This window comes from Isoalcanivorax pacificus W11-5 (assembly GCF_000299335.2).
Taxonomy (GTDB): Bacteria; Pseudomonadota; Gammaproteobacteria; order Pseudomonadales; family Alcanivoracaceae; genus Isoalcanivorax; species Isoalcanivorax pacificus.
This window is the reverse complement of record NZ_CP004387.1, coordinates 113,119-169,492: the sequence shown is the minus strand read 5'-3', so window position 1 is coordinate 169,492 and position 56,374 is coordinate 113,119. Positions and strand designations below refer to the sequence as shown.

56 protein-coding genes and 1 riboswitch (2 of these 57 running past the window's edge) are annotated in these 56,374 nt (G+C 62.8%); of the genes, 28 read left to right on the top strand and 28 right to left on the bottom strand.

The window, feature by feature from the left end; genetic code table 11:
- Nucleotides 1-259 carry the beginning of a Fic family protein gene (locus S7S_RS00805; protein WP_035205976.1) on the bottom strand. The gene continues 860 nt to the left of window position 1, outside the view, so 259 of the gene's 1,119 nt are visible here — the first part of the coding sequence; its start codon is at nt 257-259; its stop codon lies off the left edge, out of view.
- 185 nt (nt 260-444) lie between these two features.
- Here S7S_RS00805 and S7S_RS18665 point away from each other — a divergent pair, with 185 nt between their 5' ends.
- Both S7S_RS18665 and S7S_RS00795 read left to right on the top strand, forming a co-directional pair.
- A complete protein-coding gene (locus S7S_RS18665) occupies nt 445-1,320 on the top strand; it encodes an alpha/beta hydrolase fold domain-containing protein (protein WP_008740089.1) in 876 nt (291 codons plus the stop codon).
- 89 nt (nt 1,321-1,409) lie between these two features.
- Nucleotides 1,410-1,976, top strand: coding sequence for a DUF2780 domain-containing protein (locus S7S_RS00795; RefSeq protein WP_008740088.1), 567 nt, complete (start codon nt 1,410-1,412; stop codon nt 1,974-1,976).
- A gap of 114 nt (nt 1,977-2,090) precedes the next feature.
- Here the strand turns inward: S7S_RS00795 and S7S_RS00790 are convergent, their stop codons facing one another.
- The 4 genes from S7S_RS00790 to S7S_RS00775 all read right to left on the bottom strand — a co-directional run bounded on the left by S7S_RS00790 (nt 2,091) and on the right by S7S_RS00775 (nt 6,137).
- On the bottom strand, nt 2,091-2,531 hold the full coding sequence (locus S7S_RS00790; RefSeq protein WP_008740086.1) for a hotdog fold domain-containing protein: 441 nt from the start codon (nt 2,529-2,531) through the stop codon (nt 2,091-2,093).
- Nucleotides 2,532-2,556: 25 nt separating this feature from the next.
- Nucleotides 2,557-2,973 carry a MarR family winged helix-turn-helix transcriptional regulator gene (locus tag S7S_RS00785; RefSeq protein ID WP_008740085.1) on the bottom strand — a complete coding sequence of 139 codons (417 nt, stop codon included), beginning with the start codon at nt 2,971-2,973 and terminating at the stop codon, nt 2,557-2,559.
- 172 nt (nt 2,974-3,145) lie between these two features.
- Nucleotides 3,146-4,999, bottom strand: a complete 1,854-nt coding sequence (locus S7S_RS00780; RefSeq protein ID WP_008740083.1) for a LamG-like jellyroll fold domain-containing protein — start codon at nt 4,997-4,999, stop codon at nt 3,146-3,148.
- 130 nt (nt 5,000-5,129) lie between these two features.
- The gene (locus S7S_RS00775; protein ID WP_008740081.1) at nt 5,130-6,137 is read right to left on the bottom strand and encodes a DUF481 domain-containing protein; all 1,008 of its coding nucleotides are present in this window, start codon (nt 6,135-6,137) and stop codon (nt 5,130-5,132) included.
- A 320-nt stretch (nt 6,138-6,457) separates the two neighbouring features.
- Between S7S_RS00775 and S7S_RS00770 the strand changes: the two genes are divergently transcribed.
- A complete protein-coding gene (locus S7S_RS00770; protein ID WP_008740079.1) occupies nt 6,458-6,994 on the top strand; it encodes a hypothetical protein in 537 nt (178 codons plus the stop codon).
- Between the two features lie 108 nt (nt 6,995-7,102).
- Nucleotides 7,103-7,750 carry a thiopurine S-methyltransferase gene (locus S7S_RS00765; protein ID WP_008740077.1) on the top strand — a complete coding sequence of 216 codons (648 nt, stop codon included), beginning with the start codon at nt 7,103-7,105 and terminating at the stop codon, nt 7,748-7,750.
- 9 nt (nt 7,751-7,759) lie between these two features.
- Here S7S_RS00765 and rutR read toward each other — a convergent pair whose 3' ends face one another.
- Complete coding sequence (gene rutR, locus S7S_RS00760; protein ID WP_082027591.1) at nt 7,760-8,548, bottom strand: HTH-type transcriptional regulator RutR; 789 nt, start codon at nt 8,546-8,548, stop codon at nt 7,760-7,762.
- A 177-nt stretch (nt 8,549-8,725) separates the two neighbouring features.
- Here rutR and S7S_RS00755 point away from each other — a divergent pair, with 177 nt between their 5' ends.
- The 5 genes from S7S_RS00755 to S7S_RS00735 all read left to right on the top strand — a co-directional run bounded on the left by S7S_RS00755 (nt 8,726) and on the right by S7S_RS00735 (nt 14,643).
- Entirely contained in the window at nt 8,726-9,727 is a 1,002-nt protein-coding gene (locus S7S_RS00755) for an ArsR/SmtB family transcription factor (RefSeq protein WP_052269177.1), read from the top strand.
- A 28-nt stretch (nt 9,728-9,755) separates the two neighbouring features.
- On the top strand, nt 9,756-10,916 hold the full coding sequence (metK, locus tag S7S_RS00750) for a methionine adenosyltransferase (protein ID WP_008739195.1): 1,161 nt from the start codon (nt 9,756-9,758) through the stop codon (nt 10,914-10,916).
- Between the two features lie 11 nt (nt 10,917-10,927).
- Nucleotides 10,928-11,007: riboswitch (S-adenosyl-L-homocysteine riboswitch) on the top strand.
- A 20-nt stretch (nt 11,008-11,027) separates the two neighbouring features.
- Entirely contained in the window at nt 11,028-12,416 is a 1,389-nt protein-coding gene (ahcY, locus tag S7S_RS00745; protein ID WP_008739194.1) for an adenosylhomocysteinase, read from the top strand.
- Between the two features lie 48 nt (nt 12,417-12,464).
- A complete protein-coding gene (gene metF / locus S7S_RS00740) occupies nt 12,465-13,298 on the top strand; it encodes a methylenetetrahydrofolate reductase [NAD(P)H] (protein ID WP_008739192.1) in 834 nt (277 codons plus the stop codon).
- A gap of 43 nt (nt 13,299-13,341) precedes the next feature.
- Complete coding sequence (locus S7S_RS00735; RefSeq protein ID WP_008739190.1) at nt 13,342-14,643, top strand: MFS transporter; 1,302 nt, start codon at nt 13,342-13,344, stop codon at nt 14,641-14,643.
- A 6-nt stretch (nt 14,644-14,649) separates the two neighbouring features.
- Here the strand turns inward: S7S_RS00735 and trmB are convergent, their stop codons facing one another.
- A complete protein-coding gene (trmB, locus tag S7S_RS00730) occupies nt 14,650-15,369 on the bottom strand; it encodes a tRNA (guanosine(46)-N7)-methyltransferase TrmB (RefSeq protein WP_008739189.1) in 720 nt (239 codons plus the stop codon).
- Between the two features lie 74 nt (nt 15,370-15,443).
- Here trmB and S7S_RS00725 point away from each other — a divergent pair, with 74 nt between their 5' ends.
- From S7S_RS00725 to S7S_RS00715, 3 genes are all read left to right on the top strand, one after another.
- Nucleotides 15,444-16,112: a glutathione S-transferase family protein gene (locus S7S_RS00725; RefSeq protein ID WP_008739188.1), complete on the top strand. Its 669-nt coding sequence runs from the start codon at nt 15,444-15,446 to the stop codon at nt 16,110-16,112.
- A gap of 152 nt (nt 16,113-16,264) precedes the next feature.
- Nucleotides 16,265-17,170, top strand: coding sequence for an aspartyl/asparaginyl beta-hydroxylase domain-containing protein (locus S7S_RS00720; protein WP_008739187.1), 906 nt, complete (start codon nt 16,265-16,267; stop codon nt 17,168-17,170).
- Nucleotides 17,171-17,314: 144 nt separating this feature from the next.
- A complete protein-coding gene (locus tag S7S_RS00715) occupies nt 17,315-18,226 on the top strand; it encodes a recombination-associated protein RdgC (protein ID WP_008739186.1) in 912 nt (303 codons plus the stop codon).
- A gap of 4 nt (nt 18,227-18,230) precedes the next feature.
- Here the strand turns inward: S7S_RS00715 and blaOXA are convergent, their stop codons facing one another.
- Entirely contained in the window at nt 18,231-19,019 is a 789-nt protein-coding gene (gene blaOXA, locus S7S_RS00710) for a class D beta-lactamase (protein WP_035205588.1), read from the bottom strand.
- Nucleotides 19,020-19,235: 216 nt separating this feature from the next.
- On the opposite strand from blaOXA, the gene S7S_RS00705 reads away from it, so the two are divergent.
- A complete protein-coding gene (locus S7S_RS00705) occupies nt 19,236-20,123 on the top strand; it encodes a BRCT domain-containing protein (RefSeq protein WP_008739182.1) in 888 nt (295 codons plus the stop codon).
- A 261-nt stretch (nt 20,124-20,384) separates the two neighbouring features.
- On the top strand, nt 20,385-20,573 hold the full coding sequence (locus S7S_RS00700; RefSeq protein ID WP_008739181.1) for a DUF4269 domain-containing protein: 189 nt from the start codon (nt 20,385-20,387) through the stop codon (nt 20,571-20,573).
- Nucleotides 20,574-20,646: 73 nt separating this feature from the next.
- On the opposite strand, the gene S7S_RS00695 is transcribed toward S7S_RS00700, so the two are convergent.
- From S7S_RS00695 to ftsY, 7 genes are all read right to left on the bottom strand, one after another.
- Nucleotides 20,647-21,429, bottom strand: a complete 783-nt coding sequence (locus tag S7S_RS00695; RefSeq protein ID WP_008739180.1) for a thiazole synthase — start codon at nt 21,427-21,429, stop codon at nt 20,647-20,649.
- 25 nt (nt 21,430-21,454) lie between these two features.
- Entirely contained in the window at nt 21,455-21,652 is a 198-nt protein-coding gene (gene thiS, locus S7S_RS00690; protein ID WP_008739179.1) for a sulfur carrier protein ThiS, read from the bottom strand.
- A 65-nt stretch (nt 21,653-21,717) separates the two neighbouring features.
- Nucleotides 21,718-22,086: a DUF423 domain-containing protein gene (locus S7S_RS00685; protein ID WP_008739178.1), complete on the bottom strand. Its 369-nt coding sequence runs from the start codon at nt 22,084-22,086 to the stop codon at nt 21,718-21,720.
- 103 nt (nt 22,087-22,189) lie between these two features.
- Complete coding sequence (gene rpoH, locus S7S_RS00680) at nt 22,190-23,059, bottom strand: RNA polymerase sigma factor RpoH (protein ID WP_008739167.1); 870 nt, start codon at nt 23,057-23,059, stop codon at nt 22,190-22,192.
- Between the two features lie 118 nt (nt 23,060-23,177).
- Nucleotides 23,178-24,197 (bottom strand): permease-like cell division protein FtsX, encoded by a 1,020-nt coding sequence (gene ftsX / locus S7S_RS00675; RefSeq protein WP_008739166.1) that lies wholly within the window; start codon nt 24,195-24,197, stop codon nt 23,178-23,180.
- Nucleotides 24,187-24,879 carry a cell division ATP-binding protein FtsE gene (gene ftsE, locus S7S_RS00670; RefSeq protein WP_041025837.1) on the bottom strand — a complete coding sequence of 231 codons (693 nt, stop codon included), beginning with the start codon at nt 24,877-24,879 and terminating at the stop codon, nt 24,187-24,189. The genes ftsX and ftsE overlap by 11 nt, the downstream gene beginning before the upstream one ends.
- Before the next feature lie 20 nt (nt 24,880-24,899).
- Entirely contained in the window at nt 24,900-26,012 is a 1,113-nt protein-coding gene (gene ftsY / locus S7S_RS00665) for a signal recognition particle-docking protein FtsY (protein WP_008739165.1), read from the bottom strand.
- Nucleotides 26,013-26,149: 137 nt separating this feature from the next.
- On the opposite strand from ftsY, the gene S7S_RS00660 reads away from it, so the two are divergent.
- The 5 genes from S7S_RS00660 to S7S_RS00640 are packed head-to-tail and all read left to right on the top strand — an operon-like array spanning nt 26,150 to nt 31,366.
- Nucleotides 26,150-27,490 (top strand): M16 family metallopeptidase, encoded by a 1,341-nt coding sequence (locus S7S_RS00660; RefSeq protein WP_008739164.1) that lies wholly within the window; start codon nt 26,150-26,152, stop codon nt 27,488-27,490.
- Nucleotides 27,487-28,947 (top strand): M16 family metallopeptidase, encoded by a 1,461-nt coding sequence (locus S7S_RS00655; RefSeq protein ID WP_041025836.1) that lies wholly within the window; start codon nt 27,487-27,489, stop codon nt 28,945-28,947. The genes S7S_RS00660 and S7S_RS00655 overlap by 4 nt, the downstream gene beginning before the upstream one ends.
- A complete protein-coding gene (gene rsmD / locus S7S_RS00650) occupies nt 28,944-29,522 on the top strand; it encodes a 16S rRNA (guanine(966)-N(2))-methyltransferase RsmD (RefSeq protein WP_008739162.1) in 579 nt (192 codons plus the stop codon). Before S7S_RS00655 ends, rsmD begins: the two co-directional genes overlap by 4 nt.
- A 42-nt stretch (nt 29,523-29,564) precedes the next feature.
- On the top strand, nt 29,565-30,368 hold the full coding sequence (locus S7S_RS00645; protein WP_008739160.1) for a dienelactone hydrolase family protein: 804 nt from the start codon (nt 29,565-29,567) through the stop codon (nt 30,366-30,368).
- Nucleotides 30,369-30,373: 5 nt separating this feature from the next.
- Nucleotides 30,374-31,366, top strand: a complete 993-nt coding sequence (locus S7S_RS00640; protein WP_008739159.1) for a hydrolase — start codon at nt 30,374-30,376, stop codon at nt 31,364-31,366.
- Here S7S_RS00640 and S7S_RS18660 read toward each other — a convergent pair.
- The 9 genes from S7S_RS18660 to S7S_RS00595 form a co-directional block, all read right to left on the bottom strand.
- Nucleotides 31,356-32,324: an AraC family transcriptional regulator gene (locus S7S_RS18660; protein WP_008739158.1), complete on the bottom strand. Its 969-nt coding sequence runs from the start codon at nt 32,322-32,324 to the stop codon at nt 31,356-31,358. The genes S7S_RS00640 and S7S_RS18660 overlap by 11 nt on opposite strands.
- A 30-nt stretch (nt 32,325-32,354) precedes the next feature.
- The gene (locus S7S_RS00630; protein ID WP_008739157.1) at nt 32,355-33,662 is read right to left on the bottom strand and encodes a TRAP transporter large permease; all 1,308 of its coding nucleotides are present in this window, start codon (nt 33,660-33,662) and stop codon (nt 32,355-32,357) included.
- Complete coding sequence (locus tag S7S_RS00625) at nt 33,655-34,233, bottom strand: TRAP transporter small permease (protein ID WP_008739156.1); 579 nt, start codon at nt 34,231-34,233, stop codon at nt 33,655-33,657. The genes S7S_RS00630 and S7S_RS00625 overlap by 8 nt, the downstream gene beginning before the upstream one ends.
- Before the next feature lie 33 nt (nt 34,234-34,266).
- A complete protein-coding gene (locus S7S_RS00620) occupies nt 34,267-34,671 on the bottom strand; it encodes a hotdog family protein (protein ID WP_008739142.1) in 405 nt (134 codons plus the stop codon).
- Nucleotides 34,672-34,675: 4 nt separating this feature from the next.
- Nucleotides 34,676-35,131, bottom strand: a complete 456-nt coding sequence (locus S7S_RS00615) for an FAS1-like dehydratase domain-containing protein (protein ID WP_008739137.1) — start codon at nt 35,129-35,131, stop codon at nt 34,676-34,678.
- A gap of 62 nt (nt 35,132-35,193) precedes the next feature.
- Nucleotides 35,194-36,345 (bottom strand): C4-dicarboxylate TRAP transporter substrate-binding protein, encoded by a 1,152-nt coding sequence (locus S7S_RS00610; RefSeq protein ID WP_008739134.1) that lies wholly within the window; start codon nt 36,343-36,345, stop codon nt 35,194-35,196.
- A gap of 50 nt (nt 36,346-36,395) precedes the next feature.
- On the bottom strand, nt 36,396-37,625 hold the full coding sequence (locus S7S_RS00605; protein ID WP_008739133.1) for a CaiB/BaiF CoA transferase family protein: 1,230 nt from the start codon (nt 37,623-37,625) through the stop codon (nt 36,396-36,398).
- A 92-nt stretch (nt 37,626-37,717) separates the two neighbouring features.
- Nucleotides 37,718-38,638 (bottom strand): hydroxymethylglutaryl-CoA lyase, encoded by a 921-nt coding sequence (locus S7S_RS00600; RefSeq protein WP_008739132.1) that lies wholly within the window; start codon nt 38,636-38,638, stop codon nt 37,718-37,720.
- 2 nt (nt 38,639-38,640) lie between these two features.
- Nucleotides 38,641-39,927, bottom strand: coding sequence for a hydroxymethylglutaryl-CoA reductase, degradative (locus tag S7S_RS00595; protein WP_008739131.1), 1,287 nt, complete (start codon nt 39,925-39,927; stop codon nt 38,641-38,643).
- 163 nt (nt 39,928-40,090) lie between these two features.
- Between S7S_RS00595 and S7S_RS00590 the strand changes: the two genes are divergently transcribed.
- Nucleotides 40,091-41,461: an aminotransferase-like domain-containing protein gene (locus S7S_RS00590; protein WP_008739130.1), complete on the top strand. Its 1,371-nt coding sequence runs from the start codon at nt 40,091-40,093 to the stop codon at nt 41,459-41,461.
- Nucleotides 41,462-41,496: 35 nt separating this feature from the next.
- Here S7S_RS00590 and S7S_RS00585 read toward each other — a convergent pair whose 3' ends face one another.
- Nucleotides 41,497-42,495 (bottom strand): porin, encoded by a 999-nt coding sequence (locus tag S7S_RS00585; protein ID WP_008739129.1) that lies wholly within the window; start codon nt 42,493-42,495, stop codon nt 41,497-41,499.
- 182 nt (nt 42,496-42,677) lie between these two features.
- Nucleotides 42,678-43,577, bottom strand: a complete 900-nt coding sequence (locus S7S_RS00580) for a LysR family transcriptional regulator (protein WP_035205614.1) — start codon at nt 43,575-43,577, stop codon at nt 42,678-42,680.
- Between the two features lie 132 nt (nt 43,578-43,709).
- Here S7S_RS00580 and S7S_RS00575 point away from each other — a divergent pair, with 132 nt between their 5' ends.
- The 3 genes from S7S_RS00575 to S7S_RS00565 are packed head-to-tail and all read left to right on the top strand — an operon-like array spanning nt 43,710 to nt 46,269.
- Nucleotides 43,710-44,408, top strand: a complete 699-nt coding sequence (locus tag S7S_RS00575) for a CoA transferase subunit A (RefSeq protein WP_008739126.1) — start codon at nt 43,710-43,712, stop codon at nt 44,406-44,408.
- Between the two features lie 15 nt (nt 44,409-44,423).
- Nucleotides 44,424-45,083, top strand: a complete 660-nt coding sequence (locus tag S7S_RS00570) for a CoA transferase subunit B (protein ID WP_008739125.1) — start codon at nt 44,424-44,426, stop codon at nt 45,081-45,083.
- 16 nt (nt 45,084-45,099) lie between these two features.
- A complete protein-coding gene (locus S7S_RS00565; protein WP_008739124.1) occupies nt 45,100-46,269 on the top strand; it encodes an acetyl-CoA C-acetyltransferase in 1,170 nt (389 codons plus the stop codon).
- Nucleotides 46,270-46,360: 91 nt separating this feature from the next.
- On the opposite strand, the gene S7S_RS00560 is transcribed toward S7S_RS00565, so the two are convergent.
- Nucleotides 46,361-47,050 (bottom strand): TetR/AcrR family transcriptional regulator, encoded by a 690-nt coding sequence (locus tag S7S_RS00560; protein ID WP_008739123.1) that lies wholly within the window; start codon nt 47,048-47,050, stop codon nt 46,361-46,363.
- Between the two features lie 167 nt (nt 47,051-47,217).
- On the opposite strand from S7S_RS00560, the gene S7S_RS00555 reads away from it, so the two are divergent.
- From S7S_RS00555 to ggt, 5 genes are all read left to right on the top strand, one after another.
- The gene (locus S7S_RS00555) at nt 47,218-48,660 is read left to right on the top strand and encodes a coniferyl aldehyde dehydrogenase (protein ID WP_008739121.1); all 1,443 of its coding nucleotides are present in this window, start codon (nt 47,218-47,220) and stop codon (nt 48,658-48,660) included.
- 18 nt (nt 48,661-48,678) lie between these two features.
- The gene (locus S7S_RS00550) at nt 48,679-49,233 is read left to right on the top strand and encodes a hypothetical protein (protein ID WP_008739118.1); all 555 of its coding nucleotides are present in this window, start codon (nt 48,679-48,681) and stop codon (nt 49,231-49,233) included.
- Nucleotides 49,230-50,864 carry a GMC family oxidoreductase gene (locus S7S_RS00545; RefSeq protein ID WP_008739116.1) on the top strand — a complete coding sequence of 545 codons (1,635 nt, stop codon included), beginning with the start codon at nt 49,230-49,232 and terminating at the stop codon, nt 50,862-50,864. Before S7S_RS00550 ends, S7S_RS00545 begins: the two co-directional genes overlap by 4 nt.
- Nucleotides 50,865-50,962: 98 nt before the next feature.
- The gene (coaD, locus tag S7S_RS00540; protein ID WP_008739097.1) at nt 50,963-51,451 is read left to right on the top strand and encodes a pantetheine-phosphate adenylyltransferase; all 489 of its coding nucleotides are present in this window, start codon (nt 50,963-50,965) and stop codon (nt 51,449-51,451) included.
- Nucleotides 51,452-51,493: 42 nt separating this feature from the next.
- Nucleotides 51,494-53,176 (top strand): gamma-glutamyltransferase, encoded by a 1,683-nt coding sequence (gene ggt / locus S7S_RS00535; RefSeq protein ID WP_008739095.1) that lies wholly within the window; start codon nt 51,494-51,496, stop codon nt 53,174-53,176.
- Nucleotides 53,177-53,972: 796 nt separating this feature from the next.
- Here ggt and S7S_RS19960 read toward each other — a convergent pair.
- Nucleotides 53,973-56,374: the final stretch of an Ig domain-containing protein group 1 domain-containing protein gene (locus S7S_RS19960; RefSeq protein WP_008739092.1), read on the bottom strand. 3,013 nt of this gene lie beyond the right edge of the window; only the last 2,402 of its 5,415 coding nucleotides appear in the window; the start codon falls outside the window, past its right edge; the stop codon is at nt 53,973-53,975.

Genomic DNA, 56,374 nt, shown 5'->3' with positions numbered 1-56,374 from the left:
CCGCTACGCCCAGACGCCGAGCCAGTGAGGACCGCACGGAGGCGGCATCAAGGGTTTCATTTTCGATAGAGGAGGACGACACGATATTGGCCAGCAGGGTGTCGAGCTCCTGCTCGGGCTGGTCGCCATCGCCCAGCACGCCCGCTCGCCCCAGCAATTCGCCCTGCTTTTGACGCACGGCGCGCAGGCGCGGCTGCACAGCCGCCTCGTGCCAGGAAAAGGCTGTCCAGTCAGGGTGTTGCCATATCCATGTGTGCATAGTTGCGCCCTCTGTGAGCCGATTAATTCGCCCATTCGGCTCATATCATGAGCCGAATATAGTCATTATTCGGCTCATCTGCCAGATATGCCAGCCTCCCCAGCCAGGCCGCACCGCCCTGGTTGGCAGCACTGCCAGTCTGGCGGACACTGCTGGCCATCTATCTGTCCTGAGGATCGCTCGACATGGCTTCTTTGCGTGCCCGTCTGCTGTTCAACAGGGTTATGCCCTGGCTGAAGATGAAGCAACGCTACGCGCCACCGCTGGACGCCGCCACGCTGCTGGCCAGGCGACGCAAGGCCTGCTCACCACCCCGCGGGGCAACGCAGCGGGCCTTTCGCGGCCGCCCCGTATTGCGCCTCGGACACGGTGCCGAGCCAACCATGCTCTACCTGCACGGCGGCGCCTTCGTGAACCCCATCACCCGCCATCACTGGCGCCTGATTACCCAACTCGTGCGTGATACCGGCGGCACCTGCGATGTGCCGCTGTATCCGCTGGCGCCCGAGCAGACGCTGGACGACATGCTGGCCTTCACCAGCGCATTCTGGCGTGACCACACATGGCCACAACCGCCGGTGATTGTGGCGGATTCCGCCGGGACCTTGCTGGCACTGCGGCTGGCACAATCGCTGCGCGATGCCGGGGCACCGCAGCCGGCCGCGCTGGTGCTGATCAGCCCGTGCCTGGACCTGACGTTCAGTGATCCGCGCTCAAAGGACCGCGATGCCGTCGATCCCATGCTGGCGCTGGCCGGGCTGCCGCACGTCGGGCGCATCGTCGCCGGGCCGCGCGCGCTGGATGACCCGGCCATCAATCCGCTGCTGTGCGGGCTGCAGGAGCTGCCGCCGATGCTGGTGTTCAGCGCCGGGCGTGATGTGTTGTGGCCGGATGCGGTGCGATTGGTGGAAGGGGTGCGCGCGGCAGGCGGGCAAGTGGCGCAGGTGGATGCGCCGGAGATGGTGCATGTCTGGCCGCTGATGCCGATACCGGAGGCCGCCAGCGCACGCGTCCGGATGGCTGAATTCGTTCGCAAAACGGTGAATCCGTCCTTTAACTGATGCCGGACGGCGCAGGCGGCATGCTATTGTTCGATCGCGCCGGCACGCCAGACCGGCGCTTTTTCCGGACCAGCCAAGGAAGCTCCCCCATGCATTTTTTTGCCAAAGCCACGCTGACTGTCGCTCTGTTCTCCGTTGCCGCCGGTGCATCGGCCTTTGACTTCAAGTCGCTGTCGGATTCCGCCAGCAAGACCATCAATGACGCGGCCAAAGTCGCTGACGATGCCACCGGCAGCGCCCAGGCCACACTGGACCAGGCCAACAGCCAGTTCGCCGTGGCCGGCGACACCGCTGATCTGGTGAACAGCCTCAGCAGCCAGCTGGGCGTGACCCAGACGCAAGCCGCCGGTGGCACTGCCGCGCTGATGTCGCTGGCACAGACGCAACTGTCCGGCAGCCAGTTCAGCTCGATCACGGACAAGGTGTCCGGCCTGACCGGCCTGCTCGGCAGCGGCGAATCCAGCGGTGGCATGCTCGGCACGGTGCTCGGCAACGTGCAGAGCCTGCAGGGTGTGCAGACTGCATTCAGTGCGCTGGGCCTGAGCCCGGACATGATCAGCCAGTTTGCGCCGATGGTGCTGCAGTTCCTGGGCGGCCAGGGTGTGCAGAACAGCCTGCTGGGTTCACTGCAGAATCTCTGGACCCCCGCAGCCTGAATCACGGTTGGGGGCGGCACCCGCCAGCAAGCCACCGCCCCAGAAAAAAAAGCGGAGCTCGCCAGGAGCTCCGCAATGGGGAACAGCGCTTGCGCAATCACAGGATTTTTCTGATCAGGCGTGCTTCACATTCATGGTGATCAGTGCCGTGAAGCATTTGGTGCCACCGTCGGTATAGGCGGACACCGGCACGACGATGTCGCCGGGTTCGGAAAAATCCACCCCGTCCGCATCACACACCACTTTCAGGTCAGACTTGGCCTTGGCCAGGTAACTGACCGTCATGCCCTGCGGAATCCAGCGCGCGCCTTCAGGAATAGATGCATCGGTGGCCATCCCCGCTACCAGCTCGGCGGCGTTGCACATGGCAATCGCATGGATGGTGCCCAGGTGATTGTGTACCTTGGGCTGGTTCTTCAGCACCAGTTCGCAGTAGCGCGGCCGGTAGTTGACGATTTCCGGATCGATGGACGAAAAGTACGGCGCCACCTGCCCGATACCTTTTGAAAAAGCCTGCGCGTCCATCTGTTTGTACATTGTCAGGAATTGACCCATAGCCTTCACCGTTCTGGTCGGTTGATCACGCGAAGTTGTCCATCACCTTGTTCAGGAAACGGACCACCACATCCAGTTCTTCATCGGAAAAATCTGCCGCCAGACTGGCATTCATGCGCGTCAGCAGCGGCATGACCCTGGGCAGTACGGCTTTTCCTTGCGGGGTGAGGTAAAGGCGGGAAGCGCGGCCATCCTGTTCACAGGGACGGCGTTCGATCAGGCCGTTCTGTTCCATGCGACCGCACAGGCCGGTGACAGCCGGCTTGTTCAGCGCCAGCGCGGCGCCCAGGTCTTTTTGCAGGCCGCCTTCATGCCGGGCAATGAACAGCAGTGCCGCCACTTGTGTCACGGAGAAACCCAGCTCTGCTTCGCACGCGCTGTCCACATAGCGGAACATCTTGCGCTGGGCCATGTTGATCAGGAAAAACAGCCGCCGTTCCACACCTCACCTCGTTTGGTTCGCTGACGAACCAAATAGTACACACACGAACCAAATGCCGCAAGCAGCCGCTGCGCTATCCCGCGCCCGCCATCCCAACTCATTGATACAAATAAAAAACGGGGCCATGAAGGCCCCGTTCCCGGTACCTGGCCCGGCGGGCCAGCCCAGTGACTCAGTGGCTATACAGCCACTCGCTCTGCGGCAACACGCGGCTGTTGATACGGATTTCCGCAATATCGCCGGCGAACAGATTGCCGGGGGACCCGTTCCAGCTGTTGATCCCGATGGACCAGGGCTGTCCCGGCTGCACCAGCAGGCCCTGTTGCGTGTCGACGCCGGTCCGCATGACCAGCGAGCCATCCACATACATCTGCACCCGCTCGCCATCGTTCACCAGCGCAATGTGGTACCAGTACTCATCGGCCACTTCCCAGGACCAGTTGTCCTGGCCCTTGCCGTTCTGTGATGTGCTGACCCACTGGAATTCTTTCAGTGAGGACACGTTCAGGCCCAGCGATGCGTCACCGCCGCTGCAGGCCACTTCATGATAGGTACAGACGGCGGTGATGCCGGGGCGATGATTGAGGATGCCCGACCACTGGTTGCGCGCCGGCGTCCAGCCTTGCGGCAAGCGCACCACCGCTTCGATCGTATAGGTCGGCAGATAACCGCTCTTGCCAGCGGCGCTGGTCTCGAACAGCAGGCTGGCGCCGGCGGACATCAGGTAATAACCACCGTCGGCATTGCTGCCTTTGAAGCGGGCGCTGCCTTCGGCGAAGCCGAACAGTGCACTGTCATCGATGACTTCGAAGAACGCGCTCATGTCGCCCTGCGGATCGTTGTAGGCGGTCAGCGTCATGACGTTGCCGTTACCCGAGGCATCGGCAAAGCGAACGCTGCCGTCGGTGCTGGTCAGCATGTGGGCGCGATCCAGGATCCAGTAGGCTTCGGTGCCCTCGATATTGCCCGGCTCGTCCGCCCCTGCGTTTTCGCCGAAGTTGGCGAAGCGGCTGCCGAAATGCATCGGCACGTCGAATTCCCAGCGGCTCAGTTCATCCTGCGGCCGGCGGTCCTCTTCCGGAATGGCGGCCACCCAGGGGGAATAGGACCGGAACTGAAGCAGGTTATCCGTTTCGTTGAAGCTGATCAGTTGCATCATGCCGTTACCGCCCCAGAAGCCGGACTGGTAATCGACCACGACCAGCACCACATCGCGCCCGAAGTCGTTCTTGGCTACCATCATGGCTTCGCCGTGGTGGTGCCCGTTGAGCGTCAGGAAGATCTGGTCGTTGTTGCGGATCAGCGTATCCCACAACATGGCGCCGTGCTCGGTGAAGATGGCGGTTTCACCATCGCCGGCGATGTTCATCAGCTGGTGGGTGGTCAGGATGGTCGGCAGGGTCGGGTGCTCGTCGAGCACTTGCTGTGCCCAGGCGGCGGTGTTCGCCGACACGCGCCAGTCCAGCGCCAGCACCAGATATTCGCGGCCATTGCCTTCGAAAATGTGGTAGCTGTTGAAGCCGGTGTCGTCCGCGCCCTGGAAGGTGGTGAAGTTACCGGCCTGCAGAGTCGGCGAGAAATGTTGCAGGAACGGCTCGTTGGCCAGATCACGCACGTCATCGTTCTGGCCGCTGTTGAGCACATCGTGGTTGCCGGCCAGGATCGAATAGGGCGTGGCCGCATTGGCTTCCAGTATCTGCATCGCCTCACGTGCTGCCGCCCATTCCTCCGGCGCGCGGGCGATATCCACCACATCGCCCAGATGTACAGTGAAGGCGATCTTTTCCTGTTCGTAGTGGTCCGCAATCCATTGTGTCTGAACGGTGTAGCGCTCGGGTGAATAGCGGGAATATTTCTGTGTGTCCGGCAGCACCGCCAGGGTAAACCCTTGCGTTTCGGCCACCGGCGGCTCACCGCCGTTGTCATTATTGGACGAGCTGCTGTCGCCACCACAGGCGCTCAACAGCAGGGATAACAGCATGGCCAGCCAGAGCGTTGGCCAGCCGGTGCGTTGTGAGGTGAACATGTGTGTGCTCCCGGATCAGGTGTTGTGTCGCGGGAAGCACCCTAGCGGCCAGACATGACAGCCGCATGGTCGTTATATTGCAAAACTGCCTGCAATACTGTCAGCAATATGTGTCTGAATTGCGTTTTGACTACCAGGCCACACCCAGCCCCAGGGTGTAGCGACGCTGGTTGATACTTCCGTCGCCAACGACCCGGTCCCATTCGGCCCGAATATTGAACGATGCCCAACTGGTCAGGCGGAAACGCAGCCCTGCCTGGGCGTCGAGCTTTTCCGACACCGCACTGCTGAGCGGCACACCGATTTCACCGTTGGTAAAGATTTCCAGTGTCTTGCCCACCAGAAAGCGGTTGTAGTCCCAGCGCACCGCCATGGAGGCGGTGCGTTCGTCGCCGCCGTCGGCGTACTCGTAATCATCCACATTCAGCAGCGAGGTGAGCGAGAAAGCGCCCAGCTCATTGTCCCAGAACTGGTAACCGGGGCCGGTACCCAGGCTGCGCCGGCGGGCAATTTCCTCGATGTCGTCGCGGCGGTATTGCAGGCGGCCCTGCCAGAACCAGTTCCGGTCGATAAAGTAATCCAGCGAATACTGTGCCAGATAATTGTCGATTGAACGCACCTCGTCCTTGTACTCACGGTTATATTCACCGCGCAGGTTATGCCGCCAGTTGTTGTGGCGGAAATCGGTAAGCACCATGATGTCGCGATCATCGATATCGGTATCGCCGCGCTGGAAGTCCAGCGCAAAGTCCACGTTGCCGCGCCAGATCCAGTCTTCCAGCATTTTGCGCGTCGGCATGATCTGGTAGAGATCCGCCAGCGCCACAGTGAAGGGTTCGCCATGGGTGACCAGCGTGACCCGGCCCGGCTGCTCGGCCGCCCGCAAGGTGGCGTATTGTTTGCGCCCACGCCAGCGCTGGTGGCGAATGACCATGCGCTGGCGCGTTTCCAGGGTGGCCACACTCTTGGCATTGATGCGCACGATGCCGCCGAATTCGGTCTCCAGCAGCAGGGTGCCGCCATCGAACAGGCGGACCTGTCCCGACAGCCGGTCGCCATTGAGGAGCCAGACTGTATCGGCCAGTGAAGGGGAAGCACCACAGAGCAGCAGCAGAGCAAATAACAGACGCAGCATCATGTTCGCTAGTGAAGCCCACCCCGCCGGGGGAGGGCGTTGGCCACAGAAGCGGCACATTATGCGGAAAACCCGGCTGCATGAAACAGGGGGAGTGCAAAATTCGCCGAAAATACGGCCGGCGCCATTGCCCGGCGGTACCATCCAGCGGCGCACCCCGCTCCGGTTCCGCATTTTGCGACCTGCTCCCCGTTTAGAGCTCTACCCGGTTTCTGCACGGCACGCTAGTATCCCAGCGCCTGACGCTGTCAGGAAACTGACATAACACGCTGTTTACCCCGTCATAGATGACGCTTTGTACTGCTTTGACAAGGACCTTTTCAATGAAACTTCGCTCTGTTATCGCTGCGGCCTGCCTCGCGCTGCCCGCCATGTCTGTTGCTGAAATCAACTACACCTATGTCCAGGGCACCTATCAGGTGTGGACGGAAGAGAAGGTGCACAAGTGGCTGATCAAGGGTTCCTATCAGGTCAATGACAGCCTGTACCTGACCGCAGAAGACGGCGGCATTTTCGATTTCCGCAATGCCAGCGTCGGCTTTATTGCGCCGATGAACAACCTGCACCTGTACGGCCAGCTCGGCCTGGGCGACAGCGGCGACGGCCTGAACCCGATCCTGGAAGGCGGCGCCCGCCTGGCGGCCGGCGATGCCATGGAACTGCGTGGTGCGATCCGCTACATGCCGGAAGTCTATGCCGCCAACGGCCCGGCACCGGGCGTGACCGACGATGAAGAACTCCTGTTCATCGTGGAAGCCAATTATTTTGCCAGCGAAAAAATCTCTCTGGTCGGTGGTCTGTCCATCCCGACCGAAGCCGATGGCATGATTCTCGAACTCGGCGCCCGCTACAACTTCTGATCTGCCCCCGGGGCCGGCTTCGCCGGCCCCACTTCTTCGCTTCCGCTATATACTCCCCCGACAGGCTTGCCGCGCCACGCGGCCCACCGCCCAAGCGAGGAGTAGGTCATGGAAGCAGCTTTCTGGCACCGCCGCTGGCAGAACAACGACATCGGTTTCCACCAGCCCGACGGACATCGCTGGCTGCCGCGCCACTGGCCAGCCCTGAGCCTGCCGCCCGACGCCCCTGTGCTGGTGCCGCTGTGCGGCAAGAGCGTGGACATGCACTGGCTGCGGCGCCAGCATCCGGTCGTGGGTGTGGAACTGTCACGCGCGGCGCTGGATTCCTTTCTGGATGAACACCGCCTCACCGCGTCATGGCAATCCGCTGGCGATCTGGAGGTGGCCCTCGCACCCGGCTACACCCTGTATTGCGGCGACGTCTTTTTGCTCAACGCCGAGGCCGTAAGCCATGTGCAGGCCGTCTATGACCGTGCGGCGCTGATCGCCTTGCCCCCGCCGATGCGCGAGCGCTATGTGGCGCACCTGCGCACTATCCTGCCGGCCGGCTGGCGCATGCTGCTGGTCACGCTGGAATACGATCAATCGAAAATGGACGGGCCGCCGTTTTCGGTCAGCGCCGACGAAGTGCAACGGCTGTTCCATGGATGCGCCGTGCGCCAGCTTGAAGTCGAGGATGTGCTGTCCGGGCAGGCACGCTTTGAAGAGGCCGGGCTGGAGGCCCTGCGTGAACGGGCCTGGCTGATCGAAGGCTGACACCCGCCATCAACGCGGCCGGATGCCCTCCAGCACCAGCGCGCGCACATTGCGCAGCGTCTCCTCGAAGAAGGCCGGGTCCTGCAGCGATTTGCCGGTGACGGCCGCGATCTGCACATGAAAATCCGCGTAATGCTGGGTAATCGCCCAGAGCGAAAAGATCAGATGGTGCGCATCGCAGGGCACCATGCGCCCCTGGGCAATCCAGGCATTGATGACACGAACCTTGGCTGCCACCAGCGGGCGCACACGCTGCTCAAGCACGTCGATCATGAGCGGCGCCCCCTGCATCACTTCCAGACAGAACAAGCGCGACTCACGCGGATAATCCCGTGACAGCACCAGCTTTGTACGGATGTAATCGCTGATCGCCGTCATCGGCTCGGCGTCGACGGTAAACCCCTCCAGCGAATACAGCCAGACATCCATCAGTTGCTGCAACGCACCGACGTACAGTTCTTCCTTGCTGCTGAAGTAGTACAACAGGTTGGTTTTCGAGATGGCCGCCTCGCGCGCGACCTGATCCAGGCTGGTGCCATGCAACCCGAAACGGGAGAAGTGGTTCAGTGCCGCTTCCAGAATCAGGCCGCGCTTGCTTTCCACCTGTGGGCTGCGCGGGGAGGTCGAGGCGGGATGCCTGAGCAGCCGGCGGGAGGGCGTTTTCTGAACATGCCCTGCGGTGGGGGGCTTTACCGAAGGTCTGGCCGCGGCCTTTTTTGTCGCGGCAATCTGGGGGGTGCTTGCGCCCGCCTTCCCTGCCCTGCCGCGCCCTGCTGTCCTGGAGACTTTGCCGCCCATCGTTCTCCTGTCACCCTGCCCTGGCCTCATAATGCGGCCACTTTACCATCAGTCACGGCGGATTCGGCCAGCCCCGCCCTCCCCCCCCCCCCCACATGACCCGGGCCAACAACAGCCGATCCATCTATATCAAAAAATTTTGATATAGATTTCCCCATGCCCTACACTGCGCCCCTTATGACCCTATTGCAGGTGGCGCCAGGCGCCGAGGACACCCAGCTGGATGTACTGGCGGCGCTGTTGAAAGCCGCTGGCGACCCGCTGCGCCTGCAGGCCCTGCAAGTACTGGGTTACAACAGCTTCGCGGTGCTGGAACTGGCGGAAATACTCGACATGCGCCAATCCGGCATGAGCCACCACCTGAAAGTGCTGGCAAAGGCCGCGCTGGTGGAGCAGCGGCGGGAAGGCAACACCATCTTCTATCGCCGCCAGTTACCGGACCCGCAGGCCGAGACCGGCACCCTGCACCGCGCCCTGCTGGAACGGCTGGATGCGCAGGACCTGGCACCTCAGGTGGCCCGCCGGCTGGCCGGCATCGAAGCACAGCGCGCGGCACAGAGCAGGGCGTTTTTTGAGCGCAATGGCGGCGATTTCGACGCACATGACGACCCGATCGCCGATTATGCGCAGTACGGCGACCTCGCCGACGAGCTGCTGGCCCGCGCCCTGCCCGAAGGCGGCGATGCGGCCCTGGAAGTCGGCCCTGGCGACGGCCGCTTTCTGGTCCGGCTGGCCGGGCGCTTCAGGCAGGTCGCCGGGCTGGAGAGCAGCGAGGCAATGCTGACCCGTGCCCGTCACCGGGTCGCCGACGCGGGACTGAAAAATGTCCGGCTGATACTGGGTGACTGGCCGCAGGCCGCGCCACCACGCCAGTTTGACGCCGTGGTGCTGAACATGGTGCTGCACCACCTGCCGACACCGGCAGACTGTTTTGTTACCGCCGCGCGCCGGCTGCGCCGTGGCGGGGTGTTGGTGATCACCGAGCTGTGCCGGCACGATCAGGCCTGGGCACGGGAGCGCTGCGGCGATCAGTGGCTGGGTTTTGATGAACAGGAACTGGAGGGCTGGGCGCAACGCGCCGGCCTGCGATTGCTGGAGATCCAGTTCCTGGCCCAGCGCAATGGTTTTCAGGTCCAGGCGTGCAGCTTTGTGCACGCGGACGATGCATTCAATCCGTAAACCCCTCAACCAGGGAGCCACCAAAGCAATGAGCGAATATTCCATCTTTACGTCGGAATCCGTATCCGAAGGCCATCCGGACAAAATGGCCGACCAGATTTCGGATGCCGTGCTCGACGCCATCATCAAGGATGATCCGCACGCGCGTGTGGCGGTGGAAACCCTGGTGAAAACCGGCATGGCCGTGGTCGCGGGCGAAGTCACCACCTCCACCTATGTGGACCTGGAAGACGTGGTGCGCCAGGTCATCCTGGATATCGGTTACGACAGTTCCGACGTCGGCTTCGACGGCGCCAGCTGTGCGGTGCTCAACGCCATCGGCAAACAGAGCCCGGACATCGCCATGGGCGTGGACGCGAAAGAAGACAAGGAAATCGGCGCCGGGGACCAGGGCCTGATGTTCGGCTACGCGACCAACGAAACCGACACCCTGATGCCGGCGCCGATCTTTTTCTCGCACCGTCTGGTGGAGCGCCAGGCTGAACTGCGCAAGAACGGCGTCCTGCCGTGGCTGCGCCCGGATGCAAAAAGCCAGGTGACACTGCGCTATGAAAACGGCAAGCCGGTGGCCATCGACGCCGTGGTGCTGTCCACCCAGCACAGCCCGGACATCAGCCAGGCCGACCTGCGCGATGCAGTGATGGACGAGATCCTGTTGCCGGTGCTGCCAAAAGAATGGCTGCACGACAAGACCCGCTTCCACATCAACCCGACCGGCCAGTTCATCATCGGTGGCCCGATGGGCGACTGCGGCCTGACCGGCCGCAAGATCATCGTCGACACCTACGGCGGCATGGCCCGTCACGGTGGCGGTGCCTTCTCCGGCAAGGATCCGACGAAGGTGGACCGTTCCGCTGCCTACGCAGGCCGCTATGTGGCGAAGAACATTGTCGCCGCCGGTCTGGCCGGCAAGTGCGAGATCCAGGTCAGCTACGCCATCGGCGTGGCCGAGCCGACCTCCATCTCGATCAACACCTTCGGCACCGGCAAGGTCGCTGATGAGGTGATCATCGAGCTGGTGCGCAAGCACTTCGACCTGCGTCCGCGCGGCATCATCGAAATGCTCGACCTGCGCCGTCCGATCTACCGTGTCACGGCGGCCTATGGCCACTTCGGCCGCGAAGGTGACAACTTCACCTGGGAAAAGACCGACAAGGCTGCCGCACTGAAAGCCGACGCCGGCCTGTAATACCACGCCCTGTTCCCGAGGGGCGCTGCAGCGGTCAGACCGCGAGGCTCGGGGGCAGGGCGCATCATTGATGCAACGGCGCCCATTCGTCAAAAACGAATGGAGAACCACATGAACGCAAAAACCGATGTCGCCGCAGACTATAAAGTCGCCGACATTTCGCTGGCCGACTGGGGCCGCAAGGAAATCGAGATCGCCGAAACCGAAATGCCGGCACTGATGGCGATCCGCGAAAAGTACCGCGCGCAGCAGCCGCTGAAGGGCGCAAAGATCATCGGCTGCATCCACATGACCATCCAGACCGCCGTGCTGATCGAAACACTGAAAGCACTGGGCGCGGAAGTGCGCTGGTCGAGCTGCAATATCTTCTCCACCCAGGATCACGCCGCTGCCGCCATCGCCGCCGCCGGCGTGCCGGTGTTTGCCTGGAAAGGCGAGACCGAAGAAGAGTACATGTGGTGCATCGAACAGACCTGCCGGGACGCCAATGGCGACCTGTGGGATGCCAACATGATCCTGGATGACGGCGGCGACCTGACCGCGCACATTCATGACCAGTATCCGCAGATGCTGGACAAGATCCATGGCATCACCGAGGAAACCACCACCGGCGTACACCGCCTGTATGAAATGCTGAAGAAAGGCACCCTGAAAGTGCCGGCGGTGAACGTGAACGATTCCGTCACCAAGTCGAAAAACGACAACAAGTACGGTTGCCGTCACTCGCTCAATGACGCCATCAAGCGTGGCACCGACCACCTGCTGTCCGGCAAGAAAGCGCTGGTGATCGGCTATGGCGACGTGGGCAAGGGCTCTGCGCAGTCACTGCGCCAGGAAGGCATGATCGTGCGCGTGACCGAAGTCGATCCGATCTGCGCCATGCAGGCCTGCATGGACGGCTACGAAGTGGTCAGCCCGTTCATCAACGGCCTGAACACCGGCAAGCCCGACAGCATCGACACCACGCTGCTCGGCCAGATCGACCTGGTGGTGACCACCACCGGCAACGTCAACGTGTGCGACGCCAACATGCTGAAAGCCCTGAAGCCGGGCTGCGTGGTCAGCAACATCGGCCACTTCGACAACGAGATCGACACCGCCTGGATGCGCAAGAACTGGGAATGGGAAGAAGTGAAACCCCAGGTACACAAAGTGTGGCGCGACAAGGCCAAAGGCGACTTCCTGCTGCTGTTGTCCGAAGGCCGCCTGGTCAACCTGGGCAATGCCACCGGCCACCCGAGCCGCATCATGGACGGCTCTTTTGCCAACCAGGTGCTGGCGCAGATGTACCTGTTCGACCAGGGCTACGCCAACCACAGCGACGCGGTGAAACAGCGCATGCTGAAAGTGGAAGTGCTGCCCAAGCAACTGGACGAGGAAGTGGCCCGCTATATGGTGCAGGGTTTTGGCGGCGTGATGACGCGCCTTACCGACATCCAGGCCGACTATATCGGCGTCGCGGTGGACGGCCCGTTCAAGCCGGATCACTACAAGTACTGAGGACACAGGGCCGGCCGCCAGGCCGGCCCGTGCACGGGACATCGCACCATGACAGGCAAACGCATCAGTTTTGAATTCTTTCCGCCGAAAACAGCGGAAGGGCTGGACAAGCTGCTCGGCGTGCAGCAGAAACTGCTGGTGAAAAATCCTGAATTTTTCTCCTGCACCTATGGCGCTGGCGGCTCCACCCGCGACAACACCATCAACACCGTCAACCGGCTGCGCGCGCAGCATGCCGACACTGCGCCGCACCTGAGCTGCATTGGTCAGGGCCGCGACGAGCTGGTCGAATTGATCAACCACTATCGCGACAGCGGCGTAACGCGCATCGTGGCACTGCGCGGTGACCTGCCCTCGGGCATGGGCTACGCCCAGGGCGAGCTGAAATACGCTGACGATCTGGTGGCATTGATCCGCGAGATCAGCGGCGATCATTTCACACTGGAAGTCGCCGCCTACCCGGAAATGCATCCGCAGGCGCGCAGCTTCGATGACGACATCGAACACTTCAAGCGCAAGATCGACGCCGGCGCCAACCACGGCATCACGCAGTATTTCTACAATGCGGACGCCTACGGCTTCTATCTCGACGCCTTGCAGAAAAAAGGCTGCACCGCGCCAGTGTACCCGGGCATCATGCCGATCCTGAACGTCGCCAACCTGCTGCGTTTTTCCAGCACCTGCGGCGCGGACATTCCGCGCTGGCTGGCCAGCAAGCTGAACGACATCAAGGACGACGACGCGGCGGTGAAAGCGTTCGGCACCGAGATCGTCACCCGGCTGTGCGAACGGCTACTGGCGATGGGCGCGCCAGGCCTGCATTTCTACACCATGAACCAGGCCGGGCCGACGCTGAAAGTGCTGGATAATCTGGGCCTCTGATCAACGGCCCTCCCTCGGGAGGGCCGTGCCATGGAGCCACGGCATGGCCAAAGACACCACCGAACGCCTCTACGCCCTGATCGCCAACGAAGAGGACGCCCGCGTCTGCACGGACATTGCCGACAACGCCTGTCGCGAAGTGCCGGGCAATTTCCTGCTGATGCTGTGCAGCCAGATACTGACCAGCATCGGCGACCTGCTGATCAATCCGAAAACCATCCTGGCCTGGCTGATTCCCGCCATCGGGGCGCCGTCCGCACTGGTGTCCGCGCTGGTGCCGATCCGCGAATCCGGCTCAATGATTCCGCAGCTGGCGATTGGCGCCTGGGTGCGCGGTCATCCGCGCCGCAAGCAGTTCTGGGTGCTCGGCAGCCTGTTGCAGGGCATGGCCGTGCTGGGCATGGCCGCGAGCGTCTGGTGGCTCAACGGCCTGCCTGCAGGGCTTGCCATTGTCGCGCTGCTGATCGCGTTCTCCCTGGCACGCGGCCTGTGCTCGGTGGCCATGAAAGACGTGCAGGGCAAGACCATTCCGAAGTCCCGCCGTGGCCGCCTCGGCGGGCTGGCCGCCACCTTCTCGGGCCTGATCACGCTGGCCCTGGCAGCGATGCTGTTCAACGACCAGACCGATCCGTCGCTGGCGCTCTACACTGGCCTGCTGCTCGCCGCCGCAGCGGCCTGGTTCGCGGCCGCACTGCTGTTTTCACGCATTGACGAATTCGACGGTGAAACCTCTGGCGGCGGGCACGCACTGCGCCAGGCCGTCAACAGCCTGTCGTTGCTGCGCGATGACGCGCCGTTCCGCTGGTTCGTGATCTCGCGTGCGCTGTTGATGGCGTCAGCGCTGGGCTCGCCCTTTATCGTGGTGCTGGCCCAGCAGCAGGGCGGCGGCGAGCTGGTGCTCGGAAGTTTTGTCATGGCCGCCAGCCTGGCCAGTGCCGTGAGCGCCAGCATTTGGGGGTTTATGGCCGACGCCTCGTCGCGGCGGGTGATGATTCGCGGTGGTGCCCTGGCGAGCCTGGCCTGCCTGGGTACGGCCGGTTTTGCGCAGTGGGCAGGGGAGGGCAGCCAGTGGTTTTTCCCGCTGGCGTTCTTCGTGCTGTCCGTGGCGCACGCCGGTGTGCGTATCGGTCGCAAGACCTATCTGGTCGACATGGCCGGCGGCAACAAGCGCACCGATTACACCGCCGTGAGCAATACCGTCATTGGCCTGTTGCTGCTGCTGGCCGGCGGCCTCAGTGCGCTGGCATCCTTGTTTTCCACGGAGGCCGTGCTGTGGTTGCTGGGCGGCATGGGGCTCGCCGGCACGCTGGCCTCGCTGCGGCTGAAAGAGGTGTCGGCCGCCTGACTCTGTTCAGCCGGCACGGGTATAAAGCAGGTCCCAGACGCCATGGCCGAGCCGCGCACCGCGACGCTCGAACTTGGTTTCCGGGCGCCAGACGGGCCGCTCCGAGTAAACGCCGGCACCGGCCATATTGGTCCAGCCGCTGGCCGCTTCCATGTGCTCGAGCATATGCACGGCGTAGTCTTCCCAGTCGGTGGCCAGGTGAAACACACCATCGGGCGTCAGCTTGCGGCGCACCAGATCGATAAATGCCGGCTGCACAATGCGGCGTTTGTGGTGCTTTTTCTTGTGCCAGGGGTCGGGGAAGTAAAGCTGCACTCGCGCCAGGCTGCCATCGGGGATGCACAGTTCAAGAATCTCCACCGCGTCATCGCAATAGCTGCGCAGATTGCGCAGGCCGCGCCCCTCGATCTCCATCAGCAGCGCGCCGACGCCGGGGCGGTGCACCTCGATGCCGATAAAATCCTGCTCCGGCGCTGCCTCGGCCATCGCCGCCAGTGACGCGCCCATGCCATAGCCGATTTCCAGCACCCGGGGGGCATCGCGGCCGAATACCGCCTGCGGGTCCAGCATGCCCTGGTCACGCTCAAGGCCGTAGACCGGCCAGAGAGTGTCCAGCGCCTTCTGCTGACCAAGGGTCAGGCGCCCTTCACGCAGTACGAAGCTGCGCACTTTGCGCATCACCCGGCCGGTGACGGGGTCCTTGTCCTGTCTGATGAAATCAAGCATGGTTCAGCGTCGTCCCGCTCTCAGAAGGGCGCCATTCTAGGCGCCACGCCGTAACAGCGCCAACAGGAGCCCCCATGATCACCGTTCATCACCTGGAAAATTCACGCTCACAACGTGTCCTGTGGCTGCTTGAAGAGCTCGGGCTGCCCTATGAGGTGAAACGCTACGCCCGCGACCCGAAAACCATGCTCGCGCCAGCCGAGCTCAAGGCCGTGCACCCCCTGGGCAAATCGCCGGTGATCACGGACGAAGGCCGCACGATCGCCGAATCCGGCGCCATCATCGAATATCTGGTGGCGAAGACCGGCGGCCAGCTCGCCCCCGCCCCGGACAGCCCCGCCGGGCTGGATTACCGCTACTTCATGCACTACGCCGAAGGCTCGCTGATGCCGCTGATGGTGATGTCGCTGGTGTTCACCCGCATCCCGAAATCGCCCATGCCGTTCTTCGCCCGGCCCATCGCCCGCGCCCTGTGCGGCAAGGTGCGCAGCAGCTTCCTGCAACCACAGATCATTGATCACCTGGCCATGCTGGAGGCACACCTGGGCAAGCAGACCTGGTTCGCCGGCGACGATTTCAGCGCCGCCGATATCCAGATGAGCTTCCCGCTGGAAGCCGCCGCCACCCGCGCCGGCGGCGACCGCTACCCGGCCCTGACGGCGTTCCTGTCCCGCATCCACGACCGGCCTGCCTACCAGCGCGCACTGGAACGGGGTGGCCCGTACCGGATTCTCGGTGGCTGACCCCATCTGACTCTTTCTGCACTGGAGTGCTCAGGCTATTCTTCGCCCTGTCTCGCCCGGCCCGTTTCCCGCCCGGCGCAGACAGGGGGCCGCGGGCATAGGCAGTACGATGCCGCGCGCATCGTATGCACAGGGGGAGGTTTCTCCAGGTTATGTCCGTCATCCTGGCCGCACTGGCTATCTATATCGGCTCGATTCTGTTCATTCACTGGCGTTGTGCGAATACGCTCAACCTGAAGCGCCAGCTGACCGATTTCTCCACCTTCATGGTGCCGTTCAATCTGCCTGCCTATCTGCTGTCGAAGGTGCCGACCACGCCGCGCGTGGGGCACGAGCATTTTCCTGAGCTGAAAATCCTCAATGACAACTGGGAAGTGATCCGCGACGAAGCCCTGGCGCTGTACGCCCACGGCCATATCGCCACCAAGGAAGACCTGCCGGCCAGTTCCTTTTACAAGGACAACCGCTGGAAGAGCTTTTACCTCAAGCTGTACGACAACGACATTCCCTCCGCGCGCGAACTGGCGCCGAAGACGCTGGCGCTGATCGAGCAGGTGCCCTACATGAATATCGCACTGTTCGCGGTACTGATGCCGGGCAAAAAGCTGAACAAGCACCACGACCCGTTCGCCTACACGCTGCGCTATTCACTGGGCCTGAGCACACCGAACGATCCCGGCTGCGGCCTGTTCGTCAACGATGCCGACTACGTCTGGCGCGATGGCGACAGCATCATCTTCGACGAAACCTATCTGCACCACGCCTACAACAACACCGACACACCGCGCATCATTTTGATGACCGACGTGGACCGCCCGATGCACAGCCGTCTGGTACAGCGCGTTTATTACGGCTTTGGCTGGCTGTTCAACCGGCTGTTCGCCGTGGACAACCTGGACACGCGCTACAGCGGCATCGGCAACCGTGTCGGCAAGTATGTGCTGGCGTACAAGAACTGGTTGAAGCGCATCAAGAAACGCAATCGCACCGTCTACACCGTAGGCAAGTGGGCGGTGATTCTGGGTGTGCTGGGCCTGGGTGCCCGCGCCCTGCTTTGATCCACCCCGGAGCATCGGCGGGCGCCGCCTTGCGCTGCCCGCCGATGTGCCCGCCCGCAGCGCATTTTAAATTTACGCCACCCGCCTTGAGCCCGCCGGCATGCTCCGATAAGGTGCCCGCCTCGTCATTCGGATACAGCCTTTATGTGGATCAAGAACCTCTGCGTTTACCAGAGCGCCGAACCCTTTACCTGGAGCGCGGCCGAGCTGGAGGAATACCTCGCCGCCGCGCAATGCCCGAAAATCACCCAGCAGACACTGAGCGTGGAAGGCTTCGTGCCGCCACTGAAAGACCACGCCGCCATGCTGCACGCGGAAGAAGGGCTGATCTATTGTGTCTATCAGGAAACCACACGCCTGCTGCCCGGGCCGGTGGTGAAAGAAGAACTGGATGAACGTGTCCAGGCCATCGAGGCAGAACAGGGCCGCAAACCCGGCCGCAAAGAGCGCGCCGAGCTCAAGGACCAGATCACCTTCGAGCTGATGCCGCGCGCCTTCACGCGCTCACGCCGCACTACCGTGCTGATCGACATGCGTCATCATCGCGTGCTGATCGACAGCGGATCGGAAGCCCGTGCCGAGCAGGCGATTGCCATGCTGCGCAAGGCGGTGGGTTCACTGCCGGTGAAACGCCCCACCGCCAATCACTCGCCGGCCACTGCCATGAGCCAGTGGTTGAAGGAGCCCGCGCAGTTGCCCGCCGGCTTTACCCTTGGCGACCGCTGCGAACTCAAAGGCACCGGCGACGAAGGTGCCAGCGTGCGCTTCACCGCCATGGACCTCAGCCGAGAGGAAATCCTCAAGCTGCTCGACACCGACATGCAGGCCGTCAAACTGAACCTGTGCTGGAACGACGAATTCGAATTCGACGTGACCGAAGACCTGCAATTCAAGCGCATCAAGCCGCTGGATCTGGTGCAGGAAAACCTGGACAACCTGCGCGACGACGACGCGCTGGCCGAACTGATGGCTCGCCTGATCCTTCAGGCCGGCTTGTTGCGTTCGGTGCTGGATCGCCTGTTCGAGTATTTCGAAGTGGACAGAAGCCCGGTCTGATCGCTCAGGGCGCAGGCAGAATGCCCAGCGCCCGCAGCGCCGCCTTGCCGGTAGGAATACGTTTTTCGCCATCCTTGGTGTCACGCACGGTGATGTTCAGTGCAAACGGATACACCGCATCACCGCGCGTGACCCAGCCCACCCACCAGGCCACTTCCGGGTCCTGGCCCATGGCCCAGCCGGTCTTGCCGTACAGCGCCCAGCCGTCGCCCTGTTCCAGCAACACCATCTCGCGCACCGTGGCCTGAACCGTCGGCGGCACTGGCAGCGCCCCCTGCGTCAGTCGATACAGGAATTGGGTCTGCTCAACGGCGCTGATTTTCAACGGACCCTGCAACCAGAACTGGTCTACCTGCGTGCCGATGTCAGCATTACCGTAACCCAGCCGCGTGACATATTCCTGCATGCGCGACAATCCGATACGCCGCGCCAGCTCCTGATAGATCGGCACGTTGGAGATGGGAATGGCCTCGCGCAGCGACATGTCCTTTTCCCATTGCGGAAACGGTTGCGGCTGGCCACCGTAGGGCAGCACTTCGTCAGCACTGGCCACCGCACCGCTGGCAAGGCCGATCAGGCTGTTGGGAATCTTGAAGGTCGAGGCGGGAATAAAGCGGGTGTGTGCCCTGGCTTCATCATGGCCGGTGAGTGTGTCGGCCTGTGGGTCAAGCACGACAAACGTGCCATCTAGACCGGCTTCATCAAACAACTTCGCCACTTCTTGAGATTCACGCCAAGTTTGCGCCTGGCCAGACGAGGCCAGCATTATAAGAAGAAGAAAAACATACTTCATGGAGAATGCTTCCACTTGCCTGTCCGAGAAGGCCATTCTACCTATTAAAGTAAAATGGGCACCATATTGCCCGGCACTAATATTTCATCTTAATCTACATCTGATACTTTCATGTCAGCTCTACACGGTCCGCGTGCTCATCATACTGCGCGCGAACAAGGCCACACATAATAAATCACAGTAAAAACAAATCATTACATCATATTGGAGGCAATCATGCTGGAACACGCCCCTTATCGACGTTACGCCGGGAAGGCAGAGATCGAGAAGGCCATTAACTCCTTAAAAGGACTGATCGAAGGCATAGCTATCGATAGACTTATTAACGCCCACGAGTTGCAATTTCTTCACATGTGGCTTGATGAGCATCGCCGCTATTCCAGCAAGCATCCGTTTAATGAACTCTTTCCTGTTGTAGAGAGCGCGATCACAGACGGCGTCCTGACCAATGAAGAACAGGCCGACATTTTGTGGCTATGCGACCAACTCCTTTCCGAAAGGTACTTTGATTCAGTCACCACAGACATGCAGCGCCTGCACGCGATGATCGCAGGCATTGCTTCTGACGGCCAAATCTCCGTGGAAGAATTACGTGGTCTCTCCAAATGGCTACAGAAACACGAGCATCTGCGTCGCTGCTGGCCTTATGACGAAATTGATACTCTCATCACCAGTGTACTCGCAGACAAACTGATAGACCCGGAGGAACATGCTCTGCTTATGCAGTTCTTCGGTGAGTTCATAGCAATATTGGACAATCGGACTGTTACCATGCCTCCGGTTGCTGAAGGCAGCACTTTGACTGGCCTGTGCGCCGTTTGTCCAGATATCTCATTTCAGGGAAGTGTATTCTGCCTCACCGGAGCATCGCATCGCTATTCGCGCAAGCAACTCTATAGCCTCATTCAGGAACTCGGCGGCAAGACGGCGAATGGGGTAAGCAAAAAAGTGCAGTATCTCATTGTTGGCGCAGAGGGAAACCCATGCTGGGCATTTGCTTGCTATGGCCGGAAAGTTGAGCAAGCAGTAAAGCTTCGTAAGGAAGGCCATACGATTCTTATTGTGCATGAAAATGATCTGCACGACGCCATAGCCGATCTATGACTTTCTTTATTAATAAAAAGTGTCCACCAGATCATTGAGAGAACAGGTATATCAAAGCGCTTCGCCTGCTATCAGCTGAGAATTGTCAGCATACTGTTCGTACATTTCGATGTGGCACACAGCGACATTGACGTGATCTGAACCTGTACCGATCTGGATCATTTTCTGCATGAGGTAAGTGTAGACTTTAACAAGATGGAAGGCTTCGAGTCATACCGGCGCCCGGCACATGTCGCAGCCTGCTTTCACAGCTAGGGATTCGTGTTTGAGATTTACGATTTGTCTGTGCCGCCTGCGAAGCAGCTTGCCGTGCGGCATTACCGCGTCATGGAACGCCTGTCCCGCCTTGGCGGCGCGTCACTGCAAATCGCCGTGCCGACCTGTCGACAGCAGGGCCTGAAGACCGAGCCAGCCATTGCCACCGTCTTAGGGCTGCCGGGCAATCCTTAGGCCGCAGTGCTGGCGCTCGAAAGCTGGGACGACACCCGGCTCAGCGCACTGATCCGGGCGCGCTTGAAGTGACTCAGCGGGACAGACCGCCCAGCGGCGAGGACGCACTGGCGTAGGCCTTTTTCTCCATGCGTCCGGCAAGAAACGCTTCGCGGCCGGCTTCGATGGCCTTTTTCATGGCACTGGCCATCAACACCGGGTTTTTCGCATGCGCCACGGCGGAATTCATCAACACGCCTTCACAACCCAGCTCCATCGCCAGTGCCGCATCGCTGGCGGTGCCCACGCCGGCATCGACGATGATCGGCACCTTCGCTTCTTCGAGAATGATGCGAATATTGTGCGGGTTGAGAATACCGAGACCAGAGCCGATCAGTGACCCCAGCGGCATCACCGCCACGCAGCCCATCTCTTCGAATTTCTTTGCCGCAATCGGATCGTCGTTGGTGTAGACCATCACCTTGAAGCCGTCGTTCACCAGTTCTTCAGCAGCGAGCAGGGTTTCGCGCATTTCCGGGTACAGGGTTTTCTGGTCGCCCAGCACTTCCAGCTTCACCAGGTCATGGCCGTCCAGCAGTTCGCGTGCCAGCTTGCAGGTGCGCACGGCATCGACGGCGGTGTAGCAGCCGGCGGTGTTCGGCAGGATGGTGTATTTGTCCGGCGAGATGAAATCCAGCAGGTTCGGCTCGTTGGCATCCTGGCCAATGTTCGTGCGGCGGATCGCCACCGTCACGATCTCCGCGCCGCTCATTTCGATGGCCGCGCGGGTTTCCTCGAAATCCTTGTATTTGCCGGTGCCGATCAGCAGCCGGGATTGATAGCTGCGGCCCGCGATTTCGAAGGTATCTGGGGTCATGGTCTCTCCTGATGACGATGGCGGTTCAGCCGCCACCGATGGCATGAACAATTTCGACGATATCGCCGTCGCTGAGCGCAAAGTCGGCGTGTTCGCTTTTCGGGATGATGTCGCGGTTCACTTCCACCGCCAGGCGGCGGCCATGAATCTCCAGCCGCGCCAGCAGATCACTGATGGTGCGGCCATCGAACTCAAGACTGTCACCGTTTACCTGAAGCTGCATGATCCTGCTCAATGGTTGGGGTGAATGGAATAAAACGTCCTGGCTCATCAGCCTCACAGGGTGGGTCAGGCCGCCTTGTAGAGTGACCAGGCCAGCCACAGCCAGCCAATGATCAGCGCGGTGCCACCCAGCGGTGTCACGGCGCCCAGCCAGCGCTGGCCGCTGAGCACCAGCACATACAGGCTGCCACTGAACACCAGCATGCCGGCGAACAGGATCCAGCCCGCCGTCACCATGCCGGTGCTGCCGAACTGTTTTGCCAGCACACCCACCAGCAGCAGGCCCAGGGCGTGATAGAAATGGTACTCGCTGGCCGTGGCCCAGGTGTCCAGCAGGGCGGCATCCACCCGCGCTTTCAGGCCGTGGGCACCAAAGGCGCCGCAGATCACGGCGAGGGCGGCGTTGAGGGCACCAAGGACGAGCAAGGCTTTCATGGTCGGGGCGGCTCCTGTCTGGGGGATCACCTTCAAGACGTACGGGCGGCCCGTTTCCCATACAAAAACGCCGCCCGGAGGCGGCGCTTATGTTACCTGAAAATCAGGCGATCATGGCGTTGCGCAATTTGCCGATGGCGGCATTTTCAAGTTGCCGGATACGCTCGGCGGAGACGCCATATTCATTGGCCAGATCCTGCAGCGTGGTCTTGTCGTCCGCCAGCCAGCGGCGTTCGAGAATGTCGCGGCTGCGGTCGTCCAGGCTTTGCAGGGCAGCGCCCAGGCGACGGCTGCTCTGCTGCTGCCAGTCGCTCTCGGCCAAAATGTCGGCCGGGTCGCCGCCGTCGGCTTGCAGATACTGCGCCGGGGCAACGATGGTGCTGTCTTCGTCATCGTCCATCGGGCCGTCAAAGGAGGCATCGAACGCGGCCAGACGGCCTTCCATTTCCTGCACGTCCTTCAGGCTCACACCCAGGTCGTCGGCCACGCGCTGGGATTCTTCCAGCGTCAGGCGGCCCAGGCGCTTTTTGGCGCCGCGCAGGTTGAAGAACAGCTTGCGCTGGGACTTGGTGGTGGCCACTTTCACGATGCGCCAGTTTTTCAGCACGAATTCGTGAATCTCGGCCTTGATCCAGTGCACCGCGAAGCTCACCAGCCGCACGCCCACGTTCGGGTCAAAGCGGCGCACGGCTTTCATCAGGCCGACGTTGCCTTCCTGGATCAGATCGCCCAAGGGCAGGCCGTAGCCGGTGTAGCTGCGTGCAATATGCACCACGAAACGCAGGTGCGAGAGCACCAGGCTGCGCGCTGCATCCAGGTCTTCTTCGTAGAACAACCGCTCCGCGAGCTCGCGCTCGGCCTCGGCACTGAGCACCGGCACGGCGTTCACCGCCTGGATGTAGCTATCCAGGCTGGCGCCGGGCACGTTCAGTTGCAGGGCCTGAGCTTCCAGCTTTTGCAGTTGTGTGGTCATGTTCCCGTTCTCCCAGTCATTGGAGCTGAGGTCGATATTAGCACTCGCTGCGTTGGAGTGCTAAAGGGGGAATTGGTTCCTGCGAAAGGCGGGCGCTATGGGCGAGCGGGCCGGCCCTTCAGAGGAGGTGGGGGTCGACATCCTGGAGATGGCGGGAGACGGCGAGCCAGGCGCCCATCAGGCCAAGCAGGCCGGCGAACAGGGGCAGCACTCCCGCATTGATCCAGCCCATGCCGATTAGCGAATACTCACTTTCATACAGTGCCGTGAGCTGATCCACCGGCGAGCCGATCCACAGCAGGGCGATCTGGACCAGCAGCACGGCCACCAGACCACCGGCCAGGCCGTACCAGAAGCCGGTATAGAGGAAGGGGCGGCGCACGAAGCCATCGGTGCCACCGACGATCTTCACCACCACGATTTCCTCGCGGCGGCTCTCGATCGCCAGCCGGATGGTGTTCACCACCACCAGCACCACGGCCAGCGCCAGCGCCAGGGTGAGGGCGCCGACGATGCGGCCGGCCAGCTCCAGCATGGCGTGCAAACGTTTGACCCATTGCACATCGAGTTGCACGAGATCGACTTCGCGGGCCTCGCCGAGCTGCTTTTGCAGGGTTTCCAGCGCCACCGGCGTGGTGTCGCGGGGGAACACCATGACCAGCGGTGGCAGCGGGTTGTCGGGCAGGGCGTCGAGCACTTCGCCGAAGCCGGACAGTGTGCGGAATTCCGCCAGCGCCTGCTCGCGCGTCACCACCTGCACCCGTTCCACATCGGCGCGCGCGCCCCAGGTGTTGGCCAGCGCCTGCTGTCGGCTGCTGTCGGTATCGCGTTTCAGGAACACCGACAGGTGGGCATTGCCGTCCCAGCCCTGGGTCGCTGCGCGGGCGTTTTCCAGCAGCACGGTGATGCCGGCCGGCAGGGCCAGGGCAATGGCGATCACCAGCACCGTCATGGCGGTGGCGGCCGGTGTGGCACGCATGCGCCGCAGCGCGTCCACGGCGGAATCGCGGTGGTGCAGGCGCCAGGCCTCGAAGCGATGATGCCAGGCGCTGCGCGTGGCGCGGGCGCCGGCACGGGGTTTCGGTGCCGGCGGCGGGGCCTGCCGGCGCGGCTTCAGCGGGGTGGCGTTACGCGCCATGGGCATCCTCCCCACGGTCGGCGATCAGGCGCCCTTCGCGCAGGCTCAGCAGCCGGTGCTGGTAGCGGGCAATCAGTGACAGGTCGTGGGTGGCGATCAGCACCGCCACGCCGACACGGGCGAAGTCCTGGAACAGGTCCATGATCTCGGCGGACAACGCCGGGTCCAGGTTGCCGGTGGGCTCGTCCGCCAGCAGCAGCGGCGGCTTGTTGACCACCGCGCGGGCAATGCCGATGCGCTGCTGTTCACCGCCGGAGAGCATTACCGGATTGAGTTTTTCCTTGTCCAGCAGGCCCACTTTGTCCAGCGCCGCGCGCACGCGCTTGCCGATCTCCGCGCGCGGGAAACCGGCGATGATCAGGGGCAGGGCGACGTTGTCGTAGACGCTGCGATCAAACAGCAACTGGTGGTTCTGGTGCACCATGCCGATCTTGCGCCGCAGCAGCGGAATACCGCCGCTGCCGATGCGGTTCAGCGGCAGGCCGTCGACAATGATGTCGCCGGAGGTCGGCCGCTCGATCATCATGATCAGCTTCAGCAGGGTGCTCTTGCCGGCGCCGGAATGCCCGGTGAGGAAGGTCAGCTCGCCGGCCGGCAGGTGCAGGGACACCTGACGCAGTGCGTCCTTGCCGCCGCCACCGGGAATGGGGTACCGCTTGCTGACACGATCCAGCTGGATCATCAAACGCCTCTTGCTTCGGCTCAGCGGCCGGCAACATCTTCAAACAGGGCCTGGACAAAATCCTCGGCGTTGAACGGACGCAGGTCTTCGAGTTTTTCACCGACACCGATAAAGCGGATCGGCAGCCCGGTACGCTTGGCCAGGGCAAACAGGATGCCGCCCTTGGCGGTGCCGTCGAGCTTGGTCAGCGCCAGGCCGGTGACGCCTACGGCCTGACGGAATTCCAGCGCCTGGTTGATGGCGTTCTGGCCGGTGCCGGCATCCAGCACCAGCAGCACTTCGTGCGGAGCGTCGGGAATCAGTTTTTTCATCACCCGCACGACCTTGGCCAGTTCGTCCATCAGGTTGGTGCGGGTGTGCAGGCGGCCGGCGGTGTCGGCGATCAGCACGTCCACGCCACGGCTCTGCGCCGCCTGCACGCCGTCGAACACCACCGAGGCGGAATCCGCACCGGTGTGCTGGGCAATCACGGGAATGTCGTTGCGCTCGCCCCAGACCTGGAGCTGTTCCACGGCAGCGGCGCGGAACGTATCGCCCGCCGCCAGCATCACGGACTTGCCTTCGTTGCGGAAACGCTTGGCCAGCTTGCCGATGGTGGTGGTCTTGCCGACGCCGTTTACGCCGACCATCAGGATGACGTAGGGCTTCCTGTCCGGTGCGATCACCAGCGGCTGGTTGACCGGCACCAGCAATTTGCGCAGCTCTTCCTGCAACGCTTCGTAGAGCGCATCGGCGTCCACCAGCTCTTTGCGGCCGACACGTTCGGTCAGCGACTGGATGATGGTATCGGTGGCTTCCACGCCGACATCGGCGACCAGCAACTGGGTCTCGATCTCTTCGAAAATCTCGTCGTCGATTTCCTTGGCGCCCACCAGCAGGTCGGCCAGGCCCTTGCCCAGGCTCTGGCGGGTCTTGCCCAGGCCGAGCTTCATGCGGGCCCAGAAACTCTCGCCGCTGCTGCTGTCGTCGTCCACCGGCGCAGGCTCGGCGGGGGGGGCGGCGACCGGCTCGGCGGGCAGTTCCTCCGCCGGGCGGCGGAACATACGCGAGAACAGGCCGCCACGGCCCTTGTCGGATTTATCGTGCTGATCGTCCTGGTGGTCCGGATCGGGTCGGGAAACTTCGTCGGTCATTACAGGTCTTTCCGTGGGTAGTCAGCCGGCCAGGGGCAGGCTGTCGGGATGTGCGTCCGGCGCCGGGCTATCCTATCATCCCGCACCAACCATAGAAACGCGCCACAGCACGCTGCGGCGCCGCGAAGGGGATCGCAATGCGTATCGTGCTCTCGCTGCTGCTGACGCTGTTCAGCACCAGCCTGCTGGCAGAAGAACTGCCGCCCACCCACGAATTCACGCTGGATAACGGTCTCACGGTCCTGGTACGCGAGGACCACCGCGCACCGGTCGCCACCGTGATGATCTGGTACCGCGTCGGCAGCATCGACGAACCGGCGGGCATGACCGGCATGAGCCACATGCTCGAACACATGATGTTCAAGGACACCGAGCACCTCACCCCCGGCGACTATGCCGCGCTGGTGTCGCGCTTCGGCGGCCAGACCAACGCCTTCACCTCCTACGAATACACCGCCTATTACCAGACCTACGAAGCCAGCCGGTTGCCGCTGGCACTGGAGCTGGAAGCCGAGCGCATGGCCCACCTGCGCATCGACCCGGAAGAATTCAGCCGCGAAGTGCAGGTGGTGCTGGAAGAACGCCGCCAGCGCACCGACGACAACCCCAACGCGCTGGCCTGGGAAAAATTCAGCGGCATCCTGCGTCCCGGCACCGGCTATGCCCACCCGGTGATCGGCTGGCGTCGCGAGATCGAACAGTATCAACCGCAACGCGCCATGGACTGGTACCAGCAGTGGTACACACCCGGCAACGCCGTGCTGGTGATCGCCGGCGACGTGACCCGCGAGCAGGTCGAGCCTCTGGTCAAACAGTTCTTCGGCCCGATCCCGGCCCGTGACGTGCCGTTCCGCCCGACCCCGAAAATGGCCGACCCGGCCGGCGACCGCCGCCTGGACCTGGTCCTGCCGGTGCAGGTGCCCTCGCTGTACCTGGGCTGGAATGTGCCCTCGCTGGCCACCGCCGAAGACCCGCAGACCTACTACATATTGAACATGCTCGCCGGGGTGCTCGACGGCGGCACCAGCGCCCGCATCGAATCCAGCCTGGTGCGCGGCCAGCGCGTCGCCGCCGGGGCCGGGGCCGGCTATCAGGGCCTGTCCCGCGAAGACGGCGTGTTCACGGTCACCGCCACGCCGGTGCCCGGCGTCACGCTGGACCAGTTGCAGGCCGCCATCGAGGCCGAGATTCAAAAGCTCGCCGAGACGCCGCCGGAACAGGCGGAGCTGGACCGGGTACGCGCGCAGGTGCTGTCCGGCTATGTGTTCGGGCAGGATTCCGTGTTCGGCCAGGCCATGGAGCTGGGTTACCTGGCGATGATCGGCCAGGACTGGCGCCTGAGCGCCAACATGGCGGAGGCACTGGCAAAGGTCACACCGCAACAGGTCAGCGACGCCGCCCGCACCTGGCTGGTGCCGGCACGCCGCGCCATGGCCCGCGTTGAACCCGAGGTAAGCACCGTGGAGGCCGCACAATGAGCCGCAATCGTTTGTTGATCGGCGCCGCCCTGACCCTCGCGGTGCTGCTGTTTATTTTTATCGGCATCAGCCCGGCGCCGAAGCCGGAACCTGCCGCGAGCACTTTCCCCACCACCCTGGAGGCCGTCACCCAGGCCGAGCCGGGGCGCCGCCAACTGGATATCCGGCAGTGGCAGACCGACAGCGGCAGCCGTGTGCTGTTCGTGCACACCGGCCAGTTGCCCATGCTGGACGTGCGCATGCTGTTCGACGCCGGCAGCGCCCGCGACGATGGCCAGCCGGGCCTGGCTTCGCTGACCAACGCCATGCTCGACCAGGGCGCCGATGGCCTGGACGTGGGCGACATCGCCCGGGGCTTCGAAGACCTGGGCGCCAGCTTCGGCAATTCCAGCCACCGCGACATGGCGCTGCTGACACTCACCTCACTGAGCGCGCCGGAGTTCCGCGACCCGGCACTGGCACTGATGCGCCGCGTTCTGCACGCGCCCAGCTTCCCCGAGGACGCCCTGGCGCGCCTGCGCACCCAGATGCTGCAAGGGCTGCGCATGCAGCAACAGGTGCCCGGCCCGCAACTCAGCCGCGCCTTTAACGCACTGCTGTTCGGCGAGCATCCCTATGCCACGCCGTCCGGCGGCACGCCGGAGAGCCTGCCGGGCATCACCCGCGACGACCTGGTGGCCTATTACCAGCGCTACTACACCGCACAGAACGCCGTCATCGCCCTGGTCGGCGACATCACCGAAGACCAGGCCCGCGATATCGCCACGCAACTCAGCGCCGCCCTGCCGCAGGGCGAGCGCGCCGTGCGCCTGCCGGTGGCGGCGACGCTGACCGAACGCCACACCACACACATCGACTTTCCCTCGTCGCAGACACACATCTCGCTCGGCAATCAGCTGATCAGCCGTGGCCACCCGGACTACGTGCCGCTGTACGTCGGCAACCATATCCTCGGCGGCGGCGGCTTCAGCGCCATCCTGATGGACGAAGTGCGGCAGAAGCGCGGGCTGGTGTACGGCGTGTATTCCGGCATTTCGCCGATGGCCTCCGGCGGCCCCTTTACGGTGAGCCTGCAAACCGCCAACGACAACGCCGACGCCGCGCTGAAACTGACACTCGAGCTGATCAGTGACTTTGTCGCCAACGGCCCCACGGACGAACAACTGCAACTGGCGGTGGACGACCTCACCGGCAGCTTCGCGCTGGCCACCGCGTCCAACAGCGATATCGTCGGCCAGCTGGGCGCCATCGGCTTCTACGACCTGCCACTGGATTACCTGGACGAATTCCAGCAGGCGATCAGCGATGTCAGCGCCGGGGACATTCGCGACGCCTTCCAGCGTCATCTGGTCCCCGACAATCTGGCCATCGCCAGCATCGGCCCGCGCGCCCCGGACCCGGCACGCGCCAGTGAGACGCCGGTAGACGACAGCACCCCGGCGGACACCGCAGAATGACCGTCAGCAAGGGCAGCGTGCGCATCATTGGTGGCGAGCATCGCGGCCGCAAACTGCAGTTCACCGACCAGGGCGGTGACCTGCGGCCCAGCGGCGACCGGATGCGCGAGACGCTGTTCAACTGGCTGCAGTTCGAGCTGCGCGATCGCCGCGTGCTCGACCTGTTTGCCGGCTCGGGCGTGCTGGCCGCCGAAGCCTTGTCGCGCGGTGCCGCCCACGCCGTGCTGGTGGAAAAAAAGCGCGAACGCGCCGCCGACCTGTCCCGGCAGCTCAAGCCGCTGTTCGGTACACGGATCTTTATCCAGGCGGCCGACGCGCTGACATGGCTGACACGGCAGCCGCCACAGGCGCCCTTTGATCTGGTGTTCATCGACCCACCGTATGATCTGGGCCTGGCGGCACCGGCCTGTGCGGCACTGGAAGGGGCACAGCTGCTCACACCAGACGCTCTGATCTACGTGGAATCACGCCGGCACGACCCGGCACCAGAGGTCCCGGTCGGCTGGCAGTGCATCAAGGAGAAAACCGGCGGCGATGTCCGCGCCCAGCTCTACCGGCGCGCGCAGGATGCCTGAGCCGGACACACCGCCACGGCATAGAATGTGGGGAGAACACAGATGAAACAGATCGCAACGGCCATGGTCACCAGCCTGGCCCTATTGAGTACCGGAGGCCCGGCCATGGCGGATGTCGTCGTCAAGAAAGTCGCCTACGACATTGACGGCACACCCTTTGAAGGGATGCTGGTCTATGACGACAGCCTGACCGGCGCCCGGCCCGGCCTACTGATGATCCCGAACTGGATGGGCCCCACCGACGATGCCGCCCGCAAGGCCGCACGTGTGGCCGGCAACCGTTATGTGGTGTTCGTGGCCGACATGTACGGCACCGACGTGCGCCCGCAGAACCCGCAACAGGCCGCCCAGGCCGCCGGTGCCGTGCGCAGCAACCGGCCCCTGATGCGCCACCGCGCCGCCGCCGCACTGGACGTGCTGCGCCAGCAAACTCCGGACAGCGAAAAGCTGAGCATCGACACCGATCGCCTGGGCGCCGTCGGTTTCTGCTTCGGCGGCAGCGGTGTGCTGGAGCTGGCCCGCTCCGGTGAACCACTGAACGGCGTGGTGTCGTTCCACGGCAACCTGGACACCCCCAACCCCGAAGACGCCCGCGCCATCCAGACGCCGATCCTGGTGCTGCACGGTGCCGACGACCCGTACGTCCCGGCCGGGCAGGTGGCCGCCTTTGAAGAGGAAATGCGTGCCGCCGATGTGGACTGGCAACTGGTCAGCTTCGGCGGCGCGGTACACTCTTTCTCCGACCCCACGGCCGATTCCCCCGGCCAGGCACAGTACAACGCCAAAGTGGCCGGCCGCGCGTTCGACATGATGAACCTGTTCTTCGGCGAGCAGTTCGGCCGCTGAACCGCATGCGCTTCAGCCCGCACCCGCTGATCCGGTCACCGCACCTGCAAACCCTGTGGGGGCCATTGATGCGCCGGCACGCCCCACTCGCCCGGCGCGAGGAACGCGTCACGCTGCGTGACGGCGATCATCTCTGGCTGGTCTGGGCCGGCCCCGCGCCCGCCCCCGGCCAGACACGGGTGCTGATTCTTCATGGCCTGTCCGGCAGTGCTGACTCGCATTATGCACGCGGCCTGCAAGCCCACCTCGCCACCCTCGGCCTGCCCAGCGTGGTGATGAATGCACGCGGCACCGGCACCCGGCCAAACAATCTCGCTCGCGGTTACCACGCCGGTGAAACCGATGACGTGGCCGATGTACTGGCGCACCTGCACCAGGCCGATCCCGAGGCGTCGATTCCGATGGTGGGCTATTCCGTCGGCGGCAGCCGGTTGCTGAACTATCTCGCCGACGAGACACCGGCGTATGTACCGGCCGCCGTGGCGGTCTCCGTGCCGCTGTTGCTGGGACCCTGCTCGGAAAGGCTGGAGCAGGGGTTTTCGAAAGTCTACCGGCGCAAGCTGATCGACGAACTGATGACGCAACTGCGTCTGAAACAGGCGCACCTGCACCAGCTTGCCCCGGAGGAAGCCGAACGCCTGCGCGCCCTCGGCCCACTGGAAGGCGTCGGCAGCTTCCGTGATTTCGACAACCGCTTTGTGGCCCCGCTGCACGGCTTTGCCGACGCGGACGACTATTACCAGCGCGCCAGCGCCGGCCCGAAACTCGCGCGCGTGCGCACACCCACGCTGGTGATTCACGCGCTGGATGATCCGTTCATGGTGCCGGAGGTGCTGCCGTCGCCGGATCAGATCGGCGAGGCCGTGACGCTGGATGTGCAGCCGCACGGGGGGCATGTGGGCTTTGTCGGCGGCAGCGCACGCCAGCCTGAGTATTGGCTGGAACGACGCATCCCGGCGTTCTTTGCCGACCAGAAGGTGGCGGGCTTCAGCCGCTGAATGCCTGCTGCCCGGTGCGGCGCAATGTCTGCGACGGCAATTCGCCGAAACACTCCCGGTAATAACTGGCGAAGCGGCTGAGATTGCGGAAGCCATATTCCAGCGCCACTTCCGTGACATTGCGCGCACGTCCGTTTTCCGTCAGCGCAATGTGCGCGAATTCCAGTTTCAGGTTGCGCACATACAGCGACGGGCTGATGCCCAGCTCGCGCTCGAACAGGTTATAGACCGATTTCACGCTGAGCCGGCACAGGCTGGCCAGCGCTTCCACGCGGATATCTTCCGTGCGATGTTCTATCACATAGCGGCGCACCCGTTCGATCAACGGGTTCAGCGCCGGGCGCGTCATGTGGAAGCGACGCAGGTTATTCGGCAGGCGAGTGATGGCAAGGTGCGCGATGATGCTCGCATAGGGGCCGATGATCTGGGCGCCGGAAACACTGGCACCATCTTCCTGATGCAGGGCACTGAGCAGGTGATACAGCCGCAACGCATCGTCGGTGGCAATTTTTTCCGTGCGGAAGCGCACGCCCGGTGCCGGCACATGGTAGCCATACTCGGTGGCTTTGTGCTCCAGGTACGCCGACGGCATTCTGAAGACCAGGTATTCTGCCGGCGAACAGTGTGAAATGGTGAACGCGTCGGCAGGGTTGAGCGCCACCACATCCCCGGCACTCAGTTGCAGACTCTGGTCGCGATGATGCCAGTTGCTGACCCCGGAGAGCACCACGCACAGCGCGTGGCAGTCCTTGCGCCCGGACACCTCGAAGCAACTCCCGGCGCCATACCGCGCGCGCAGCAACCCGTACCCGGCCAGCGTGCGTTCGCGCACCGACACCCCGGCGTGCGCGCCGCCCACCAGTGCATCATGGCGCGAAAAATACGCCGCCATCGCCTGGCCGTTGTTCATCGGCAGCGCCAGGGTCTGATCTGTGTTATCCGCCACCACACTCAGCATGAGCCGGGCCCTCTTTGTTCGCCTGCGCTGTCAGCCCAGCACGCTGGGCAGGTACAGCACCACGTCGGGAAACACCATCAGCAATGCCAGCACCACGGCATCCATGACCAGGAACCAGAACACGCCCTTGAAGATCGCGCCGGTGGTGACCAGATCACCCACCACGCTCTTGATGACAAAAATATTCATGCCCACCGGCGGCGTGACCATGCCGATTTCCAGCAGCTTGGTCAGCACCACGCCGAACCAGATCAGGCTCAGGCCCACGCTGTCGATGATCGGCAACACGATCGGCAACGTCAGCAGCATGGCGCCGATCGGCTCCAGGAACATGCCCAGCAAAAGATAGATCAGCACGATCATGCACAGAATGAGAACGGTGCTGGCGCCGGCATCAATGACCATCGACGACAAATAGTCACCGGCACCGGACAGCGACAGAAAGCGCGTCAACAGGCTCGCGCCCATGGCGATGATCAGCAGCGTCCCGGTGGTGAGCAGGGTTTCCAGAATCGCCGCGCGAAAGCGCTCCCAGGTCAGCGTGCGTTTGCACAACGCCACCACACAGGACAACGCAGCACCCACGGCCCCGGCTTCGGTCGGCGTGAACAGGCCGGCAAACATGCCGCCGAAGATACCCAGCATGATCAGCATGATCGGCCAGATATCCCACAGCGCCACGATCCGGTCGCGCAGGGAAATCCGTTCTTCCTGCGCCGGTGCCAGCGCCGGGTTCAGCTTGACGCGCACCACCACCACGATGATGTAACCGAGCACCGTCAGCAGGCCGGCGGTGATGCCGCCCAGGAACAGCTTGGTAATCGATTCCTGCGCGATGATGCCGTACAGGATCATGATGATCGATGGCGGCAGCAATGCACCGACGGTGCCGGCAATCGCCACCGTACTGGTGGCCAGGCCAGGATTGTATTTGTGCGCGATCATTTCCGGCACCGCGACACGCCCCATGGCGGCAGAGCAGGCCACAGAGGAGCCGCACACAGCAGCGAAACCCGTGGTCCCGAAGATCGACGCCACCGCCAGGCCGCCGGGCACCGCCGAGAGCCAGAGTCGCGCAGCGCGGAACAGACCCTGCGTCAGTTGCGCGTGGTAACAGACGTACCCCAGCAGCAGGAACATCGGCACCGAACTGAGCACCCAGTTGGCGGAAAACTGATACGGGATCAGGCCGAGCGACCCCCAGGCAATGCCCCAGCCCATCAGATACAACAGGCCACCGAACGAGACGCCGATCAGCGCCAGCCCCACCGGCATGCGCAGTGCGATCAGGAAAAACAGCACCGCCAGGCCGCTCAGGCCGATCTGTACATCACTCATGACGCGCCCCCTCGCCGGCATGACTGTCGGCGCGCACTTCATCCTTGAGCGCGCGTTCCGCGTCGGACACCTGCAGACCACACCGGGCGCCGGTCAGATACACGAGAAATTTGTACACCAGCACCACCACCATCAGGCCCATGCCCAGCGGCAGCATGAAATAACCTGGCCAGGTGATGATCGTCGTTCCACCTTCGACCAGGGCCGCGTTCATCTCGTACTTGCCGAGCGCTTCGGTCCAGGTCTTGACGGTCATGAAGCCCAGGATCACCGCACTGAGCAGCACCAGCCAGTTGGCCAGGTGCCGTTGCAGCGCCTGCGGCAGCCGCTCGGTGACCACCTCGACGCTGATATGCGCGTTGAGTTTTTCCGCATAGGCCAGCGGCACAAACGTGGCGATCACCATGTAGTAGTTGGCGACATAGGTGATGGTGCCGGGAATGGTGATGGAAAAGACAAAGCGCAACACCACGTCCGCCGTGATGTGCAGCATCATCATCGCAATGGCCAGGCCACCCACCAGGGTGGTGGCATCTGTCAGCCGGGAAAGCCAACGCCCTAACCGATACATAACGTGTTCTCCTCGCAGGCAGGCCAACGGTTGCTATGACCGGAAGCGGACCGTGGCCGTTGCCTCTGTCGCCACTTCACCCTGGGTATTGGATAAAGTCAGTGTCACGGTGGCTGTCATGCCGTCGACCGCCGTCACCTGCGCCTGGGCCACCAGCGCATCACCCAGATACGCCGCACGCCGGTTGCTGTAGCGAAAGCCGGTCATGTCGCCATCGTCGCCCAGCCAGTCGCAGACGATCTGGGTCAGCCAGTCGCCCTGCAACGGGCCGTCAATCAACAGCTGCGGATGGCCTTCTTCCGCCTGCGTGTAGGGCAGGTCGTAATGAATGCGGTGCGGGTTCCAGATCGCGGCGTTGTACAGGAACAACTGCACGGTGTCCGCCCGGAATTCGCGTGAGGGCAGTGCATCGCCCACGGTGATGGATCGCGTTGTCATGGCGTTACCTCGCAATTCTCGTCAGCCGCTCGATCACCACCGGCTCGCCAGAGCGCGTCTCGAAGCGGTTCTCGAACACCATGAAAATCAGCGGGCCGGCCGAGCCGTTCTTTTCGTACAGATCGGCCAGCCGCTGCCGGCACACCAGCACATCACCGGGGCGTACCTTGCGGTGAATCTGGTAATCGCTGCCGCCGGCCATGATGCGCTTGAGCGGCAGTTCGGGTATCAGCGGACTGTCCGGCTGGCGACCATCCGGCAGCAACTGGTCCAGCGGAATCACCGGCATCATGGCACTGAACAGAAACAGCAACGGCGCTTCGTCGCCATCCAGGTAGCAACGCCGGGTCTGGCCGGTGGCCACGGCGTATTTTTTCAGGTCGTTGCGACTGATCTCGAATTCAAACGGCGGCACTTCGGTGCCGATCAGTGCGCGCAGTGCGTCGGTTAACAGCGTCATGGCCTGTCCTGCCTGTGCGAGATGACATGACGCGGTGCTAGGGCACCGCGCCGGACACGGTCTTACAGACCGTGCTGGTTGACGTCTACCTTGGAGAAGATCTCGCTCCAGTACAGGTCCGCGAGCGCTTCTTCGGAATCCACGTCCTGTACCAGGCCGGCCCACTTGTCCAGCAGCGCACGGAAGGTGGTGATCAGCTCGGCGCCGTTCTGCACGCCGTAGCGACGGCGATAATCTTCGGCGATGGTGGCCATGTCCTGTTCAACGAAGGCATGGGTCTTTTCAATCAGCGCTGCGTCAGCCTTGTGCAGCGTGACACCACGGTCTTCGGCTTCCGACAGGATACGGTCTTCATGCTGGTGATAGATCCAGGGCACACCCGCCGAGAAAACACTGGCGGCACGCAGCATCACCGTGCGCTGTGCCGGCGACAGGCTTTTCCAGGTACGGGTGTTGATGTTGGTCCCGGCAATCGGCATCGGGCCGCCAGGCACGTCCATGGTGATATGCTTGACCACGTCAGTCAGACCGAAGTTATGGATCTCCGGTGCGGCCAGCACGATGCAGCCCACCACGCCCTGGCTGAGTGCTTCGAACATTTCGTTGGCAGACATGGTCACCGGCGAGGCGCCGACCGCTTCTGCCCAGCGCGACCAGTTCGACGCGCCCACACGCAGGCGCATGCCGCGCAGGTCGGCTTCGCTTTCTACCGGCCGGTTGCATACCAGCCCATAGGAAGAACCGCCGGTGCTGCCGGTGTACACCTGCCCCTGGCGGGCAAATTCCCGGTTGCACTCCGGGCAGTTGAAAAAGGTGTATTCCGACAGTGCGCCCATGAACACCATGCCTTCGCGGCCCCGCACCTTGTCGCCGAGCAGGCCGACCAGCATGGACGCTTCCACCGCCACGTTGCTGTGCGGGAATTCCGAGGCAAAGTAGGAGGTCAGCACAAAGCCGATGTCAGCCATGCCGTCACGCACGCCGCCGGAGGTTTCAGCGAAGTTCAGCAGCGACATGGGGAACACACGCACTTTCAGGTCGCCGTCCGAGAGTGACTCGACAGCGCCGGCGTATTCCTTCGCCACATCCACCACAAACGAACTGGGTGGGTGGCCGATGGCGTAACGCAGCGTGCGCGCTTCAGCGGAAAGGGTAAAAGCCCCGAGCAGGGTGGTGCAGGCCAGCATCAGGCCGGCGGTCACTTGACGTTTCATAGCATTCATCCGTCTTTGTTATGTAATAGTGTTTGTGTTGCAGCGTCGTATCAGATCACGCCATTGCGGCGCAGTGTTTCCAGTTCGTCCTCGTCCTTGCCAAGCCAGCCGGCGTAAATCGCCTCGTTGTCCTGACCCACGCCGGGCGCACTGGCGTGCTGTTCGCAGGTGCCCCCGGACAATTTCACCGGGTTGCCGAACACCTCGAAATCCACGCCCTGGTATTGCACGGGAATCACCATGTCGCGCTGGCGTACATGCGGATCGGCCACCACTTCGTCGATACCCTTGATCGGCGACAGCGGGAAACGCGCACCGGTCATGGCTTCCAGTTCCGCCTTGGTGTGACGGGCACACCAGCCTTCGACAATCGGCTTGACGCGGCGATCATGCACGTCCGGATTGAAGCGCTTGGCCATGGTGTCTATTTCCGGATCCGTGATCAGCGCTTCGTCACCAAACACGATGCACGCCTCGCGCCAGAACTTGTCGGTGTAGGCGCCGAAGAAAACGTAGCCGTCCTTGCAGGCATAGCGGCCGTAGGGCTTCACAAACGGATGGCCGTTGCCTTCCGGCACAGTGATCTTGCCGGTGGCGGTGTAGGTGACCAGTGCGTTTTCGGTCAGCGAAATGATTGAATCCTGCTGTGAGATATCCACCCACTGGCCGTGACCCGTCCTGTCGGCTTCGCGCAACGCAGCCAGCGTGCCGATGGCACCGTACAGGGCGGCGGAAAGATCCCCGAGCACCGTGCCCACGCGCATCGGTTCTTCCACCGTGCCATTCATGGACCACAGGCCGCCGGACGCCTGCGCGCTGCTGTCAAACGCCGGGCGCGGTGCATTCGGGCCCTGCTGCCCGAAGCCGCTGATACTGGTGAGAATGATGGCCGGGTTGGCCTCTGTCAGCGTGGCATAGTCCAGCGACAGTTTTTCCATGGTGCCGGGGCGGAAATTCTCGATCACGATGTGCGCTTTGCGCACCATATCCAGAAACGTCTGGCGCCCGGCTGGTTGTTTCAGGTTCAGGCTCACCGCCATCTTGTTACGGTTGTACTGCGCGAAGAAACCGCTGATGGCGTTACCGTCGGCACCCTGGAGCGGCGGAAATTCGCGCGTCAGGTCCGGGTCCTGCGGGTGCTCGATCTTGATCACGGTCGCGCCCATGTCCGCCAGCAGCATGGCGCAGTAGGGGCCTGCCACCACACGGGTCAGATCCAGGATGACGACGCCCGTCAGCGGGCCGCTTCTGGCGACCGGAATGCCGGTTTCGTTGTTCATGCAACCTCCGCATTTTCTTGTCATGTTCGGGGCCGCCGCCGGGATCCTCCGGCGGTGACGTCCGGGTAGCAGACTGGCCGCTTTTTTCGACCTCAGCCTGTTGCTTCTTCGTGCTGCACCCTGTGCTTTGCGCGCCATGCCCGTGCCACACGGGATGACGTTGTCCTGCCAAGTTGTTCGTCGATATAGCCACCGGCCTGTATCAGCGAAGCAAGGTCAACACCGGTATTCAGGCCCAGGCCGCTGAACAGATAGACCAGTTCTTCGGTCGCCACATTACCGGTGGCACCCGGCGAATAAGGGCAGCCGCCCAGGCCGGACACGGAGCTGTCAAAGGTGCGCACGCCCGCGTCCAGCGCGGCCAGGCAGTTTGCCACGGCCATGCCCCAGGTGTCGTGAAAATGAACCGCCAGCGAAGCCAGCGGCAATTCCACGGCACAGGCAGAAACCAGTTGTTTTACCGCGCCGGGCGTGCCGGCGCCGATGGTGTCGCCCAGGCTGATTTCCTGACAGCCCATCTCATAAAGACGCTTGCTGACCGCCACCACCTGTTGCGGCGCTACCCTGCCGGTGTAAGGGCAACCCAGCACGCAGGAGACGTACCCGCGTACAGCGATCCCTTCGGCGTTCGCCTTGTCGATCACCGGCGCAAAGCGCGCCAGGCTTTCTTCAATCGTGCAGTTGATGTTGCGCAGTGAAAACGCTTCCGAGGCAGCGGCAAACACGGCCACCTCGCGACAACCACTGGCCACGGCGGCGGCCATGCCCTGGCTGTTTGGCACCAGCACGCTGTAGGTCACACCTGTGCGCTGAACAAGCTGGCGCAACACCTCGTCAGTGTCCGCCATCTGCGGCACCCAGCGCGGCGACACGAACGAACCGGCTTCGATGTGTGTCAGGCCCGCCTCGACCAGCCGGTTGATCAGCGCAGCCCGCACGGCGGCCGGCAGCACACGGGATTCGTTCTGCAAGCCATCGCGCGCACCGACCTCGACCAGCTTCACCGCGTCCATGTTCAGGCGCCCCGCAGTGCGCGCAGCAGCGCTTCTGCGTGGTCGGCGCGTACGTCGCGGGCCGCGACCATGCGTTGCACCACCGCGTCCACTTCCTCGCCACGCGCGCCCACGGACAACGCGATGTTGCGCGCATGCAGCGCCATGTGGCCGCGCTGAATGCCTTCCGTCGCCAGTGCACGCAAGGCGCCCAGGTTCTGCGCCAGCCCTACGGCCACCGCCACTTCCGCCAGCTCCTGTGCGGTCTGCACGCCAAGAATCTTCAGCGACAGGCGTGCCAGCGGGTGCGTTTTCGTCGCGCCACCCACCAGGCCCACGGGCATCGGCATTTCGATGGTGCCGACCAGATGGCCGGCGGCGTCTTTTTCCCAGGTGGTCAGCGAGCCGTAGTGGCCATTGCGGCAGGCATAGGCGTGCGCACCGGCTTCCACGGCGCGCCAGTCGTTGCCGGTGGCGACAATCAGCGGATCGATGCCGTTCATGATGCCCTTGTTGTGCGTCGCCGCCCGGTACGGGTCGATGGCGGCAAACGTATAGGCATCAATAATGCGGTCGATCACGTCCGCGCCCCGGTAGTCCGCTGTCTCCAGGTGCTCCGGTGCAATCCGCACCTGGGCACGGGCCAGGCGCAGGTCGGCCAGGTTGGAGAGAATGCGCAGGCGCACGGTGCCACCGGTGATCTTCTCCATCAGCGGCGCCACGGCCTCGGCCATGGTGTTGACGGTGTTGGCGCCCATGGCATCACGCACGTCCACCACCAGATGCGCCACCACCATCGGGCCGCGCGGGCTGCTCGGGAATGTATGGATGTCCAGGTCGCGGCAACCGCCACCCAGTTTGTTCAGGAGCTGGTCCTTGCTGTTGGCCAGCTCGATGATCTGCTGTTTGTGCCGCAACAGGCTCAGGCGCGCGTTGGCCGGGTCGGCCAGGCCGACGATCTGGATCTGCGCCCGCATCAGCGGTGTGCTGCTGGAGGTGAAGAAACCACCGGCCGGCCGGGCCAGCTTGGCCATGTAGGAGGCCGCCGCCACCACCGACGGCTCCTCGACCACCAGCGGCACCAGTACATTGCGGCCATTGATCAGGAAGTTGCCGGCCAGCCCGAGCGGCAGCTCGAACTTGCCGATCACGTTCTCGATCATGCCGTCGGCAATCTCCATCGGCAGCGCGCCGGCGTTGCGCAGCAGGCCGGCTTCGTCGTCGGACAGGGACAGCTGCGTCTGCAGGTAGTCCAGCCGCTCGGCGGGGGAAAGATGACGGAAACCGGGAAGGTTTGAACTGATGCTCACTGCGCACCCCTTATGGAGCCGTTGTTGTTAGGGGCGCCTGTCGCGGCGCCGGGATTGGGCTTAACATAGCGGCGCCTGTACCCATGAAAAAGGTACAGTTATGGCAAACAGTCATTATCTGTCGGATAGTACGACCAAGGTGGAAGACAGAGTGCCCCCTCTCATGCAGCGCCTCACCCTGGCCCAGCGCGTGGCCGCCGACATTACCCGGCAGATCACCGAAGGCGCCCTGCGCCAGGGCGACAAGCTGCCGTCGCTGCGCGAGTACATGCGCCTGCATGGCCATTCCAAGAACACCGTGATCACAGCGTATGAGTACCTGGCCGGGGAAGGGCTGATCGAAGCCCGCCACGGGCAGGGCTTTTTCGTCTGCGCCACGCCGGCCACGCCCGAGGCCGAGCCGGAGCCACCGCCGTACGCCCGTGCGCTGGACACCATCTGGATGATGCGCCAGCAGTTCGTGCGCGAGCCGGGGCACTCGCACCTGGGCGAAGGCTTCCCGCCGGTGGACTGGCTGATGGACATGCGCCTGGACAAGTTCAACCGGCAGGTGGTGCGCAGCGGCATCACCACCCTGTTCCGCTACGGCGACCGGCTCGGCAACATCAACCTGCGCCAGCAACTGGTGAAGAAACTGGCCGGGTACAGCATCAGCGCCACGCCGCAGCAGTTCGTCACCACCTTCGGCGCCAACCACGCCATGGACCTGATCATCCGCCGCTTCGTCAAACCGGGTGATCCGGTACTGGTGGAAAGCCCGGGTTATTATCCGCTGTTCGGCAAGCTGCAATTGCAGGGCGCGCGCATGCTGCCGGTGACGCGACAGGTGGATGGCCCGGACACCACGCAACTGGCGCATCTGCTAGCGCGGGAAAAACCGGCGCTGTTCTTTATGCAATCGGCCGGGCACAACCCGACCGGCACGGACCTGTCAGCCGAGAAAGCACAGCGCATTCTCGCCCTGGCGCGCCAGCATGATCTGATCGTGGTCGAGAACGACGCCATGGCGGATTTCAAACTCAGCTCATCGGTCAAGCTGTCGGCGCTGGATCAGTTCCGGCGCACGCTGTACCTGGGCAGTTTTTCGAAACCGATTTCCGCTGCGTTGCGGGTCGGTTTCATTGCCGGCGACGAGGCCATGGTCAGCGAACTGGCGGATGTGAAAATGCTGCTGCACACCAGCAGTGCGGAGTATGCCGAACGCACGGTGAACGTGATTCTGCGCGAAGGGAATTATCTGCGGCACCTGTCGCGCCTGCAGGAGCGGCTGCGCGACGCCACCGAACGGGGCCTGGCCGTGCTGGATGAACTGGGCGCGGAAGTCTTCTGCCGCCCGGAGCAGAGTCTGTATCTGTGGGCGCGCTTTCCCGGCGTGGATGACGCGAATGAATTAACACGTCGCTGTCTGGAACGTGGCGTGATGCTGGCGCCGGGTTCCATCTTTTCCGTCGACCGGCGTCATATCGTCCCCTGGACCCGATTGAACGTGGCCTATCTGGACGACCCGGCGTTCCGCGCCAGCCTGCAACCGTGACGGGGCTGCTCCGGTTGCCGGAGCAGCCCGCCTGTTCAGAAGAAATATTTCGCCATGACTTCCACCTGTTCGCCCTGCGGCCGCAGCGCGGCCAGCGACAGATTGTATTCGCGCCACTCCACACCCACATCCATGTTCGGCAGCAGGCGATACAGCAGGTTCACGTGCGTGGATTTGTACAGGGTCTCGTTATCGTCATCCAGTTCCGTGCGCGAATGCACCACATTGCCACGCAGCCGCTCGGTAAAGAAGTGACGATAGCCGACGCGATAACCGTACTGCGACACAGCATCACCGTTTTCCACATCACCCGCCAGCGCATCATTGACACCCACCAGACTGTAGGCGCCCAGGCCCTCACCGTAATGCGCGTTGACGCGAATGTCATTGCGGCCAAGCATGACCTTTGCCGCCATGGAGAAGCCCACCGCCACATCGTCGTTTTCGATTTCACGCGTGGCGACAGTGCCTTTCAGTATGTGGCCGCCCTCGAAATTCTGCGTGTAGGTGACGGTGGTATCCGGAAAGCTGGCGCTTTCGTAGACCGGGTCCTGCATGGACACACTGAAGCCGTGGCTCTCATACCGCACCAGCGTCGGCCGGAAGTTGCCGCCAGACAGATCGCCCCGGCCGCCGCCCCAGATATCCACCACGTCATAGGCAATGATGCCCTGCGTGTAACCGCTCCAGGCCTGCCCCATGGTCAGGTTGCCGACTTTTACCCACGCCTGGCGCAGACGCAGTTCGGAGGAACTGCCGGTGGCATTGCTGCCGTAGAAATCGCCCTCGATGAACGCCGTCACTTCCTGGCCATTCACCGTGCTGTCGCTGCGGAAATTCATCCGGCTCTCACTGGCCGTGGCATCGAACGTGGATTTGCCCTGATCCGGGTTGCTGAAAATCCCCTGCGCCTTGACGTAACCGCCAATAGCAAAGCGGGTGTCCCCCACCGTGTTCAGTTCGACCGCCAGGGCCGGCGAGACCGCCAACGCGCCCAGGCACGTCATCGCGATTTTTCGGTTGATGCAAAACATGTGTCACGACCTCTTGTCATTCTTGTCAGAAGAACAACCAAGATCGCGGACGGCCGGAGCGGAAAATAGTCACATAGTGCAAAGTACACCCGCACCGCGCGGCGCTTTGCGCGGCGCGACGGCAGTGCCGGTGGCGTCGCCAGAGACGATTTCGGTAAAGGGAGGACGTTTCAGGCAAGCACTCAGCGCGGCAGGTCGAAACCCGTGACCGCCTGTTGCAGGGTGTCACAGAAGGCAACCGCCGCCGTGGAAAGTTCCCCGTCGCGGCGCGTCAGGATACCCACCGGCCGCTGGATCACCGGCGCCCGCAGCGCCACACAGCGCGCACCCAGCTCGTGCATCTGCCGCACGCACAAGGCCGGCACGGCACTCACGCCAAGACCGCAAGCCACCATACGGCCCACCGTGGCCAGCTGGTGGCTTTCAATTTCCACCGGCAGCGCCATGCCGTGTGCGGCAAGCCGTTCTTCGAGCATCACCCGCACCGCCGACGGCGCCTGCAAGGCAATAAAGGGGTACTGCAACAGCGTGGCCCAGTCCGTGTCGGCTTGCATGGCCAACGCGGAATCCGCCGGCAACACCGCGTGGAAACGATCCACATACAGCGGCGTAAACTGCAATGGCGAACCCGGCGGCGGCTCGAAGGCAATGCCCACTTCCACCTGCCGCGCGCGCACCTGATCGAGCACTTCTTCATTGATCACATCGTGCACGCGGATGCGAATGCCGGGATGCGCCTCGCGAAACACGCGCAGTACCGGCGGCAACAGGTTGCCCGCAAACGACGGCATCGCCGCCACCGAGACATGCCCCTGCTGCAGCGCAAACCGCTGCCGCAATTCATGCTCCGTCCGCGACCACTCCGCCAGCAGGCGCCGCGCCAGTGGCAGCAATGCCTCGCCCTCGGGCGTCAGGCTGACACTGCGCGTGGTGCGGCTGAACAGCCGGCCACCGAGCTGATCTTCCAGTGCCTTGATGGTCAGGCTCAGCGCCGACTGCGACAGGTGCAACTGTTCGCAGGCCTGGGCAAAGCTCAGGGTCTGGGCCACGGCGAGGAAGGCGCGGAGCTGTTTGAGCGTCATGACAAAAGCCGGCATTGATTGGTTTTTCTGGATAATCACCCAGAAAAACAAACTTAACAAATAAATTCCCCGCCGCAACACTGCTTCAAGTCGCCCAGGCGACCCCTTAAAACAACCTACCGAGGCATGACAGTGGCGGGATTTGATAAACGCGTAGCCTCCGTCGAGGACGCCCTGGCCGGGCTGCAAGACGGCATGACCCTGATCGCCGGCGGCTTCGGCCTGTGCGGCATCCCCGAGAACCTGATCCGCGCGATCCAGCAGCGCGGCACCCGCGACCTGACCGTGGTTTCCAACAACTGCGGCGTCGACGGCTTCGGCCTGGGCGTGTTGCTGGAGGACCGCCAGATTCGCAAGATCATCGCCTCTTATGTCGGCGAGAACGCGCTGTTCGAACGGCAGATGCTGGACGGTGAACTGGAAGTGGAACTGACCCCCCAGGGCACCCTGGCAGAAAAAATGCGCGCCGGCGGCGCCGGCATTCCCGCCTTCTACACCGCCACCGGCTACGGCACCCCCGTGGCCGAGGGTAAGGAAACCCGCGCATTCGACGGCCGTCATTATGTGCTGGAGCACGCCATTCGCGGCGACTTCGCCATTGTCAAAGGCTGGAAGGCGGACTGGTACGGCAACGTCATCTATCGCCACACGGCGCAGAACTTCAATCCGCTGGCGGCCACCGCCGGCCGCATCACCGTGGTCGAGGTGGAAGAAATTGTCCCACCCGGCACGCTGCCGCCGGACCAGATCCACACCCCCGGCATCTACGTGGACCGGTTGCTGTGCGGCCAGTTCGAGAAACGCATCGAGCAGCGCACGCTGTCCGCCTGACCCACGGGGAATTCCATGACTCTGACACGCGAACAGATGGCGCGCCGCGTGGCGCGCGAGTTGCAGGACGGTTTCTACGTCAACCTGGGCATTGGCATCCCGACGCTGGTGGCCAACTACATTCCCGACGGCATGCAGGTGATGCTGCAATCGGAAAACGGCCTGCTCGGCATGGGGCCGTTCCCCACCGAGGACACGCTGGACGCCGACATGATCAACGCCGGCAAGCAGACCGTGACGGCGCTGCCGGGCGCGTCGATTTTTTCCTCGGCGGAATCCTTCGCCATGATCCGTGGCGGGCATATCGACCTGACCGTGCTCGGCGCCTTTGAAGTCGATGTGCAGGGCAACATCGCCTCCTGGATGGTGCCGGGCAAACTGATCAAGGGCATGGGCGGCTCCATGGACCTGGTCGCCGGCGCCGACAACATCATCGTCACCATGACGCACTGCGCAAAGGACGGGCAATCAAAGCTGCTGCCGGCCTGCACCCTGCCACTGACCGGCGCCGGCTGCATCCGCCGCGTGCTGACCGACCTGGCCTATCTGGAAATCGCCGACGGTGCCTTCCATCTTAAAGAGCGCGCACCGGGCGTCAGCGTGGACGAGATCGCCGGCAAAACCGCCGGCCAGCTGATCGTGCCCGATCATGTGCCGGAAATGACCTTCGCCTGAACCAGGAGCCGCAGCCATGCACGACGCCGTGATCGTCGCCGCCACCCGTACGCCCATCGGCCGCTTTCAGGGCGCGCTGGCCAACCTCAGTGCCGTCGAACTGGGTGCCATCGTCATCCGGCGCCTGCTGGACGAAGCACCCTGTGTACCCATTGATGAAGTGATCATGGGCCAGGTGCTGACCGGCGGCGCCGGGCAGAACCCGGCCCGGCAGGCGGCACTGCACGCCGGCCTGCCACACGCAGTGCCGGCCACCACATTGAACAAGGTCTGCGGCTCCGGCCTGAAAGCCGTGCAACTCGCCGCCCAGGCGATCCGCGCCGGTGACGCCACCGCCATCATCGCCGGCGGCATGGAAAGCATGAGCAACGCGCCCTACCTGCTGCCGCGCGCCCGCACCGGGCTGCGCATGGGCCACGGCGAGGTGATCGACAGTATGATCCGGGACGGCCTGTGGGATGCCTTCAATGACTACCACATGGGCATCACCGCCGAGAATCTGGCCGCTCAGTACGGCATCGACCGCGCAGCTCAGGATGCCTTCGCCGCCGACTCCCACCACAAGGCCATCGCCGCCCGGCAGGCCGGCGCCTTTCAGGCCGAGATCACCCCGGTGACCGTGCCTGCCCGGCAAGGCGAGCAACGCGTCGACCATGATGAACAACCCCGCGATGACGTCACGCCGGAGAGTCTTGCCGGCTTGCGCCCGGCCTTCCGCCCGACCGGCAGCGTCACCGCCGGCAATGCCTCCGCCCTGAACGACGGCGCCGCCGCCGTGCTGGTGATGAACGCCGATCATGCCCGTCAGCAGGGCCTACCGATCCTGGCACGCATTACGGGCTACGCCAGTGCCGGGGTTGACCCCGCTGTCATGGGCATCGGCCCGGTCCCGGCCACCCGCCGCGCGTTGGCGATGGCAGGCTGGGCACTGGACGAGCTGGATCTGATCGAAGCCAACGAAGCGTTTGCCGTGCAGGCGCTGGCCGTCGGGCAGGCACTGGGCTGGGACGCCAGCAAGGTGAACGTCAGCGGCGGCGCCATTGCGCTGGGGCATCCCATCGGGGCCAGTGGCTGTCGGGTGCTGGTGACGTTGTTGCATGCGCTGCAACGGCGTGACGCGAAACGGGGGCTGGCGACGCTGTGTATTGGTGGTGGGCAGGGTGTGGCGTTGGCCGTAGAGCGATGACGGCAGCAGGTATCCGGGTGCATAACGTGTCGCTGCTTTCCGATTCTTGCGACACGTTATGTGCTCATGTCGCCAGCGGCGACCTGTCGCTTCACGACGACGGGCCAGCGCCGAACAACAGCCCCAGGGTATCGCCACTGCCCACCCGATAGCGGGCCTTCATTTCTTCCAGGTGCGCCGCCGCCTCACCGCGCAGGTAGGGCGCTTCCAGGCAGATGATCTGGTAGATGCCCTGGCGCAGCAGTGTCCGGTCCAGCACCTCGTTCTGCCGTTCCGCCGGCACCAGGCTCTGCACGAAACTGGCCCACGACGCCGCCAGCACCCAGGTATTCACCAGCAACGCCCGCATGGCGTCGTCATCTACTTCTACCAGCGCGGCCACGCGCAGCCCCTCATACACCCTCAGGCCACGGTCCAGGCTTTGCCGCACAAAATCCCCATACCGCTCGCGCAGGCGCGTGTCCTGATTGAGCAGGTGCCCCAGATCCCGATGGAAGAAGCGCGCGCCCCACATGCTTTCCAGAATCGCCTCGAAATAGCCGATCTTGTCTTCCCACGTGAGCGGCCGCCCATCCGGCACGCTCAGGAACCCGGCGACGATCTGCTCATAGCGCTCGAACAGCTCGAACACGATCTCCGCCTTGTTGCGGAAGTGGTAATAGAGGTTGCCGGGGCTGATGCCCAGCGCCTCGGCGATATGGTTGGTGGTGACATTGCGCTCGCCGTGCTGATTGAACAGGGCCAGGCTGGTGTCGAGGATGCGGTCGCGGGTGCTGGTCATTTCGGGTCAAAAGGCCTGCGCTGAAAACCGGTGGGAACGGTGGCTGATTGACAGTTAGAGTAATTACTCTAAGAATCGATGACAACCTGAATACAGCCTGTTCACCCAGGCCGCATACCGACAACAAGGCCGCCCCAGCGCGCGCGGCAACCACAGGGAGATGCACCATGGTCGCCGAAGTGAAATCACTGCATACCCATCAGGAAGACGTCAGCCGCCTGCGCACGCTGTTCGATGCGCAGCGCGCTGCCTTCCGTGCCCAGCCTTACCCGACCGCCGAGCAGCGCATCGAGCACCTCGACCGCATCAAGCCTCTGCTGCTGGATCATATGGACGAGATCATCGCCGCGCTGAAAGCGGACTTCGGTCACCGTTCTGAAGACGAGACCAAGCTGGCGGAAATCCTGACCAGCCTGGAAGGCATCAAGTACTACCGCAAGCGCCTGCGCAAATGGATGAAGCCGCAGAAGCGTGGTGTCGGCGCCATGGGCTTTCCCGGTGCGGCGTCGGTGATCTATCAGCCGGTGGGCGTGGTCGGCGTAATCGTGCCCTGGAACTATCCCGTATATCTGGCGGTAGGCCCGCTGATCGCCGCTCTGGCGGCGGGCAACCGCGTGATGATCAAGATGAGCGAGTTCACCTCGCATACCGGCGAGCTGTTCGCAAAACTGATCGCCAAGGCGTTTCCGGAAGATCATGTGGCCGTGATCAACGGTGAAGTGGAAATGGGCGCGGCGTTCTCAAAACTGCCGTTTGACCATCTGCTGTTCACCGGCTCCACCTCGGTCGGCCGCCACATCATGCGCGCGGCAGCGGAAAACCTGACGCCGGTGACGCTGGAACTGGGCGGCAAGAGCCCGACCATCATCGGCGAGGATTTCGCCATGAAGGACGCCGCCGAGCGCATTGCCTTCGGCAAGTGCTTTAACGCCGGCCAGACCTGCGTGGCACCCGACTATGTGCTGTGCCCGGCCGGCCGGGTGGATGAATTCATCGAGGCGTTCCGCACGCAGGTCAGCGGGATGTACCCGACCATGCGCGACAACCCGGACCTCACCAGCGTCATCAATGAGCGCCAGTATCAGCGCCTGAAAGGGTATCTGCAGGACGCGCAGGAAAAAGGCGCGCGCCTGGTGGAAATCAATCCGGCCAATGAAGACTTTACCGGCACGCGCAAGATTCCGTTTACGCTGGTGCTCAATATCACGGATGACATGAAGATTGCCCAGGATGAAATCTTTGGCCCGCTGATGATCGTGCAACCGTACCGCTCACTGGACGAAGCCATCGACTACATCAACGACCGCCCCCGGCCGCTGGCGCTGTATTACCTTGACTGGAACAGCGAACGCGCCAACCAGGTCATCACCCGCACGCACTCCGGCGGCGTGTGCCTGAACGACACCATGAGCCACGTGGGCATTGACGATATTCCGTTCGGCGGTATCGGCGAATCCGGCATGGGGCATTACCACGGTTACGAAGGGTTCCTGACCTTCACCAAGGCCAAGGGTGTGTTCCGCAAGGGCCGGTTCAATGCAACGCGCAATATCCTGCCGCCGTTCGGTGGTGCCATGCACAAGTTCATCTACAAGTTCCTGCTCAAGTAACCTGACACGGACAGCATAATGACAATAAATCCTCCGGACAGCGCCGGCCTCAGCCGGCGCGATTTCATACGGTTCGGGCTGATCAGTGGTGCCTTGGTGTCCTCCGGCGCCTCGCTGGCCCTGCTCACCGGGTGCAGCCGCGACATGTCAGCCGCCGATGGTTTCCTGCACCTGCGCGACAATGATCTTGCCCTGTTGCGCCCGCTGACACCGATTCTGCTCGCCGGTGCCTTTACGCCTTCAGAAGAAAAGATCGAGTACGCGCTACAGCAAATGGACAAGCTGCTGCACTCCGCCTCGCAGGGCGCGCGTGCAGAACTGTTCAAGCTGCTGGACGCCATGCACCTGCCGCCGATGCGCTGGTATCTCACCGGCACCTGGCGCGCCTTCGACAAGCAGGCGCCAGAACAATTGCGCGATACGGTGCAGCAGTGGTCCGAACGCGATAACGGCCTGGCACGGCTCTCGCTGCGTGCCATCAACCAGCCGCTGGTCTGGGCCTGGTATCTCACAGAAGAAGGCGTGCGCCATACCGGCTATCCCGGCACGCCACAGAAGGTGGCCACTGTATGAAACAGGATCTTTCCCAACTCGTGATTCGCGGCATTCCCGATCCCTGGGAGCAGGGTATTCGTGATGGCTGGCATGTCATCGACGGCGCCACCCTGGCGGACGACATGGCCATGGATGCCGATGTGGTGATCGTCGGCACCGGCGCCGGTGGCGGCGTCAGCGCAGAAATCCTGACCAAGGCCGGGCTGAAAGTGATTCTGGTGGAAGCCGGTCGCCTGAAAAGCAGCAACGCCTTCAACATGGATGAAGGCGAAGCCTATCGTGATTTGTATCAGGAAGGCGCCACGCGCACGTCCAAGGATGCCGGCGTATCGATTCTCCAGGGCCGCGCCGTCGGCGGCACCACTGTGGTGAACTGGACGTCCAGCTTCCGCACCCCCGACCAGACGCTGGAACACTGGCGCGATGCATTCGGTGTGGACGGCCTTGCCCCTGCGCAGATGGCGCCCTGGTTTGACCGCATGGAAGCCCGCCTGAATATCAGCCGCTGGGTGATGCCGCCCAATGCCAACAATGGCGTGATACAACGCGGCGCCGAAAAACTCGGCTGGCACTGGGATGTGATCCCGCGCAACGTCAACGGCTGCTGGAATATCGGCTATTGCGGCACGGGCTGCCCGACCAACGCCAAGATGTCGATGCTGGTGACCACATTGCCGGAAGCCATGAAAGCTGGCGCGACGCTGTTCCACAGCACCGAGGCCGCCACGCTGGAACATGACGGTACGCGCGTCACAGCCGTCAACTGCCAGGCCATCGGCGCCGACCGCGTGCCGACCGGTCGCCGTATTACCCTGCGCGCACCGACCATCATCGTGGCCGGCGGCGGCATCAATACACCGGGGCTGTTGCTGCGTTCGAACGTACCCGATCCGCACGGCCGCGTTGGCAAACGCACCACGCTGCATGTCGTAAGTTGCGCCTTTGGTGTGTATGAGGACGAAATCGCCGGTTACTACGGGGCGCCGCAATCCGTGTACTCGGATGAATTTGTCTGGCGCGATGGCGTCACGGGCAAAGTCGGCTACAAGATCGAGGCGCTGCCAGTACACCCCGGCGTCACTTCCGTGCTGCTGGACACCCATGGCGAACGCCTGCACGAAGAGATGTCGGCCCTGCCGAATCTCGGGGTGAGCCTGGCGCTGATGCGCGACGGTTTCCACGAGGACAATCCCGGCGGCGCCGTGGAACTGCGTGACGATGGCACCCCCGTGGTGGATTATCCGGTCACCGACTATATCCTCGAAGGCGCACGCCACAGCATCCTGAGCCAGGTGGAAATGCAGTTCGCTGCCGGTGCCCAGAAGGTCCGCGCCCGGCACTCGGACGCCCGGTTCCACACCAGGTGGTCGGACGCAAAGCAGGCTATCGAGCAATACACCTTTGCCCCCAACTATGTCCCCCTGGGGTGTGCCCATGTGATGGGTGGCTGCGCCATGGGCGAGGATGACAAGACCGCCGTGACCCACAGCGACGGCCGCTATCGTCACCTGGACAACCTCTACATCTTCGATGCCTCGGTGTTCCCCACCAGCGTCGGCGTCAACCCGCAGCTGAGTATCTATGCGGTGACCGCCCGCAACGCCTCGCTGCTGGCGGACAAGCTGCGCCCCGCCACCGCCCGCGCCTGAACCACTGGCCCCGGAACCACCCCGGGGCCGGCATTTCAGATTGCCACCTGCTTCCGGTATCCTTCGCCGCATCATCTTCGGCGAATGAGTAACGCGCTATGACCAACCGTGTCGTCTATCCGGGTACGTTCGATCCGATCACCAACGGCCACAAGGATCTGGTAGAACGGGCTGCGGCCATGTTTGATGAGGTGATCGTCGCCATCGCCAAGAGCGAAAAGAAAGGCCCGTTGTTTGATATCGACCAGCGCGTGGCGCTGGCCGAGGAATGCCTGGGGCACCTGCCCAACGTGCGGGTGGTCGGCTTCTCCAAGCTGCTGGCGTTCTTCTGCCAGGAGCAGGAGGCCAATATCCTGCTGCGCGGGCTGCGCGCGGTATCGGATTTCGAGTACGAGTTCCAGCTCGCCAATATGAACCGCAAGCTGGCACCGGACCTGGAAACCGTGTTCCTGACGCCGGCCGAGCACCTGTCCTTTATCTCCAGCAGCCTGGTGCGCGAGATCGCCCTGCTGGGCGGCGATGTCAGCCAGTTCGTGCCGCCGGCCGTATCCCGCGCACTGCAAGCCATCTGCAAGGAACGCGGCTGACCCTGCCGCGTTTAGGCCACACCACCCATTCGGGAGCCTGACATGCTGCGCCACGCCTGGATTCTGCTGATTATTCTGCTGGCCCCACCGGCACTGGCGGACGACAGGCCGCCGGCCGCCGCCATCGCCAGTGCCCACCCGCTCGCCACCGAGGCAGGCTTAGAGATTCTGGAGGCCGGCGGCAATGCCTTTGATGCCGCGATTGCCGTGGGAGCTGTGCTGGCGGTGGTCGAGCCCGCCAGTTCCGGTATGGGCGGCGGTGGCTTCTGGCTGCTGCATCGGCAGCACGACGGGCTGCAGACCATGCTCGACGCCCGCGAAACTGCCCCGGCGGCGGCAAGCGCGACCATGTACCAGGACAAGGACGGCAACGTCGTCCGCGACCACGCCATCAACGGCCCGCTGGCCGCCGGTATTCCCGGCCAGGCCGCCGCCTTCGTACACCTGGCTGAACATTACGGCCGGTTGCCGCTGGCACAGTCACTGGCGCCCGCCATTCAGATCGCCCGCGAAGGCTTCCCGGTAAGTGAGCGCTATCGTACGCTGGCCGGCTTCCGCGATGAGGTGCTTCATCGCTATCCCGCCGCCAGCCGGATCTTCCTGCAAGACGGCAAGGTGCCGCCAGCCGGCCATCAGATCCGCCAGCCAGATCTTGCCCGCGTACTGGAACGCATTGCCCGCGCGGGCCACGCCGGCTTCTATGAAGGCGACACTGCCCGCGATCTGGTGCGCGGCGTTCGCGCAGCAGGCGGTCTCTGGACGCTCGATGATCTCGCCAGTTACACCATCAAGGAACGCGCGCCCATCGTCAGCACCTTTCGCGGCGCGCGCATCATTTCCGCGCCGCCGCCGTCGTCTGGCGGCATTGTGCTCGCGGAAACGCTGAATATCCTCGCGCAATTCAACGACGGCGATATCGCCCCCGAACTGTTGCCGCACCTCACCGTTGAAGCCATGAAGCGCGCCTATCGGGACCGCGCCGAGCACCTGGGCGATCCTGATTTTGTCAGCATGCCGGTGACGCGTTTGCTCAGCGTGCAGCATGCACGCGAACTGGCACGCGGGATCAGCCTGGACAAGCCCACGCCGAGCAGCGAATTGGGCGCACCACTGGCACAGCCTGCCGGCACGCACACCACGCACCTTTCCATTCTGGATGACGAAGGCAACCGCGTCGCCGCCACCCTGAGCGTGAACCTGCCCTTCGGCTCCGGCTTCGTTGCCGAAGGCACCGGCATTTTGCTCAACAATGAAATGGATGATTTTTCTTCCAAACCCGGCAGCCCAAATGCCTACGGCCTGATCGGCAGCCATGCCAACGCCATCGCGCCCGGAAAACGGCCGCTGTCTTCCATGACGCCCACGTTCGTGGAATGGGACGACAAGGTGGCCATTCTCGGCACGCCTGGTGGCAGCCGCATTATCAGCATGGTGTTGCTCGGGGTGCAGGAAGCACTGGCGGGCAAGCCGGTGACCGAGTGGGTGAGTCGGCCGCGTTATCACCATCAGTATCTACCGGACGTGGTCGAGGTAGAGCCGGCATTTATTGGCTCAGATGAAGCGCGCTTGCTGGAAGTGCGCGGCCATACGTTGAAATCTACCGGGCGGACGTATGGGGATATGCATGCGGTGTTATGGGAGAAGGAAAAAGGCGAGGTGAGTGCGGCCAGTGATCCGCGAGGGGAGGGGAGTGCGCATGTATCCATCACGTCTGATCCCGAGTGAAGCCGCGCGACTTTTCCTATAGCTTCGGCTCTCTCGTAGCGACCGCAGGACAACCGACCGCCAGGGGCGCGTACCGGGAGAACCTCAGACGCCAAGCGTAGGACGGGCCGCTTATCCAACTTGCCGAGCATTGCCAGGCCCTGGTCTTCTCTGCCAAGGTCCAAGCAAACTCCCTCCCCTGCCAAGGGGAGGGCCGGGGAGGGGTCCGCCCAGCCCGAATGCCGCACTATAGCCCACCACGGTAGAGCCGGCTGGCTCACCGGGCACCGTCAGGAAGCGGTCCAGCTTCACTTTACTTGACCGCGTGTAAAAGCTATTCCACGATGCGCTTCTTAGCTTCGCTCCATTGTAGCGACCTTAGGGCGTCCGACCGCACCGTAATCATTTTCCAGTAAAAAAAGGTTTATTATAGATTAGCGGTAAAGAAGTGGCACTGAGGTCGCAGGCGCCGACGTCTGGCGCGAAACCAAAAAGCAAACGATCCTGCCGATGGAAAGGTGATGCTGGGGCTTTCAGTTCTTCGGGGCGTCAGCCTCTGCTCTATTTTACTAAAAAGCCATGATAAGTCACGGCTGGATAACGCTTCGAGTGTGTCCGGTGATGATGGCTGGTAGTCGTAGCAAGCTAAGGTGCGGCATTCTGGGCGGCCCCCTCCCCAGCCCTCCCCTTGGCAACATTGGCAAAATTCCTGGCGTGACGTTTCCAAAAGTTGGCCTCACGCCCGCCAATCCGCGTAAAAAAACCGCCACCCTTTCAGGTGGCGGTTTCGTATCAGCGAAGGATTTCTTAAAAATATTTACTGAATAGTGATTGTCTTCACTGAAGGCGCAACATTAGCCGCGCTCTGTAAGGTCACCAGAATATCTGTACCGATCTCAATGGTCTCACCCGGGCTCGGCTTTACCGTAAAGGTACATACCAACGGTTCAGTCTGGTTAGCCACCTGGCAGCTGGACGGGCCGATAATATTCGCCGATGAATCGCTCGCGGACACCGAAATACTAGAGCCTATCGCCGGTGCGTTACCATTCAAATCTGCCATGACAACATTGAATTCACCGCCTGTCACGGAGAGGGTGGCAAGCGGTTGCAACCCGGTTAGCACCGCGCTGCCCCAGCCCTGAGGCGGCAGGGCGGAATTAGCGGAATCAGCCCAACTCGTATAACCAGAGCCAGGTTGCACCACCCACCCCTGGATATTATCGGTGGACAGCACGATCAGAACAGATCGGCGCACGTTCGTCAGCGCGTCACAATGATCCGATTGCGCATCCGCACAACCCACGCCCCGGAAACGGGCCGTCACCATATCCACAGCGGTGTAATCCCCACTGGCATCAAAGTCCATATATTCTTCGGCAAAGAGCTGCTCGAACTCGTGAATACCAGTTTCATTATCATCCCGGAAGGCTTCCGGCAAAGGTGTCCATTCCTCGCCCACGTCAAATAGATTATTGCCGTTCTGATCCACAAAACTTTCTTCACCGATTGTCCAGGCAGTGATAGTGCTACGGCCGTAACGATCGAAGGCATTACACGCCACCGGACTCAACACCCCTTGCTCAAACGCTTCATTACGGGGCAGACAAGGTCGAGTAGAACGATCCCCGTCAAAGTGTATTGGTTGGGCAGCGTGGCTGGTCCATGTCACAGAACATGTGCCATCTGAAGTCTCGCAGCTACCATCAATATCACCCAACTCGGTGGTGAAGTTGACGTCTACTCCGTCCAACCAGTTACCGAAGCGGTCCGCAGCCCGAATTGTCACTGGTACGCTCACGCCCTGATGATTACCGGCCAGAACGTTGATCTGCTCTGAGGCCAGTGAAAATCTGTTCTGCGTTACCACGCCGGAATGGATAGAGATCTGGCCCGTCGCGAAGATGGAAGGGGTATCCACAAGCTCCGCTCTGACGCCGGCCACCATTGGTACGCTGCCGCTCTGTACGGTAGCAGTCACCTCACCATTATGGTCAGTCTGGGTCACCAGATCAGAGGTAATATCGAAGCCGCCGATATTGTTTACTGTCGTAAACTGAACCTGCATACCTGCCGCGACCGGGTTACCTGTATCGCTGCGGACAACGAAGGTCAAACGGCCTGTCTCTGTCGCCCCTGCCTGCGATGAGCCTTTCAGGCCTAGTACGGCAGGTGAGGCCCCCAGGAACTCGATAACGCGGGCAGGCGCCGGGGTGATCTCAAATGCACGCTCGACCAGCAGCAGATCAGGGCCTACCTGGGCACGCGCATACAGCGTATCAACCAGACAGCCCGTGCCAGGCGTGTAAGTCGCTCTGGCGTAACCTCCCAAGTTGGCCACCGGGCCATCTGGCACCACCGTGGCGTTCCCGGCTTGCAGACAATAGGAGGAAAACTCGACATAACTCTCGCCCGTCCACGGCGCGCCATTTGCCGTAAAGGCAACAGAAACTAGCAGGCTCTGGCCCTCGACGAGCGTAAGCGGCAAACCTGGCCCCGGATCGATGGCGGAGTCAAACTCAAGAGCGATCTCCACCGGATCCGGCGTCGCCCCCGTTCCACCTCCTTCGGACGAAAAGGATGCGCTCTGGCTGGAGCTTTGCATTTCACCTTCCCAGCCGATACGTACGGTGGCGGTTACCATACCCGCTCCGCGTTCAGTCCCGGACGTAAGCCTTATCGTGGCAACACCGTTGCCATCGGTCAGCGCGGTGCCGTTAATCGGGTCAAGGCCACCGACGCCAGCGGGTGAATCCAGGGTAAAGGTCACTACCCGGTTTTGCATCGCAATGCCGCCGCCATCGATCACCCGTGCCTCGACGGTCAGGAAGTCACCCGCCGGCACTACCCGAGTCTCGACATTGTTGTTGTCATAAACCCGCAGCGCTTCAAGGTAAACATCATTTACCCCGCTCTCACGGATGGTGAAGACCGCCGTTGCTGTCAGGTCCGCTTGCGGGAAGCTTACTGTGACGATGCCGCCGCCAGATACTCCCCTTGAGGCTAGTTCTACCCAGGCCTCGCCGCTGGCATCCGTGGTGATAGTGGCAGTGGTGCCCGACGAAACCGGCCCCTGGAACTCACCCAATGTTGTTTCCAGTGACACGAGCTGGTTCGCCACCTCGCTACTATCAGGATGTCCCACACGGACACGCACACGCGCTGGGTCCTCTCCACGGATTGGGTTATCCGTAGTAACCACCCCTCCGCTGTTTTCAA

Excerpts from the sequence above, each read along its gene's own strand:
- metK (WP_008739195.1), top strand. The coding sequence starts at position 9,756 with ATGAGCGAATATTCCATCTTTACGTCGGAATCCGTATCCGAAGGCCAT.
- S7S_RS00620 (WP_008739142.1), bottom strand. The coding sequence starts at position 34,671 with ATGACAACGCGATCCATCACCGTGGGCGATGCACTGCCCTCACGCGAA.
- ahcY (WP_008739194.1), top strand. The coding sequence starts at position 11,028 with ATGAACGCAAAAACCGATGTCGCCGCAGACTATAAAGTCGCCGACATT.
- S7S_RS00645 (WP_008739160.1), top strand. The coding sequence starts at position 29,565 with ATGAAACAGATCGCAACGGCCATGGTCACCAGCCTGGCCCTATTGAGT.
- S7S_RS00590 (WP_008739130.1), top strand. The coding sequence starts at position 40,091 with ATGCAGCGCCTCACCCTGGCCCAGCGCGTGGCCGCCGACATTACCCGG.
- S7S_RS00550 (WP_008739118.1), top strand. The coding sequence starts at position 48,679 with ATGACAATAAATCCTCCGGACAGCGCCGGCCTCAGCCGGCGCGATTTC.
- S7S_RS00585 (WP_008739129.1), bottom strand. The coding sequence starts at position 42,495 with ATGTTTTGCATCAACCGAAAAATCGCGATGACGTGCCTGGGCGCGTTG.
- thiS (WP_008739179.1), bottom strand. The coding sequence starts at position 21,652 with ATGCAGCTTCAGGTAAACGGTGACAGTCTTGAGTTCGATGGCCGCACC.
- S7S_RS00560 (WP_008739123.1), bottom strand. The coding sequence starts at position 47,050 with ATGACCAGCACCCGCGACCGCATCCTCGACACCAGCCTGGCCCTGTTC.
- rsmD (WP_008739162.1), top strand. The coding sequence starts at position 28,944 with ATGACCGTCAGCAAGGGCAGCGTGCGCATCATTGGTGGCGAGCATCGC.
- ftsX (WP_008739166.1), bottom strand. The coding sequence starts at position 24,197 with ATGGCGCGTAACGCCACCCCGCTGAAGCCGCGCCGGCAGGCCCCGCCG.
- S7S_RS00565 (WP_008739124.1), top strand. The coding sequence starts at position 45,100 with ATGCACGACGCCGTGATCGTCGCCGCCACCCGTACGCCCATCGGCCGC.
- S7S_RS00610 (WP_008739134.1), bottom strand. The coding sequence starts at position 36,345 with ATGAAACGTCAAGTGACCGCCGGCCTGATGCTGGCCTGCACCACCCTG.
- S7S_RS00600 (WP_008739132.1), bottom strand. The coding sequence starts at position 38,638 with ATGGACGCGGTGAAGCTGGTCGAGGTCGGTGCGCGCGATGGCTTGCAG.
- ggt (WP_008739095.1), top strand. The coding sequence starts at position 51,494 with ATGCTGCGCCACGCCTGGATTCTGCTGATTATTCTGCTGGCCCCACCG.
- S7S_RS00725 (WP_008739188.1), top strand. The coding sequence starts at position 15,444 with ATGATCACCGTTCATCACCTGGAAAATTCACGCTCACAACGTGTCCTG.
- S7S_RS00705 (WP_008739182.1), top strand. The coding sequence starts at position 19,236 with ATGCTGGAACACGCCCCTTATCGACGTTACGCCGGGAAGGCAGAGATC.
- S7S_RS00755 (WP_052269177.1), top strand. The coding sequence starts at position 8,726 with ATGACCCTATTGCAGGTGGCGCCAGGCGCCGAGGACACCCAGCTGGAT.
- metF (WP_008739192.1), top strand. The coding sequence starts at position 12,465 with ATGACAGGCAAACGCATCAGTTTTGAATTCTTTCCGCCGAAAACAGCG.
- S7S_RS00640 (WP_008739159.1), top strand. The coding sequence starts at position 30,374 with ATGCGCTTCAGCCCGCACCCGCTGATCCGGTCACCGCACCTGCAAACC.
- S7S_RS18665 (WP_008740089.1), top strand. The coding sequence starts at position 445 with ATGGCTTCTTTGCGTGCCCGTCTGCTGTTCAACAGGGTTATGCCCTGG.
- coaD (WP_008739097.1), top strand. The coding sequence starts at position 50,963 with ATGACCAACCGTGTCGTCTATCCGGGTACGTTCGATCCGATCACCAAC.
- S7S_RS18660 (WP_008739158.1), bottom strand. The coding sequence starts at position 32,324 with ATGCTGAGTGTGGTGGCGGATAACACAGATCAGACCCTGGCGCTGCCG.
- S7S_RS00770 (WP_008740079.1), top strand. The coding sequence starts at position 6,458 with ATGAAACTTCGCTCTGTTATCGCTGCGGCCTGCCTCGCGCTGCCCGCC.
- S7S_RS00720 (WP_008739187.1), top strand. The coding sequence starts at position 16,265 with ATGTCCGTCATCCTGGCCGCACTGGCTATCTATATCGGCTCGATTCTG.
- S7S_RS00545 (WP_008739116.1), top strand. The coding sequence starts at position 49,230 with ATGAAACAGGATCTTTCCCAACTCGTGATTCGCGGCATTCCCGATCCC.
- S7S_RS00685 (WP_008739178.1), bottom strand. The coding sequence starts at position 22,086 with ATGAAAGCCTTGCTCGTCCTTGGTGCCCTCAACGCCGCCCTCGCCGTG.
- blaOXA (WP_035205588.1), bottom strand. The coding sequence starts at position 19,019 with ATGAAGTATGTTTTTCTTCTTCTTATAATGCTGGCCTCGTCTGGCCAG.
- S7S_RS00580 (WP_035205614.1), bottom strand. The coding sequence starts at position 43,577 with ATGACGCTCAAACAGCTCCGCGCCTTCCTCGCCGTGGCCCAGACCCTG.
- S7S_RS00735 (WP_008739190.1), top strand. The coding sequence starts at position 13,342 with ATGGCCAAAGACACCACCGAACGCCTCTACGCCCTGATCGCCAACGAA.
- S7S_RS00570 (WP_008739125.1), top strand. The coding sequence starts at position 44,424 with ATGACTCTGACACGCGAACAGATGGCGCGCCGCGTGGCGCGCGAGTTG.
- S7S_RS00605 (WP_008739133.1), bottom strand. The coding sequence starts at position 37,625 with ATGAACAACGAAACCGGCATTCCGGTCGCCAGAAGCGGCCCGCTGACG.
- S7S_RS00555 (WP_008739121.1), top strand. The coding sequence starts at position 47,218 with ATGGTCGCCGAAGTGAAATCACTGCATACCCATCAGGAAGACGTCAGC.
- S7S_RS00630 (WP_008739157.1), bottom strand. The coding sequence starts at position 33,662 with ATGAGTGATGTACAGATCGGCCTGAGCGGCCTGGCGGTGCTGTTTTTC.
- S7S_RS00615 (WP_008739137.1), bottom strand. The coding sequence starts at position 35,131 with ATGACGCTGTTAACCGACGCACTGCGCGCACTGATCGGCACCGAAGTG.
- trmB (WP_008739189.1), bottom strand. The coding sequence starts at position 15,369 with ATGCTTGATTTCATCAGACAGGACAAGGACCCCGTCACCGGCCGGGTG.
- S7S_RS00795 (WP_008740088.1), top strand. The coding sequence starts at position 1,410 with ATGCATTTTTTTGCCAAAGCCACGCTGACTGTCGCTCTGTTCTCCGTT.
- S7S_RS00780 (WP_008740083.1), bottom strand. The coding sequence starts at position 4,999 with ATGTTCACCTCACAACGCACCGGCTGGCCAACGCTCTGGCTGGCCATG.
- S7S_RS00775 (WP_008740081.1), bottom strand. The coding sequence starts at position 6,137 with ATGATGCTGCGTCTGTTATTTGCTCTGCTGCTGCTCTGTGGTGCTTCC.
- S7S_RS00660 (WP_008739164.1), top strand. The coding sequence starts at position 26,150 with ATGCGTATCGTGCTCTCGCTGCTGCTGACGCTGTTCAGCACCAGCCTG.
- rutR (WP_082027591.1), bottom strand. The coding sequence starts at position 8,548 with ATGGGCGGCAAAGTCTCCAGGACAGCAGGGCGCGGCAGGGCAGGGAAG.
- S7S_RS00765 (WP_008740077.1), top strand. The coding sequence starts at position 7,103 with ATGGAAGCAGCTTTCTGGCACCGCCGCTGGCAGAACAACGACATCGGT.
- S7S_RS00715 (WP_008739186.1), top strand. The coding sequence starts at position 17,315 with ATGTGGATCAAGAACCTCTGCGTTTACCAGAGCGCCGAACCCTTTACC.
- S7S_RS00695 (WP_008739180.1), bottom strand. The coding sequence starts at position 21,429 with ATGACCCCAGATACCTTCGAAATCGCGGGCCGCAGCTATCAATCCCGG.
- S7S_RS00625 (WP_008739156.1), bottom strand. The coding sequence starts at position 34,233 with ATGTATCGGTTAGGGCGTTGGCTTTCCCGGCTGACAGATGCCACCACC.
- S7S_RS00655 (WP_041025836.1), top strand. The coding sequence starts at position 27,487 with ATGAGCCGCAATCGTTTGTTGATCGGCGCCGCCCTGACCCTCGCGGTG.
- ftsE (WP_041025837.1), bottom strand. The coding sequence starts at position 24,879 with ATGATCCAGCTGGATCGTGTCAGCAAGCGGTACCCCATTCCCGGTGGC.
- ftsY (WP_008739165.1), bottom strand. The coding sequence starts at position 26,012 with ATGACCGACGAAGTTTCCCGACCCGATCCGGACCACCAGGACGATCAG.
- S7S_RS00790 (WP_008740086.1), bottom strand. The coding sequence starts at position 2,531 with ATGGGTCAATTCCTGACAATGTACAAACAGATGGACGCGCAGGCTTTT.
- rpoH (WP_008739167.1), bottom strand. The coding sequence starts at position 23,059 with ATGACCACACAACTGCAAAAGCTGGAAGCTCAGGCCCTGCAACTGAAC.